Annotated in this window: 52 protein-coding genes, 1 tRNA gene and 3 pseudogenes (2 of these 56 cut by a window edge); 13 read left to right on the top strand and 43 right to left on the bottom strand. The window is 71.1% G+C overall.

The window, feature by feature from the left end; all coding sequences use genetic code 11:
• The 11 genes from KKZ08_RS29685 to gap form a co-directional block, all read right to left on the bottom strand.
• Window positions 1-642 carry the beginning of a 1-deoxy-D-xylulose-5-phosphate synthase gene (locus tag KKZ08_RS29685; RefSeq protein WP_223777351.1) on the bottom strand. The gene continues 1275 nt to the left of window position 1, outside the view, so the window shows 642 of its 1917 coding nt (coding positions 1-642); it begins with the start codon at window positions 640-642; its stop codon lies off the left edge, out of view.
• Window positions 639-1628 (bottom strand): 4-hydroxy-3-methylbut-2-enyl diphosphate reductase, encoded by a 990-nt coding sequence (ispH, locus tag KKZ08_RS29680; protein ID WP_320589700.1) that lies wholly within the window; start codon window positions 1626-1628, stop codon window positions 639-641. The genes KKZ08_RS29685 and ispH overlap by 4 nt, the downstream gene beginning before the upstream one ends.
• Window positions 1629-1645: 17 nt before the next feature.
• Complete coding sequence (gene ptlI / locus KKZ08_RS29675) at window positions 1646-3016, bottom strand: pentalenene oxygenase (protein WP_223777350.1); 1371 nt, start codon at window positions 3014-3016, stop codon at window positions 1646-1648.
• A gap of 51 nt (window positions 3017-3067) precedes the next feature.
• A complete protein-coding gene (ptlA, locus tag KKZ08_RS29670) occupies window positions 3068-4078 on the bottom strand; it encodes a pentalenene synthase (RefSeq protein ID WP_223777349.1) in 1011 nt (336 codons plus the stop codon).
• A gap of 207 nt (window positions 4079-4285) precedes the next feature.
• Window positions 4286-5299 (bottom strand): polyprenyl synthetase family protein, encoded by a 1014-nt coding sequence (locus tag KKZ08_RS29665; protein WP_223777348.1) that lies wholly within the window; start codon window positions 5297-5299, stop codon window positions 4286-4288.
• Window positions 5296-6213, bottom strand: a complete 918-nt coding sequence (gene ptlD, locus KKZ08_RS29660) for a neopentalenolactone/pentalenolactone F synthase (RefSeq protein WP_223777347.1) — start codon at window positions 6211-6213, stop codon at window positions 5296-5298. The genes KKZ08_RS29665 and ptlD overlap by 4 nt, the downstream gene beginning before the upstream one ends.
• A gap of 62 nt (window positions 6214-6275) precedes the next feature.
• A complete protein-coding gene (locus KKZ08_RS29655; RefSeq protein WP_223777346.1) occupies window positions 6276-7127 on the bottom strand; it encodes a hypothetical protein in 852 nt (283 codons plus the stop codon).
• A gap of 339 nt (window positions 7128-7466) precedes the next feature.
• Complete coding sequence (ptlF, locus tag KKZ08_RS29650) at window positions 7467-8276, bottom strand: 1-deoxy-11-beta-hydroxypentalenate dehydrogenase (RefSeq protein ID WP_223777345.1); 810 nt, start codon at window positions 8274-8276, stop codon at window positions 7467-7469.
• A gap of 69 nt (window positions 8277-8345) precedes the next feature.
• The gene (locus tag KKZ08_RS29645) at window positions 8346-9758 is read right to left on the bottom strand and encodes an MFS transporter (RefSeq protein WP_223777344.1); all 1413 of its coding nucleotides are present in this window, start codon (window positions 9756-9758) and stop codon (window positions 8346-8348) included.
• A 96-nt stretch (window positions 9759-9854) separates the two neighbouring features.
• Window positions 9855-10730, bottom strand: a complete 876-nt coding sequence (ptlH, locus tag KKZ08_RS29640) for a 1-deoxypentalenic acid 11-beta-hydroxylase (protein ID WP_223777343.1) — start codon at window positions 10728-10730, stop codon at window positions 9855-9857.
• Window positions 10731-10997: 267 nt separating this feature from the next.
• Window positions 10998-12002 (bottom strand): type I glyceraldehyde-3-phosphate dehydrogenase, encoded by a 1005-nt coding sequence (gap, locus tag KKZ08_RS29635; RefSeq protein WP_223777342.1) that lies wholly within the window; start codon window positions 12000-12002, stop codon window positions 10998-11000.
• A gap of 161 nt (window positions 12003-12163) precedes the next feature.
• Here gap and KKZ08_RS29630 point away from each other — a divergent pair, with 161 nt between their 5' ends.
• Window positions 12164-12691 carry a MarR family transcriptional regulator gene (locus KKZ08_RS29630; RefSeq protein ID WP_223777341.1) on the top strand — a complete coding sequence of 176 codons (528 nt, stop codon included), beginning with the start codon at window positions 12164-12166 and terminating at the stop codon, window positions 12689-12691.
• Between the two features lie 9 nt (window positions 12692-12700).
• Here the strand turns inward: KKZ08_RS29630 and KKZ08_RS29625 are convergent, their stop codons facing one another.
• The 6 genes and pseudogenes from KKZ08_RS29625 to KKZ08_RS29605 all read right to left on the bottom strand — a co-directional run.
• On the bottom strand, window positions 12701-13876 hold the full coding sequence (locus tag KKZ08_RS29625; RefSeq protein WP_223777340.1) for a spore photoproduct lyase family protein: 1176 nt from the start codon (window positions 13874-13876) through the stop codon (window positions 12701-12703).
• Between the two features lie 152 nt (window positions 13877-14028).
• A complete protein-coding gene (locus tag KKZ08_RS29620; RefSeq protein WP_223777339.1) occupies window positions 14029-15453 on the bottom strand; it encodes an FG-GAP and VCBS repeat-containing protein in 1425 nt (474 codons plus the stop codon).
• A gap of 166 nt (window positions 15454-15619) precedes the next feature.
• Window positions 15620-15910 carry a hypothetical protein gene (locus tag KKZ08_RS29615; RefSeq protein ID WP_223777338.1) on the bottom strand — a complete coding sequence of 97 codons (291 nt, stop codon included), beginning with the start codon at window positions 15908-15910 and terminating at the stop codon, window positions 15620-15622.
• A 102-nt stretch (window positions 15911-16012) separates the two neighbouring features.
• Complete coding sequence (locus KKZ08_RS29610) at window positions 16013-17281, bottom strand: alpha-hydroxy-acid oxidizing protein (RefSeq protein ID WP_223777337.1); 1269 nt, start codon at window positions 17279-17281, stop codon at window positions 16013-16015.
• 24 nt (window positions 17282-17305) lie between these two features.
• The gene (locus tag KKZ08_RS38735) at window positions 17306-17437 is read right to left on the bottom strand and encodes a hypothetical protein (protein ID WP_263303423.1); all 132 of its coding nucleotides are present in this window, start codon (window positions 17435-17437) and stop codon (window positions 17306-17308) included.
• A gap of 245 nt (window positions 17438-17682) precedes the next feature.
• Window positions 17683-18155, bottom strand: a pseudogene (locus KKZ08_RS29605) (M20/M25/M40 family metallo-hydrolase); the annotation flags it as partial.
• Here KKZ08_RS29605 and KKZ08_RS38730 point away from each other — a divergent pair.
• A pseudogene (locus KKZ08_RS38730) lies at window positions 18112-18213 on the top strand (hypothetical protein); the annotation flags it as partial. The pseudogenes KKZ08_RS29605 and KKZ08_RS38730 sit on opposite strands and share 44 nt — an antisense overlap.
• Before the next feature lie 397 nt (window positions 18214-18610).
• Here KKZ08_RS38730 and KKZ08_RS29595 read toward each other — a convergent pair.
• From KKZ08_RS29595 to KKZ08_RS29575, 5 genes are all read right to left on the bottom strand, one after another.
• Window positions 18611-18698: transfer RNA gene (locus KKZ08_RS29595), tRNA-Leu, on the bottom strand.
• 90 nt (window positions 18699-18788) lie between these two features.
• Window positions 18789-20069, bottom strand: a complete 1281-nt coding sequence (locus KKZ08_RS29590; protein WP_223777336.1) for an ATP-grasp domain-containing protein — start codon at window positions 20067-20069, stop codon at window positions 18789-18791.
• Between the two features lie 19 nt (window positions 20070-20088).
• Complete coding sequence (locus KKZ08_RS29585) at window positions 20089-21312, bottom strand: MFS transporter (protein WP_223777335.1); 1224 nt, start codon at window positions 21310-21312, stop codon at window positions 20089-20091.
• The gene (locus KKZ08_RS29580; RefSeq protein WP_223777334.1) at window positions 21312-22859 is read right to left on the bottom strand and encodes an amino acid permease; all 1548 of its coding nucleotides are present in this window, start codon (window positions 22857-22859) and stop codon (window positions 21312-21314) included. Before KKZ08_RS29580 ends, KKZ08_RS29585 begins: the two co-directional genes overlap by 1 nt.
• 91 nt (window positions 22860-22950) lie before the next feature.
• The gene (locus KKZ08_RS29575; RefSeq protein WP_223777333.1) at window positions 22951-23751 is read right to left on the bottom strand and encodes an AfsR/SARP family transcriptional regulator; all 801 of its coding nucleotides are present in this window, start codon (window positions 23749-23751) and stop codon (window positions 22951-22953) included.
• Between the two features lie 454 nt (window positions 23752-24205).
• Here KKZ08_RS29575 and KKZ08_RS29570 point away from each other — a divergent pair, with 454 nt between their 5' ends.
• Together KKZ08_RS29570 and KKZ08_RS29565 are read left to right on the top strand one after the other, a co-directional pair.
• The gene (locus KKZ08_RS29570; RefSeq protein ID WP_223777332.1) at window positions 24206-25060 is read left to right on the top strand and encodes a 2OG-Fe(II) oxygenase; all 855 of its coding nucleotides are present in this window, start codon (window positions 24206-24208) and stop codon (window positions 25058-25060) included.
• Between the two features lie 90 nt (window positions 25061-25150).
• Window positions 25151-26035, top strand: a complete 885-nt coding sequence (locus KKZ08_RS29565) for a hypothetical protein (protein ID WP_223777331.1) — start codon at window positions 25151-25153, stop codon at window positions 26033-26035.
• On the opposite strand, the gene KKZ08_RS29560 is transcribed toward KKZ08_RS29565, so the two are convergent.
• Together KKZ08_RS29560 and KKZ08_RS29555 are read right to left on the bottom strand one after the other, a co-directional pair.
• Window positions 25974-27104, bottom strand: a complete 1131-nt coding sequence (locus KKZ08_RS29560; protein ID WP_223777330.1) for a transposase — start codon at window positions 27102-27104, stop codon at window positions 25974-25976. The two genes, KKZ08_RS29565 and KKZ08_RS29560, sit on opposite strands and share 62 nt — an antisense overlap.
• Window positions 27101-27796, bottom strand: coding sequence for a ScbR family autoregulator-binding transcription factor (locus KKZ08_RS29555; protein ID WP_223777329.1), 696 nt, complete (start codon window positions 27794-27796; stop codon window positions 27101-27103). The genes KKZ08_RS29560 and KKZ08_RS29555 overlap by 4 nt, the downstream gene beginning before the upstream one ends.
• A 573-nt stretch (window positions 27797-28369) precedes the next feature.
• Here KKZ08_RS29555 and KKZ08_RS29550 point away from each other — a divergent pair.
• The 5 genes from KKZ08_RS29550 (at window position 28370) to KKZ08_RS29530 (ending at window position 31623) form a co-directional block, all read left to right on the top strand.
• Complete coding sequence (locus KKZ08_RS29550; protein WP_346657900.1) at window positions 28370-29425, top strand: ScbA/BarX family gamma-butyrolactone biosynthesis protein; 1056 nt, start codon at window positions 28370-28372, stop codon at window positions 29423-29425.
• The gene (locus tag KKZ08_RS29545) at window positions 29425-30384 is read left to right on the top strand and encodes an NAD-dependent epimerase/dehydratase family protein (protein WP_223777327.1); all 960 of its coding nucleotides are present in this window, start codon (window positions 29425-29427) and stop codon (window positions 30382-30384) included. The genes KKZ08_RS29550 and KKZ08_RS29545 overlap by 1 nt, the downstream gene beginning before the upstream one ends.
• 106 nt (window positions 30385-30490) lie before the next feature.
• Window positions 30491-30691 carry a hypothetical protein gene (locus KKZ08_RS29540; RefSeq protein ID WP_223777326.1) on the top strand — a complete coding sequence of 67 codons (201 nt, stop codon included), beginning with the start codon at window positions 30491-30493 and terminating at the stop codon, window positions 30689-30691.
• A 54-nt stretch (window positions 30692-30745) separates the two neighbouring features.
• Window positions 30746-31072 (top strand): plasmid stabilization protein, encoded by a 327-nt coding sequence (locus KKZ08_RS29535; protein WP_223777325.1) that lies wholly within the window; start codon window positions 30746-30748, stop codon window positions 31070-31072.
• Window positions 31073-31209: 137 nt separating this feature from the next.
• Window positions 31210-31623, top strand: coding sequence for an SRPBCC family protein (locus KKZ08_RS29530; RefSeq protein WP_223777324.1), 414 nt, complete (start codon window positions 31210-31212; stop codon window positions 31621-31623).
• A 48-nt stretch (window positions 31624-31671) separates the two neighbouring features.
• Here the strand turns inward: KKZ08_RS29530 and KKZ08_RS29525 are convergent, their stop codons facing one another.
• Both KKZ08_RS29525 and KKZ08_RS29520 read right to left on the bottom strand, forming a co-directional pair.
• The gene (locus tag KKZ08_RS29525) at window positions 31672-33189 is read right to left on the bottom strand and encodes a vanadium-dependent haloperoxidase (RefSeq protein ID WP_223777323.1); all 1518 of its coding nucleotides are present in this window, start codon (window positions 33187-33189) and stop codon (window positions 31672-31674) included.
• 89 nt (window positions 33190-33278) lie between these two features.
• A complete protein-coding gene (locus KKZ08_RS29520; protein WP_223777322.1) occupies window positions 33279-33911 on the bottom strand; it encodes an HD domain-containing protein in 633 nt (210 codons plus the stop codon).
• A 312-nt stretch (window positions 33912-34223) separates the two neighbouring features.
• Here KKZ08_RS29520 and KKZ08_RS29515 point away from each other — a divergent pair, with 312 nt between their 5' ends.
• Window positions 34224-35171: a transaldolase family protein gene (locus KKZ08_RS29515; protein ID WP_223777321.1), complete on the top strand. Its 948-nt coding sequence runs from the start codon at window positions 34224-34226 to the stop codon at window positions 35169-35171.
• A 53-nt stretch (window positions 35172-35224) separates the two neighbouring features.
• Here the strand turns inward: KKZ08_RS29515 and pabB are convergent, their stop codons facing one another.
• Both pabB and KKZ08_RS29505 read right to left on the bottom strand, forming a co-directional pair.
• Window positions 35225-37336 (bottom strand): aminodeoxychorismate synthase component I, encoded by a 2112-nt coding sequence (gene pabB, locus KKZ08_RS29510; RefSeq protein WP_223777320.1) that lies wholly within the window; start codon window positions 37334-37336, stop codon window positions 35225-35227.
• Between the two features lie 18 nt (window positions 37337-37354).
• Window positions 37355-38080 carry a 50S ribosomal protein L11 methyltransferase gene (locus KKZ08_RS29505; protein WP_223777319.1) on the bottom strand — a complete coding sequence of 242 codons (726 nt, stop codon included), beginning with the start codon at window positions 38078-38080 and terminating at the stop codon, window positions 37355-37357.
• Window positions 38081-38354: 274 nt separating this feature from the next.
• Between KKZ08_RS29505 and KKZ08_RS29500 the strand changes: the two genes are divergently transcribed.
• A complete protein-coding gene (locus KKZ08_RS29500; protein ID WP_223777318.1) occupies window positions 38355-40232 on the top strand; it encodes a helix-turn-helix domain-containing protein in 1878 nt (625 codons plus the stop codon).
• Window positions 40233-40746: 514 nt separating this feature from the next.
• Here the strand turns inward: KKZ08_RS29500 and KKZ08_RS29495 are convergent.
• The 6 genes and pseudogenes from KKZ08_RS29495 to KKZ08_RS29470 all read right to left on the bottom strand — a co-directional run.
• Window positions 40747-41646 (bottom strand): annotated as a pseudogene (locus KKZ08_RS29495) (transposase); the annotation flags it as partial.
• Between the two features lie 64 nt (window positions 41647-41710).
• Window positions 41711-43402, bottom strand: a complete 1692-nt coding sequence (locus tag KKZ08_RS29490) for an AMP-binding protein (RefSeq protein ID WP_223777317.1) — start codon at window positions 43400-43402, stop codon at window positions 41711-41713.
• Window positions 43399-45276, bottom strand: a complete 1878-nt coding sequence (locus tag KKZ08_RS29485) for an FAD/NAD(P)-binding protein (RefSeq protein WP_223777316.1) — start codon at window positions 45274-45276, stop codon at window positions 43399-43401. The genes KKZ08_RS29490 and KKZ08_RS29485 overlap by 4 nt, the downstream gene beginning before the upstream one ends.
• 7 nt (window positions 45277-45283) lie before the next feature.
• Window positions 45284-46657, bottom strand: a complete 1374-nt coding sequence (locus KKZ08_RS29480) for a methylaspartate mutase (RefSeq protein ID WP_223777315.1) — start codon at window positions 46655-46657, stop codon at window positions 45284-45286.
• Window positions 46654-47205 (bottom strand): cobalamin-dependent protein, encoded by a 552-nt coding sequence (locus tag KKZ08_RS29475; RefSeq protein WP_223777314.1) that lies wholly within the window; start codon window positions 47203-47205, stop codon window positions 46654-46656. The genes KKZ08_RS29480 and KKZ08_RS29475 overlap by 4 nt, the downstream gene beginning before the upstream one ends.
• Window positions 47206-47284: 79 nt before the next feature.
• Window positions 47285-47692 (bottom strand): cupin domain-containing protein, encoded by a 408-nt coding sequence (locus tag KKZ08_RS29470; protein ID WP_223777313.1) that lies wholly within the window; start codon window positions 47690-47692, stop codon window positions 47285-47287.
• 191 nt (window positions 47693-47883) lie between these two features.
• Between KKZ08_RS29470 and KKZ08_RS29465 the strand changes: the two genes are divergently transcribed.
• Window positions 47884-48855, top strand: a complete 972-nt coding sequence (locus KKZ08_RS29465; RefSeq protein ID WP_223777312.1) for a LysR family transcriptional regulator — start codon at window positions 47884-47886, stop codon at window positions 48853-48855.
• 102 nt (window positions 48856-48957) lie between these two features.
• Here the strand turns inward: KKZ08_RS29465 and KKZ08_RS29460 are convergent, their stop codons facing one another.
• The 5 genes from KKZ08_RS29460 to KKZ08_RS29440 all read right to left on the bottom strand — a co-directional run bounded on the left by KKZ08_RS29460 (window position 48958) and on the right by KKZ08_RS29440 (window position 53169).
• Window positions 48958-49557 (bottom strand): HPP family protein, encoded by a 600-nt coding sequence (locus KKZ08_RS29460; protein WP_223777311.1) that lies wholly within the window; start codon window positions 49555-49557, stop codon window positions 48958-48960.
• A gap of 82 nt (window positions 49558-49639) precedes the next feature.
• The gene (locus KKZ08_RS29455; RefSeq protein ID WP_223777310.1) at window positions 49640-50206 is read right to left on the bottom strand and encodes a flavin reductase family protein; all 567 of its coding nucleotides are present in this window, start codon (window positions 50204-50206) and stop codon (window positions 49640-49642) included.
• The gene (locus KKZ08_RS29450; protein ID WP_223777309.1) at window positions 50199-51746 is read right to left on the bottom strand and encodes an amino acid adenylation domain-containing protein; all 1548 of its coding nucleotides are present in this window, start codon (window positions 51744-51746) and stop codon (window positions 50199-50201) included. The genes KKZ08_RS29455 and KKZ08_RS29450 overlap by 8 nt, the downstream gene beginning before the upstream one ends.
• Window positions 51743-52777 (bottom strand): hypothetical protein, encoded by a 1035-nt coding sequence (locus KKZ08_RS29445; RefSeq protein ID WP_223777308.1) that lies wholly within the window; start codon window positions 52775-52777, stop codon window positions 51743-51745. The genes KKZ08_RS29450 and KKZ08_RS29445 overlap by 4 nt, the downstream gene beginning before the upstream one ends.
• Window positions 52777-53169 (bottom strand): 4'-phosphopantetheinyl transferase superfamily protein, encoded by a 393-nt coding sequence (locus KKZ08_RS29440; protein WP_223777307.1) that lies wholly within the window; start codon window positions 53167-53169, stop codon window positions 52777-52779. The genes KKZ08_RS29445 and KKZ08_RS29440 overlap by 1 nt, the downstream gene beginning before the upstream one ends.
• Before the next feature lie 67 nt (window positions 53170-53236).
• Between KKZ08_RS29440 and KKZ08_RS29435 the strand changes: the two genes are divergently transcribed.
• Complete coding sequence (locus KKZ08_RS29435; protein ID WP_223777306.1) at window positions 53237-53401, top strand: hypothetical protein; 165 nt, start codon at window positions 53237-53239, stop codon at window positions 53399-53401.
• 34 nt (window positions 53402-53435) lie between these two features.
• Here KKZ08_RS29435 and KKZ08_RS29430 read toward each other — a convergent pair whose 3' ends face one another.
• The 4 genes in view from KKZ08_RS29430 to KKZ08_RS29415 are tightly spaced (each overlapping or abutting the next) and all read right to left on the bottom strand, a layout consistent with a single transcriptional unit that may run on beyond the window.
• Entirely contained in the window at window positions 53436-54173 is a 738-nt protein-coding gene (locus tag KKZ08_RS29430) for an acyl-CoA dehydrogenase family protein (RefSeq protein ID WP_223777305.1), read from the bottom strand.
• Window positions 54166-55353, bottom strand: a complete 1188-nt coding sequence (locus tag KKZ08_RS29425) for an acyl-CoA dehydrogenase family protein (protein WP_223777304.1) — start codon at window positions 55351-55353, stop codon at window positions 54166-54168. Before KKZ08_RS29425 ends, KKZ08_RS29430 begins: the two co-directional genes overlap by 8 nt.
• Window positions 55350-55601, bottom strand: a complete 252-nt coding sequence (locus tag KKZ08_RS29420) for an acyl carrier protein (protein WP_223777303.1) — start codon at window positions 55599-55601, stop codon at window positions 55350-55352. The genes KKZ08_RS29425 and KKZ08_RS29420 overlap by 4 nt, the downstream gene beginning before the upstream one ends.
• Window positions 55601-55680: the final stretch of an alanine racemase gene (locus KKZ08_RS29415; protein WP_223777302.1), read on the bottom strand. 1225 nt of this gene lie beyond the right edge of the window; only the last 80 of its 1305 coding nucleotides appear in the window; its start codon lies off the right edge, out of view — the gene reads right to left on this strand; it ends in the stop codon at window positions 55601-55603. Before KKZ08_RS29415 ends, KKZ08_RS29420 begins: the two co-directional genes overlap by 1 nt.

Genomic DNA, 55680 nt, shown 5'->3' with positions numbered 1-55680 from the left:
GCCGGGGGCGCGGAGTTCGGCCAGGTGGACGGCGAGGGCGCCGACCGTGGGCGCGTAGGAGCGGCCGTTATCGTTGAGCACCACGATCACCGGGCGGTCGGCGGACGCGATGTTGTTCAGCGCCTCCCAGGCCATGCCCCCGGTCAGCGCGCCGTCCCCGACGACCGCCACCACGGCGCGGTCGTCGAGGCCGCGCAGGGCGTGGGCGCGGGCCAGGCCGTCCGCCCAGGACAGGGCGGTGGAGGCGTGCGAGTTCTCGATCACGTCGTGGTCGGACTCGGCGCGGGAGGGGTAGCCGGAGAGGCCGCCTGTACTGCGCAGGGTGGCGAAGTCGCGGCCGCGGCCGGTCAGGAGTTTGTGTACGTAGGTCTGGTGGCCGGTGTCCCACAGGATGCGGTCGCGGGGCGAGTCGAACACCCGGTGCAGGGCGATCGACAGCTCCACGACCCCCAGGTTGGGGCCCAGGTGGCCGCCGGTGCGGGTGACCGTGTCGATCAGGAGCCGGCGGATCCGGGGCACCAGCCGCCGTACGTCCTGCGGGGACAGGGCCCGCAGGTCCGCGGGGTCCGCGAAGTCCAAGAGGTCCGGGGTGGCCTCCGGGACGGCTGCTATGTGGGTGATGTCCTCGACTGATGGGTTCATGAGGCCTCGTCCGCCAACGGGGTGCGGGGTATCCGGCCGGTGACCGGGTCGGTGAGCCGTCCGGGCATGGAGAAGACGACGTCCTCGTGCGCGCCCCGCCGCACCTGGACGTCGTCGTGGCCCAGCTCCGCGAGGCGCTGCACCAGCTCGCGGACCAGGATCTCCGGCGCGCTGGCCCCCGAGCTGACGCCGACGCTGCGCACGCCCCGGAGCCACCGCTCGTCGAGGTGGCCGACGTCGGGGACGAGGTGGGCCGCGCAGCCGTGCTCGCGGGCCACCTCCACCATGCGCAGGGAGTTGCTCGAGTTGCGGGAGCCGACGACCAGCACCAGGTCGCAGCCGGCGGCCAGCTCCTTGACCGCGTTCTGCCGGTTCTGGCTCGCGTAGCAGATGTCGTCGCTGCCCGGCGAGACGATGTCGGTGAACCTGCGGTGCAGCGCCTCGACGATGCGTGCCGTCTCGTCGAAGGACAGGGTCGTCTGGGTGAGGCAGGCGACCGGGGTGTCGTCGGGCAGTGCGCACCGCTCGGCGTCCTCGACGGTCTCGATGACGACCGTGCGGTCGGGTGCCTCGCCCCGGACGCCCTCGATCTCCTCGTGACCGGCGTGCCCGACGAGCAGGACCGTGCGGCCCTCACGCGCGTACCGCAGTGCCTCCTGGTGCACCTTGGCCACCAGCGGGCAGGTCGCGTCGATGACTTCGAGGCGCCGGTCGTCCGAGGCGGCGCGCACGGCGGGCGAGACGCCGTGCGCGGAGAAGACGCAGACGGCGCCCTCGGGGACCTCCGCCTCGCTGTCGACGAAACGGGCGCCGCGCTTCTCCAGCTCGGACACGATGTAGTGGTTGTGCACGATCTCCTTGCGGACGTACACCGGGGCCCCGTGGAGCTCCAGGGCGCGCTCCACGATGCCGATGGCGCGGCGCACCCCGGCGCAGAACCCTCTGGGCTCGGCGAGGACCGTCTGCCGTTTCTCCGTCATGGGCATGCTGCTGTCTCCTGTCCCTACTGGCCGGGGGTGCGGGCGGTCAGGCGCAGGCGCAGCCGGCGCGGCTGGTAGACGGTGGCCAGCGGGATGGGCCGTACGTCGACGCCGGGTTCGCAGGTGACCCGCCACTTGCCGAGGATGGTGGCGAGCGCGAGGGTCGCCTCGGTGCGGGCGTAGAGGTCGCCGATGCACTTGCGGGCGCCGGTGCCGAACGCCATGAAGGCCTGCCGCGCCAGGGGCGAGACCTGGTCGGGCAGCCAGCGGTCGGGGTCGAACCGCCGCTCCTTGGGGTAGGCGTCGGTGTTGAGCGCCACCGCCGCGGGGCTGAACACGACGGTGCTCCCCGCGGGCAGCCGCAGCCCCGCCACGTCCAGGTCGGTGGCGGTGAGCCGGGTGAAGAGCCAGGCGGGCGGGTAGAGCCGCAGGGTCTCGGTGATGATCCGGTCGGTCAGTTCGAGCCGCGCGATGTCGTCGAACTCCGGTGCCCTGCCGCCGAGGACCTCGTCGATCTCCGCGTACAGCCGTTCCTCGATCCGCGGGTACTTCGAGAGCAGGTAGAAGATCCAGGTGAGGGTGGCGGCGACGGTCTCGGTGCCGGCCGCCATCACGGTGATGACCTGGTCGTGGATCTCCTTGTCGTCCAGCCTGCCGCCGTCGTCGTCGCGGGAGTCGAGGAGGGCGGACAGGAGGTCGTCGTGGTCGACGCCGTCGCGGCGGTAGTCGTCGATGAGGGTCTGGGTGGTGCGGTGCAGGTAGTCGAGGTTCGCGCGGTAGCGGCGGTTGCCGGGGCTCGGCATCTTGCGTACCGCGGCGGGCAGGAACATCTGCCGGAACAGCCCCTTCAGCACGGCGTCGAAGGCGCGCTCCACGCTGTCGGCGAGTTCCTTGCTGACGGGCGTGGAGTACAGCGTGCGGCCGACGGTGCGCAGCGCCATGCCGTACATCTCCGGGAACGCGTCGACGACCACGCCGTCGTGCCAGCGTTCCGCGGTGGTCTCGATCTCCGCGTGCATCGCGGAGGCGTACCGCTTGAGCTGGGGGCGGGTGAAGGCCGACTGCATGAGCCTTCGCTGCCGCCGGTGGTCGGCGTAGGGGCAGGTGACCAGGCCGTTGCCCGCGATGTCCCGGGCGCGGTCATAGAAGATGCCTCCCTTGTCGTAGTCGCTGTCGCTGGTCAGGACCTGGCGGAGCAGGGTGGGGTGGGTCGGTACGTGGGCCTCGGTGGGGCCGAGGCGTATCTTCACGAGGTCGCCGTGCGTGGACAGGGACGACATGAACTGGAGCGGGCGGCGCATCATCTGCCAGGCGTGTCCGACGAAGGGCGCGGCGCCGGGCGCGGTGCCCGCGACGAAGGTCTGCTGCTCGGTCTGGGCGGTCTGCTGGACCATGGGGTTCTCCTCGGCTTTCCTGGGGTGGTTCGGGGTGGGTGGTCGGGCCCGTCAGCGGAGGCTGCCGAGTTCCTCCAGGTAGCCCTGGCGGCTGGCGGCCAGCGCGAACTCGGCGTCGTAGCGCCCCGAGGAGCGGTGCCAGTCGTAGGAGCCGCGGATGACGGGGCGTACCGCGTCGAGCCGGTAGCGTTCGACGGCCTCCCGCTCGTCCGCGGTGAGGGAGAAGGCGTCGCAGACCTTGGGCAGGATGCTCTCCAGGAGCAGGAACTCCTCCAGCCGTACGCGGACCTCGTCCTGCATGTACGCGATGCTGCGGCTTCTGGGCCAGCCGTGCTCGCGCATGAGGATGAAGACCATGTTGTTCGTCTCGCCGCGCGCCTCCTCCTTCTCCAGCGAGGCGATGTCGTTGAGCATGAGGTTGACGTCGACGGCGACGCGCAGCATCGCCGACATCACGGCGCTGTCGAACACCCGGTGCGGGACCTCGAAGTGCCCGGTGGCCTCGGCGAGGTCGACCGTGGGCTGCACCCCTATGGTGTGGCGGCGCATGCCGAGGTATTCGCGGGCCGAGGTGCAGGGGGTGTCGTCGAAGCGGCCGGCCGCCTCGTCGACGTACCCCTGGAAGTAGTTGCGCCAGTGCTGGGCGCTGCGGGCGCACCACTCCTTCGACATGCCCTCGCAGGTACGGCGCCAGATGTCGGCGAAGCCGTGGGCGATCAGCGGTGCCGAGGCGGGCAGCGGGCCGTCCAGGGCGGCGGCGACGGCGTCGGTCAGCTCCTTGGTCCGTCGCGGGTCCTCGCCGCGCGGACCGTCGAAGAGGTCGTCGAAGAGGAAGAACCAGGACATCAGGTCGACGCCGAGGTCGAGGTCGGCGCCGCTGGTGGAGGGGTAGAAGCGGGCGGCGAGGTCGGCGTAGCCGCCCTTGCGGTGGCGCTCCGCCGCGGCCTCGGTGTTGATCAGCCCGAACGACCGGGGCCAGGCGATGTGTTCGGCCTCGGCGCGCGCGTGGTCGGGGCTGCGGCGGCTGGGCAGGGGTATGGAGAAATCGACGTCCTGCGGCATGGGGGAATCTCCCTGGGCTTCACAGGGGCACGGACAGGCGCCCGAGGTGGGGTGGTGGGGCCGCGGACCGGGGCGACGCTGCCCGCGGTGCGGTGGGGAGGGCGGGGTGACGGGCCGGGGTGACGGCCCGTGGGGTGCGCGGTGGGGCGGCGTAGCCCGCGGCGGGTGGGGTCGCCGCGCGGGCCGGGGCGCCGGTGTCCTGGGCGGCTACATGTCGCGGCCCACGATGAAGCCGCCGAGCGCGATGAGTTCCTCGCGCGCGGCCGGGTCGAGCGCGGCGTCGCGCAGCGCCGCCTCGCCCAGTTCCAGGCGCCGGGTGGCCTCGGCGACGGCCCAGGTGCGGCCGCCCGCCTCCTCGACGAGGTCGGCGGCGCGGCGCAGTTCGGTCTCGTCCGGCTCGTCGGGCGCGCTGAGCCAGGCGGCGAGTTCGACGCTGGAGGTGCCCTGCTGGTTGAGGGCGTAGGCGACGGGCAGCGACTTCTTGCGGGTCCGCAGGTCGTTGTGGACCGGCTTGCCGGTGCGGGCCGGGTCGCCCCAGACGCCGAGTACGTCGTCGATGAGCTGGAAGGCGATGCCGACCTGGTCGCCGTAGAGCGCGAGGGCGTCCACCACGGTGACCGGGGCGCCGGCGAGCACCGCGCCGATCGCGGCGCTCGCCGAGAGCAGCGCGCCGGTCTTCCCGGCGGCCATCTCGACGCACTCCTCGACGGTGACGTGCGCCCGGTTCTCGAACGACATGTCCTGCACTTGCCCGCGGATCAGCTCACGGGTGGCGCGGGAGAGCAGCCGGGCCGCGGCGGCGGCGGTCGGCTGCCCGCACTCCAGGAGGACCTCCTGGGCGAGCGCGAGCAGGGCGTCGCCGGTGAGGATCGCGCCCGATGCGCCGTAGAGGGACCACACGGTGCGGCGGTGGCGGCGCTGCTCGTCGCCGTCCATCAGGTCGTCGTGCAGCAGCGAGAAGTTGTGGACCAGTTCGACGGCCACGGCGCCCGGCAGTCCTCGCTCGGGCCGGGCCCCCGCCGCCTGGGCGGAGAGCAGGGCCAGCGCGGGCCGTACGGCCTTGCCGCCGCCGTCACAGGCCGGGGCGCCCGCGGCGTCGATCCAGCCGAAGTGGTAGGCCGCCTGGCGGCGGCTCTCCTCGTCGAGCCGGTCGAGCGCCGCCCTCAGGGCGGGCGTGAGCGTGTCGCGGACCCGGTGCAGACTGCTCGGTGTCGCGGTCACGCGGTGCCCCCTTCGCGCCACGGCTCCGCCGGGTCGTCGAAGATGGTCACGACCTTGCGCAGGATGCGGCGCTCGGCCGGGTCGAACGGCAGCCGGGAGTGGATGGTGCCCAGCTGGTCCCACATGACGAGGTCGCCGGGCTGCCAGGTGTGGGTGTACGTGAGCGCGGGCTCACCGGCCCTGGCGAACAGCTCCTTGAGTACGGCGCCGCTGGCCCCGGGGTCGAGTTCGAGGATCCGCTTGGTGTTGAGCGGGTTGGCGTACACGGCGCGGCGGCCGGTGCGCGGGTTGCGCGCGATCAGCGGGTGGACGGTGGAGGTGCCGTCCTCGGGCTGCACCTCGGGCGCCTTGCCGGCGGCCTTTCCGGCGGCCGTGAGGCTGACCTCGCCCTGGTACTCCTCCTCGATGACGTCCTCGTAGCCGGAGCGCAGGGCGTGGCGGGCGCGGTAGGAGCGGTAGCTCTCCCGCACGTCGGCGGGGAGCGAGTCGTAGACGCCGTACGTACTGGTGAAGGCCGTCTCGCCGCCGCCGCTCACCGGCAGCTCCACCGCCGCGAGGAAGCCGATCTGGGCGACGCGCGGGCGGAAGGAGTAGTCGGTGTGCCAGTCCATCCCCTCGGGCTCGCCGACGCCGATGCGGCGGCCGTTCTCCACGATGTTGGAGATGATGAGGATCTCGTTGTGCTCGGGGCTCGCGCCGTTGGTCAGTCCCGTGCGCGGGATGTGCCCGAAATGGCGGCCGAACTCCATGAGCTGGGTGTCGGTGGGGTCGTCGTGTCCCCGGAAGACGATGACGAGGTGCTCGTCGAGCGCCTGCCAGATCTCCTCGATCTCCCGCGGGGTGATGTCACCCGAGATGGTGGCGCCGCGCACGACGGCGCCGAACGACGAGCCGGGTATGGGCGTTACGTCCACTTGCGTTGGCTCCTCTTCGGTGGGGCGTGTTGACGTTCATGTCGCGTGGGGGGTGGCGGTGATCAGCGCAGTTCGAGCCCGGCGAGGTCGTCGGCCTGCCGCCAGCGCCGCAGGATCTCGACGAACTCCACCGACCCGCCGCCGTAACTGGAGTTGAGGATCTTGACGTCCTCGGGCCGGCCTTCGTTGTTGAAGAGGCCGGGGGTGCACGCCTCGGCGAAGTCGAGGTTGCGGTTGGCCAGTTTGAGGATCGTGTCGACCCACTCCTGCTCGGCGGTGGCGGACGCCTCGACGACGCCGTGGCCGCGCCCCGTCACGGACCTGACGATGTACGCCAGGTGCTTGCTCTGTTCGTTGAGCATGTAGGGGACGTTGACGTGCAGGCCGGACTGGGCCTTGGACATGATGAAACAGTTGGGGAAGCCGTTGACCTGGAGGCCGTGGAGGGTGCGGGCGCCCTCCGCCCACTTCTCCGAGAGGCGGATGCCGTCACGCCCGACCGGGTCGTAGCCGGCGCGGCTGGTGTAGGGGACGGCGAACTCGGACTCGTACCCCGACGCGAAGATCACGCAGTCGAGCGCGGTCTCCCGTCCGGCGGCGACCACACCGCGCGGGGTGAGCCGCTCCACGCCGCGCCCCTGGGTGTCCACGAGCGTGACGTCGGGCCGGTTGAAGGTGTCGAGGAAGCCGTCGTGGAAGCACGGGCGCTTGCAGAACAGCCGGTAGTACGGCTTCAGCGCGGCGGCCACGGCCTTGTCGCGCACCGACTGGTCGACGCGGCGCCGCAGCTCCTCCATGCGCCGCAGGTCGGCGAGTTCGATGGCGGCGCCCCTGGCCGCCGGGTCCTCGTCCGTGCCGGACTTGGGCAGGATCGCGGCGAGCTTGGCCGTGATCTCCGTCCAGCCGTCGTTCACGAGGTCGGCCGGTGGGCCGGTGCCCTCGTTGGTCGCCGTGGCAGTTGATGCGTGCGCCAGCCCGGCCAGCGCGCGCCGGTGCCGGCCGGTTCAGCGGTCGCTCGAGCGTCGCCGGGGTCGGCGCGGCGCGTTCTCCGACGGCGCCCGGTCAGGCGCCGGATGTCGCCGCCGGTGTCGGCGAACCGTCCGCAGCGGGAGGCGACCGGCGAACGTGCCCTCGAAGCTGTGGTATGCTTCCGGGGGGTGTCACGTGTCACAGGGGTGTGCGGCACTGCGGCATCTCCTTCAGGTGGTTCGACCGTACGAGAAGTGCTCAGGGTGTCGCGTGTTGACGTGCCGTCAGCTGGGCGGTGTCGACGGCCGGTTGACGGTGACCGGCGGTGGTGGTTCCGCCTCCAGGTGGTGCCGTACGTCCTCGTACTGGGCGTCGATGCGGTCCGCCGCGTCGGCGTTGGTGAAGAGGTAGAAGCGGTCGGAGCCGAGTGCGTCCCACACCGTCCGCGCCACCTCGTCGGCGCCGACCGTGGTGGCCCCGGTCGCGTCGCGCGGCGCCACCAGGCCGCGCGTCATGGGGGTGTCGACCCGCCCGGGGCACAGTACGGAGACCCGCACCGGCGTCCCGCGCAGATCGGCCCGCAGGCTGCGTGCCACGGCGAGGTCCGCGTGCTTGGACGCCGCGTAGGCGGCGGAGCCCGCGCCGACGACGAACGCCGACATGGACGCGGTCTGCACGAGGTGGGCCGGGCGCCCGCCGGCGAGGAGGCGCGGCACGAAGGCGCGCGCGACGTAGAGGTGCGACCAGTAGTTCACGTCGAGGACGCCGCGCACCTCGTCGAGGGGCACCTCCCACAGGGGCCGGCCCACCGGCCCCACGACTCCGGCGTTGTTGCACACGACGTCGACCGCGCCGAGCCGCTCGTACGCCGTCGCGGCCAGTTCCTCGACCGCCTTCTCGGCTACGAGGTCGGCGACGAAGGTGCTGACATCGGCACCGTCCCGCGTCAACTCCCGCGCGGCGCAGGCCAGTCCGTCGCCGTCGACGTCCGTCATCACCACGCGCGCGCCCTCTCGCGCCAGCCGGGCGCTGAGCGAGCGGCCTATGCCGCTCGCGGCCCCGGTGACCACGGCCGCTCCCACCTCGAAACGCATCCCGCCGTCTCCCCCGTCGTCGATGTCATGCAGGTGAATTCATGCAAGTGAAGTGCCGTGTGCGCGCCGCTATTCGGGCTCAGGCTCAGGACAGCCAGAACAGGAGCCGATGGCGTAAGCCCGGTCGTCCATCGCCGAGCCGAGCGAGAGGAACACGGTCCCGCCGATCGTCGCGCCGAGTGCCGTGGCCGTCTGCTGGCTGGTGACCAGCACGCCGCTGCTCGCCCCCGCCGCCGATGCGGGAACGTCCGCGAGCGTCATCCGCAGCAGGGTGGGGCCGATCAGCGCCTGCCCGACGCCGGTGAACGCGAGGATCAGCAGGACCGCCACGAGCGGCAGGTCCGGCCAGGCAAGCGCGATCAGCAGAGCCATCAGGAGCAGCCCCGCGCCCTGGACGACGGCGCCCACCGAGACGATGCGCCGCCCGATCCTGGCCGCGATCTTCGGGGTGAACAGCGACATCACGAAGAAGGCCGAGGCGAAGGGCGCGAGGACGGCGCCGGAGGCCAGCGCGCCGAGCCCGAAGTTCGTCTGCGCCACCAGCGCGTAGACGAACATGAACGTACCGAAGCCGATGGAGAAGGGGACCACCGCGAGCAGCCCCGCCCGCATGCTCTGGATGGACAGCACCGACGGAGGCAGCAGCGGCACCTTCCCGCGTGCCTCCAGGCCCCGCTCCACCCTCACCAGCGCGACGCCCGCCGCGCAGGCGATCACCGGCAGGACCCACAGCCACAGCGGCCAGCCCAGTACGTGCCCTTCGATGATGACCAGCAGGACACAGACGAGGGCGATGCCGAACAGCAGGGTGCCCAGGTAGTCCATGCCGGGCTTGCGCTCCGCCCGGGTGGCGGGCATCTTCCGCACGAGCAGCAGGGTGACCAGGCCGATCGGCGCGTTGATCACGAAGACGATGCGCCAGCCGAAGTCGCCCGCGTCCAGCGAGAGCAGGACACCGCCGAGGATCTGCCCCACCACCGCGGCGAGCCCGGCCGTGGCCCCGTACAGGCTCATCGCCCGGGCCCGCGCCTCGCCGCTGGTCGCCGTCTGGATGGTGCTCAGCACCTGCGGCACGAGCATCGCGGCCGCCGCGCCCTGGAGGATGCGCGCGACGACGAGGAAGGCGATGCCGGGCGCGAGTCCGCACAGGGTCGACGTGACCGTGAACGCGACGAGGCCGTAGGTGAACAGCCGCCTCCTGCCGAACGCGTCGCCCAGCCGTCCGCCCATGACCAGGAAGAGGGCGTACGCGATGCCGTACCCGGACACCACCAGTTCGAGCCCGGCCTCGGAGGCGTCCAGGTCCTTCTTGATGTCGTTCAGGGCGACGTTGACGATGAAGATGTCGACGATGGACAGCGCGAACCCGGCGAGGATCACCGCGAGGCCGGCTCCCGACAGCCCCGTGGCGGGCTCGCCGCCTCGTCCCGCCCCGGGTGCGCCGTCCGCGACGGCGCCCGCCGGACGCCCTTGTGCAGTCACTGTGTTACCTCTCCGACGGCGCGCGAAGGCGTTCGCCGTTCCGCTTCGGTGGGGGGTTATTCCGCTGACTCGCGGGTCATTCGGCTTGTCCGCGGGTCATTCGGCTTCGATGGGGGTGCCGGTGATCTTCGCCATGATTCCCTTGCTGGCGTCCTTCGCCGACTCCGTCCACGGGGTCACGGCGTTGAAGCCGCGGTGCGACGTCGCGGGCTGCACCCGCGTGTCCATCGACATCCGCATCAGGGGCGGTTCCGTCGCCAGGTTGGGGACCGACTTGTGGCACATGAAGGCGTGGAAGATGAGCACGTCGCCCTGGTCCATCTCGGAGTACCGCAGGGTCTCGCCCGGCTCGATGTCCTGCGGCGGGATGCCGCGCACGGGGTGGTTGAACCGGCGGTAGTTCTCGTTGAGTACGTGGTCGCGCGGGCCCCTCTTGTGGCTGCCGTCCGCGAGGGCGACGCCGCCGGTGCCCGCGGTGGTGCCGATGAGCGGCACCCAGGCGGTGCGGAAGTCCTTGTTGGGGCCTATGTAGAAGCCGTCCTGGTGATACGGCGTCAGGTAGGAGAAGTTCGGTTCCCGCGCCGCCGCCTGTGAGGGGTAGTAGCGGATGGTCGTGGAGCGGAAGACGAAGACCGGCTCGCCGAAGACCTGCTCGAAGACCTTCAGGGTCGAGGGGTGGTTCCAGAAGTCGTCGTACTTCACGTAACCGTGCATCGCCACCTCGTCGACCGCCTCGAAGGAGTCGATGACGAGGTCGTCGAGCGTGGCCTCGGGGCGCGCCGCGCCGAGCGCGACGAGGCCGGCCAGCATCTCCTCGGCGGCCTTGCGCACGAGGTCGCGGTCCAGGACGCCGCGCAGGAAGACGTAGCCGTGCTCGTCGTAGAACTCGTCGAGGGCCTTGCGGTCGTCGAGGAGGGGCGTGCAGTCCACGTACTCGGCGAAGTCCGTGGGGGCGGTCGGCGTGTTGGTCATGGGTGTACCTCTCCGCGTGACTCGGCACTGATGGTGTACGCCCGCGAGCCGGCCGGGCGGCGGCGGGCAGGCGGCTGCGGCGAACGGCACGGGGCCGCGGCCGGCAGGCCACAGCGATGGGGCCTTGGTCTTCCGGGGGGCTTCCGGTCGGGTGATGTCGCCGGCGAAGGCGCATGGGAAAGCCCCCCTTGCGGCGCCCCAGCGGCATTGCTGGGAGCGCACAGGAGGGGGCTTGCGGCCGAGGGGGTCAGGAGCCGGGGCGGTGGGTCAGAGGGAGGCGCCGACCTTCAGCGCCAGGTCGATGAGGCGGTTCGAGTAGCCCCACTCGTTGTCGTACCAGCCGACGACCTTGACCTGCGGCCCGACCACGCGGGTGAGACCGGCGTCGTAGATACAGGAGGCCGGGTCGGTGACGATGTCCGAGCTGACGATCGGCGCCTCGGTGTAGGAGAGCAGCCCCTTGTACGCGCCGGCGGCGGCCTTCGCGTACGCCTCGTTGATCTCCTCGACGGTGGTGCGGCGGCTCGTGGTGACCGTCAGGTCGGTGACCGATCCGGTCGGCACGGGGACCCGCAGCGCGAACGCGTCGAGACGGCCCTGGAGTTCGGGCAGGACCAGGCCGATGGCCTTGGCCGCGCCGCTGGACGTCGGCACCACGTTGACGGCCGCCGAGCGGGCGCGGCGCAGATCCTTGTGGGGAGCGTCCTGGAGGTTCTGGTCCTGGGTGTAGGCGTGGACCGTGGTCATCATCCCGTACTCGATGCCGACGCTGTCGTGCAGCACCTTGGCGAGGACGCCGAGGCAGTTGGTGGTGCAGGAGGCGTTGGAGATGATCGCGTGCCGCTCGGGGTCGTACGTGTCGTCGTTGACACCGAGGACGATCGTGACGTCCTCGTCGCTGGCGGGAGCGGCGATGATCACCTTCTTGGCGCCGCCGTCGAGGTGCGCGCGCGCCTTCTCCGCCTTGGTGAAGATGCCCGTGGACTCGATGACCACGTCGACACCGAGGTCGCCCCAGGGCAGCGCGGCCGGGTCGCGCTCGGCGAGGACGGTGACCTTGCGGTCGCCGGCCCGGATCGCTCCGGGCTCGGCGGTGATCTCTTCCGGGAAACGGCCGAGGACCGAGTCGTAGGTCAGGAGGTGGGCCATGGTCGGCACGTCGCCCAGGTCATTGACCGCGACGATCTCCAGGTCCGCGTTCCTGGCGGCAACCGCCCGGAAGACGTTCCTCCCGATGCGGCCGAAGCCGTTGATACCTACACGAACAGTCATGCGTTCCTCTCACGACGGTTAAGAGAAGGCAGCTGCGCGCGGCGCATCGCGTCGCGGCGACCACCCGGAACACCATAAGCAACTTGTATAAGCTATCAATACATCGCCGCTCCGCAAGCTATAAGCTCCCCCGGGTGCACGCCTCCTTCAACGAACTGAATGTGACTCACTTCACTGACGGAGTAGAGGACTTCAACCGTTTCTACATCCGTTTGCCACGGCGGCGGAAGCTGCCGTTCAGCACCCTGTCGGTCCTGGACGCCCTGGCCTTCGACGGCAGCCCGAAGCGCCTGGCCGAGCTCTCCGCGGGCGAACAGCTGAGCCAGCCCGGCCTCACCCAGCTCGTGCAGCGCCTGGAACGGGATGGCCTGGTGGTACGCGGCGGCGACCCGCGCGACGGCCGGGCCGTCCTCGTCCACATCACCGAGGAGGGCCGCGGCATCGGCGTCTCCCGCAGGCGCGAGCGGATCGGCCAACTCATGCCGCTCGTCGCGCTGTTGCCCCCGGAGGACCGCAGGGCGCTCGCCAAGGCGATCCCCGCGCTGGAGCGGCTGGCACAGCTGGGCAGGGAGAGCGCGGGCGCGGCTCACGCGGCGGCGGAACAGCACCTACCGGCGATGCACAGGGGGTTGACCGGAAAAGGCGCGACCGACATGCCTCGGCAGCGCGGGCGTTTCCCGGGGAGTTGAGACCCGGGCTCAGAAGGCGTACCTGACGCGCAGCCACGGCGTGTGCTCCGCGAGCAGTCGCCGCAGGCGCGCCAGGGAGTCCTGCTTGACGTCAAGGGCGTAGCGCACGTTGAGGGCACCGTTCTGCGAGCGCTTGGTCTCCTGGATGTCCGGCTGCCACAGCGCCTCCTCGGCACGGGGATGCCATCCGAGGTTGACCTCGTGGAGCGCCTCGTTGTGCGTCAGCATGATGATCTCGGCGGCTGCCTGCTCCTTCACCCGGGCGGGCAGGACGTCGTCGAGGCGGGTGAGCAGGTCGGCCCAGTCGCGCTCCCAGCCGGGGCGCAGGACGACGGGCGAGAGGTTGAAGTGGACCTCGTAGCCGGCGTCGAGGAAGTCGGCGGCCGCGGCGATCCGCTCGGCGACCGGGCTGGTGCGGATGTCAAGGAGCCGGGCGTCCTCGGGCGGCATGACGGAGAAGCGCACTCGGGTGCGCCCCTGGGGGTCGAGCGCGAGCAGGTCCGGGTTGACGAACTTGGTCGCGAAGGACGCCTTGGCGGTCGGCAGGCCGCGGAACGCGCTGATGAGGTCCGCGGTGTTGTCGCAGACCAGGGCGTCGACGGAGCAGTCGCCGTTCTCGCCGATGTCGTAGACCCACGACGAAGGGTCGCACTGGTTGGGCTCCTTCTTGGGCCCCTGAGCCCGCACGTGGCGCCGCACATGGGCGACGATCGCCTCGATGTTGGTGAACAGCGTGATCGGATTGGCATAGCCCTTGCGCCGGGGGACATAGCAGTAGGCGCAGGCCATCGCGCATCCGTTGGAGGGCCCCGGAGCGATCCAGTCGGCCGACCTGCCGTTGGGGCGCGTCACGAGGTGGTGCTTGACCCCGAGGACGAGCGTCTCGGTCTTGATGCGGACCCACCGCTCGACGTTGCCGTCGTTCCCGTGCAGGGAGGGGATACGCCAGTGGCCCGCGACCTCGGTCACCCGCACCCCCGGCAGCCGGGCCATGATCTGCTGCCCGCGCGGGGAGTCGAGGGCCGCGGGCTCCGCGTAGACCTCTCGCACGTCAAGCATCCGCCGCGCCTCGGGGCTGTCCCGGAACGACCCGTTCGCGGGCCGCGCCGCGGCGGTGTCCGCCCACCCGAAGAGGGCGGGCTGCTCCGGTTCGCCCGGGGTGCTCGCCGCCGCTGACTGATCCACGTGCCGTCCCTGCCGTCTCACCCGTTCGATGCGCCGCGCTCCTCCACTCTCCCGCTCATCCGGGCCCGGCGCATCACGACGGGCCCGGGGCGGCACGCCCCCAGGGGCTGAGCGGTGCGGCACACGCGTGCGGCAGCAGCCGGCGGCCGGTGTCAGGAACCGTGCGCGCTGGTCGGCATGGAGCGGCCGAAGTACGTGTACGGGTCCTTGGAGAGCCCCGCGGCCGCCGCCGAGAAGCTGACGCCGTGCGAGGCGCTGACGCCACCGGCGGAGCCGCGCAGGCTCCACAGCGCGCCGTTGCTGGTGTTCTCCATGGGAGCGCCGACGACCAGGTCGGCGCGGCCGTCGCGGTTGGTGTCCGTCAGGCGCACGGCGGAACCGAAGCGGTCGTACGCCTCGTTCGCACCCGGCACGCCTTCGGTCCCCTGGTGCACGACCTCGGCGCCGGTGCCGGTGAGGCCCTCGGCCGAGCCGCGCAGGACGACGACCTCGCCGGCGTTGGCAACCGAGCCGATGGTCTCGAACTCGGCGCCCACGGCCGCGTCGGCGTAACCGTCGCCGTTCAGGTCGCCCACCGCGACCGCCTCGCCGAAGGCGTCCTCGGGCTCGTCGGCGCCCGGAACACCGGGGCTGTCCTGGGTGAGGGTGCGCCGCGCGGACGCCTTCAGGCCCTCGGCGGTGCCGGCGTAAGTGATGACGCTGTTGTCGTCGGGGGAACCGAGGAGCAGGTCGTCCCGGCCGTCGCCGTCGAAGTCCCCCGTGGCGGCGGCGTGCGCCTCGTCGGGCAGGGCGGTGTAGGTGCCGGAAGCCCCCGGGTAGACGAGCGAGGCGCCGTCGAAGCTGCCGTCCTCGTCGTAGCGTCCCCCTACGACGAGGTCGTCGCGGCCGTCGCCGTCGAAGTCGCCGGCCGCCAGGGAGCGGTAGTGGTCGGAGCCGTCCGGGGCGATCGCGGTCTTCAGCTCGCGGTGGCCCGCGGTGCCCGACCTGGTGACGCCGTCGAAGATCCACACGTCGTCGCGGCTGGTGCCGACGGCCAGCTCGGGCCTTCCGTCACCGTCGAAGTCGCCGACGGCGAGGCGGTTGCCGAAGAGGTCGTGCGCGGCGGGTGCCGGGTCGGGGAGCGTCGTACCGCCGGCGAGCCCGGACTTCGACCCCCACAGGACGGCGACGGTGCCGCCGTCCGCGTCGCCGTCGACGTCCTCGTTCGGAGTGCCTGCGACCACGTCGGTGTAGCCGTCTCCGTTGAGGTCACCGGTGGCGAGCGCCGCCCCGAACTCGTCGCCCTTCTCGGCGGCGCCGGGGACGCCGGACGAGTTCTGCGTGACGATCTGGGTCCGGCCTGCCGAGACGCCACTGGACGAGCCGGTGTTCACGACGACCGCACCGGCGCCCGAGGCTCCCGACACGGCGGCTTCGGAGGCGGTGACGAGGTCGCCGTACCCGTCTCCGTTCACGTCGCTCTGTCCGCTGGGGGAAGCGGTGGGCGCGGCCTGCGCGGGCGCCGCGGCGAGCAGCCCGGCGGCGAGAGCGACGGCGAGGGCGGGGGCGGTGCGGTAGCGGTGGTGGCGGTTGTGCATGGGCCCTTTTCTGTCGGTGGGGCGAAGCCGTGACGTTCTTATGACACGTCACGGCCGACAGAGGGAAGACACGTACGGGGCCCGAAGGGTTGTACGAGGCGGAAGGAGTCGTCACGGCCCGGTGCCGCGACGACTCCTGGCGAGCACCACCGCTGACCCGAGGGCGTCAGTTGAGGACCGTGCCCAGAATCGGCAGCGCGGGGCCGGCGGACTCGTCCTTGACGTGGGACTTCTGACGAATCTCATTGCACTGGAAGGCGCGCGCCTGGTCCAGGACCTCGATGGTGATGATGGCGTCGATGTCCTGCACGGTCGGACACACGTCACGGATGATCTCGACGTTCTGCGACTTGTGGCCGCGGACCTCTTCGTCGGCCACGGCCGGCGTGACCGCCATACCGGTCGCGACCAAGGTCAGCACCGATCCGGCCAGCACCTTCTTGTCCGTAGAGTTCATTTCTCCAGCGCTCCTGTCCGGTACGACACGGCACCCCGACCGGATGCCGCCGCCGGACCCAACCGGCCCGCCGCGGCAAAGGTTGCGCAAGGCGCCGGGCTTTCACTCGGTCGCCGCCACTCCCCCGCCCTGCCCGGGCCGAGGCCATGCGGCGCCGGTGGGCGGCAGCGGTCCCCGACCGCCGCACACGTGCCGCAGGGCCTCCGGGGTGAGGTCGGCGAGGGTGGGATAGCCGTCCACCGCCATGGTCAGGTCCGCCTCGGCGAGCAGTGCGCGCAGGACGTGGACGACGCCGTCCGTCCCGCCCAGGGCCAGGCCGTACGTGTAGGGGCGGCCGACGCCCACGGCCGTGGCGCCGAGTGCGAGGGCCTTGACGACGTCGGCGCCGGAGCGCACTCCGGAGTCGAAGAGCACGGGGAGTCCGTCGGCGGCCTCGACGACGGCGGGCAGCGCGTCGAGGGCGGGGAGGCCGCCGTTCGCCTGGCGGCCGCCGTGGGTGGAGCAGTAGATGCCGTCCACGCCCAGGTCCTTGGCGCGGCGGACGTCGTCGGGATGGCAGATGCCCTTCAGGATGAGCGGCAGCGTGGTGAGCGAGCGCAGCCAGGGCAGGTCGTCCCAGGTGAGCGGGTTGCCGAAGATCCGGGCCCAGGTGAGGGCCGTGTCCCTGGGGTCGGGGTCCGCCGTGCGGCCGCGCGGCAGCAGGGCGCGGAAGGCGGGGTCGCTGGTGTAGTTGGCCAGGCAGTGGCCGCGCAGCTGGGGGAAGTTGGAGGTGGCCAGGTCGCGGGGGCGCCAGCCGGCGATCCAGGTGTCGAGCGTGACGACGATGCCCGCGAAGCCGGCCTTCTCGGCGCGCTGGACGAGGCTCTCCGCCAGCGCCCGGTCCGTGGGGGTGTAGAGCTGGAAGAAGCCGGGGGTGTCGCCGAACTCGGCCGCCACCTCCTCCAGGGGGTCGGCGGAGAGGGTCGAGGCGATCATGGGCACGCCGGTGCGGGCGGCGGCGCGGGCGGTCGCCAGGTCGCCGTGGCCGTCGCGGGTGCAGATGCCCAGGACGCCGACCGGGGCCATGAACAGCGGCGAGGGCAGCTTCAACCCGAAGAGGTCGACGGACAGGTCGCGCCGGTCCGCGCCGACGAGCATGCGCGGGACGAGGCCCCAGTGCGCGAAGGCCGCGCGGTTGGCGTTCTGCGTGTGCTCGTCGCCCGCTCCCCCGGCGACGTACGACCACACGGTGTCTGGCATGGCATGGCGGGCGCGCTCCTCCAGTTCCGCGAAGGCCATGGGGTATTCCGGGACGACGCCGGAGAGTCCGCCGAGGTATATCTCGTTCTGGTAGGCGGCGTACGGCTCTTGTGATGCTGAGGGGTGGGACACGGTCGGGGCCGTCCTTTCTGGCGGTCAGGGCCGGGTCTGTCGTCCGCCGAGGCAGGTCGCGGTCAGGGCGACCTCGTCCTGGAAGCGGTCGGGGTGCACGGTGCGGGGGGCTGTGGTCAGGACGTTGAGGTCGGCGCGCATGCCGGGGCGGAGCATGCCGATGTCGTTCTCCAGGTGGAGCTGTCAGGCGGGGTCGGCGGTGACGGCGCGCAGGGCCTCCTCGACGGTGAGGCGTTCGTCGGGTCCGTGTACCCGGCCGCTCGGGTGGCAGCGGCGCGTGATCGCGGTGGCGACGCCGGAGAGCGGGTCGGTGGGCGAGCAGATACCGTCGCTGCGGACCGCGCGGCCATCCAGCGGGCGGCGACGTCCGGGCCGAACAGGTCGTCCGCCAGTACGTCTCCGGCGGTGTCGGGGATGACGTTCTCCCGGGTGCCGGTGTGCAGGGAGGCGACGGTGACGACGGCCGACCGGTCCGCCGCGACCTCCCGGGAGACCACCGTCCGAAGCCGCATCACGGTCGCGGCGGCCATCACGACCGGGTCCACGGCGGCCTCCGGGCCGATCCGTGCCCGCCCCGGCCGCGCAGGCGTACGGCGAGACTGTCCGAGGCGGCCATGAACCTCCCGGGGCGGGTGGCGACCAGGCCGGCCGGCGCGGGGGCCACGTGCTGGGCCAGGCAGACGTCGGGGCTGGGGAAACGCTCGGCGAAATGGTCCGCGACCATCGCCGGGGCCCCGCCGACCTCCTCCGCGGGCTGGAACACCGCGACGACCGTGCCGCGCCAGGCGTGCCGGTTCTCGGCCGGCGGCGCGGTCGCGCCGAGGAGACAGGTGACGTGCACGTCGTGGCCGCAGGCGTGCGTCACGGGCACCTCCCGGCGCGGCTTCCACGGCTCCTCGATCGAGGTGATCTGCGAGCGGGCGGGCCTGACCCGCGGTGCCTTCTACTCCAACTACCGCACCAAGGAAGGCCTGTTCCTCGCCCTGTTCGAACTGCACGCCGAGCGCGTGATCGACCGTCCGACGCGGGCGCTCGACGAACTCGACACGGTGGACGACCCGTTGCGGGCGGCCCTCACGCGCATGAACACGGTCGACGAGACCGAGCACCGCTGGTACCTGCTGTCCACCGAGTTCACCCTGCACGCCATCCGGCACCCCGACACGGCCCGCATCCTGGCCGACCACGACCGCAGCCTGCGCGAGGAGACCACCCGCCTCTTCGACCGCCTCGGCCGCACGCCCTCGGTCGACCTGGACCTGCTGGCCCGCCTCAGGGGGGGCGTGCGGCAGGCTGACGGCGATGTCGCCGTTCCCCGCGTGGAGTGTGTGCCCGGAGCGGGACTCGAACCCGCACGGCCGCAGAGCGGCCAGAGACTTTTAAGGTCCCGGTGTCTGACCAGTTCCACCATCCGGGCGCGAATGGGAGACGTGAGTACCCGGCCCGGCTTCGGTAGGGACCAGCCGGGTCCGTACCGAAGCCGCGGTCAACGGCGACTGCTCACGCTCTACTCGGCTATGCGGTAGACGGCGTCCTTGAGAGTGCGCACCCTCTCGTAGTCCGCGGTGAGTTGGCGCTCGTCCGGAGCCGTCATGTGAACGCGCAATATGCTGGTGAGCAGACTGTCGGTGGGAACGATCCGGTCGCCGGGCTTCAGTTTGACGGTGACGTGGTGGACGCTCCCCAATGAGCGGATCGAGGCGACGGTCCGTTCGTCGACGGCGCTCACTGTGCCGGTGGCCGTCGTGGGCGCTTCGTAGACGGCGGCAGGCTGAAGCCGGGTGTATGTCCCACGGCCGTACTGTTCCTTGAAGACGTCCGGTCGCAGGTAGGCAAGTGCGGTCAGGCCCGCCTGGTCGTGGCCGAGACACACGTCGTGGAAGCCGGAGTCGATGTGACCGCTGAGCCGGGTGCCGATCTCCACCAGGGTGGGGCCGTCCGGTGTCACGATGACCTCCGCGTGAGCCGGGCCCCAGCGGACGTCGAGGGCGGCGAGGACCTCGTCGATGTATTCGGTGAGGTCGGTGACGAGAGAGTCCTGGCCGTCGAGCAGGATGTCCCGGTCGTAGATGTTCTTGCCGTTGGGCAGCAACGACTTCTCGTACTGCCATACGCCGCAGGTGTACCGCTGCCCGTCGCAGCTGACCGTGTCCACGATGTATTCGGTGCCCGCCAGATAGGACTGGACGAGGATCTCCCGGTTCCGCCTCCCGAAGATGTCGGGGGTGGCGAGTACGGCCTGGGCGGCCCGCGACACCTCTTCGCTGTCCTTGCAGATGGACACCCCGTCGGACGCCGCTGAACTCAGGGGCTTGACGACCACCGGATAGGTGCCGCGCGCCACGGCCCAGTCCACGACGGCCTGCGGGTCCTCGCTCTTGAACTGATCGGCGCAGCGGACGCCGGCCCGGCGCAGGGCTTCGATCATCTCGTACTTGTCCCGGCGGGCCGGGGACAACAGCGTGCCGTTGGAAGGTACCCCGAGGGCCTCACCCAGCTGGTCGGCCAGGGTGACCGCTCCGTCCTGGCCGGCCACCACACACACGGGGTGGTACGGCTTGAGCCGGCGCACCAGGGCTTCCAGGTCGCCATCGGCCCACACCACGTTCTCCACGTACTCCGAGAGCTTCGGAGCGCTCAGTGTCGGCATGAGCTCCGCGGTGCTCTGGACGTGAAGGACCTCGGCACCAAGAGCGGCGAAGGCACTGGGGTAGAAGTTTCCGGCCGAATAGCCGTCGACGACGACAGCGACGGCCGCGCTGCCTTCGAGGTTGTCGGAGAGAGGCATGATTGGTGATCGCTTTCTGTCAGGAGACCCGGATGCGGTCATGAACGGTCGGCTCGGGAGCGGCGGGAGGCGGCTGGAACCCGGGCAGTCCGACGAGGGCCTTGAACCCGACGGCCACCGCGAGTCCGAGAGCCAGCACGGAGAGCCAGAGCGTTCCGTAGCCGAAGGCGCCTGCCAGCACGATGCCCGCGGGGCCGCCGACTGCGGCTGCCGCGTTCCACGCGAAGAACATGGAGCCCTGGTAGGTGCTGACCTTGCCCTCGGGTGCGCGGTTGGCGACGAACCCGGCGGACGTGGGCGCCCAGAGCACCTCGCCCAGGGTCCATACCAACGTGGAGACGATGAAGGCGGGTACGGAATGGGCGAAGGCGTTGGCGCCGAAGCCCAGCGCGATCAGTGCCGCGGACAGCGCCAGTGGTACTTCCTCGCGCATGTTCCGGGCGACTCTCGGCGCCAGCGGCAGCAGGATGACGGAGGCCACCGCGTTCACCGCGAGCACGAGTCCGACCTGGCCGGGGGTCATGCCTTCGCTGCGCATGCCCAGCGGCAGCGAGGAGTTGACCTGGAGGTAGATGCAGGCCATGAGGAAGGTCAGGACCAGGAATGCGACCAGCACCCGTGACCGGAAGGGTTCGGCGATGGAGCGGACTGTCTCCCGGATCAAGGAGGTGTCGGAGGCCTGGCGCCGGACGGTGACGGCGTCTGCGGGCAGTCCGATCAGGAGCAGGCCGTAGAGCGCGCTGCACACGGCCCATACGAGAAACAGCAGGGACGGTGAGAACGCCAGGAGGAATCCGGAGATGACCGGGCTCAGCGACATGCCGATGTTGAATCCGACGAGGTAGAAGCTGTAGGCACGCTCGAAGTCGGCTCGGGGAACGATCTTGTGGATCAGTCCGGCGCTTGCCGGGCGGTCGACCGCCGAGAGGAACCCGGTGACCAGGGCCAGCAGGCACAGCGCGACGATGTTGGTGGTGAAGAGGTAGAGCAGTGCGGTGGCGACCGCGATCGGCTGGGCTCCGACGATCGTGCGGCGCGGGCCGATCATGTCGGCGAGTGCTCCGCCCACCAGTCCTGATACGACGACGCCGATTCCGAACAGTCCGACGATCAGGGGTGTGGTCCGGGCGTCGACCAGTTCCCCCTGCTCCAGGTAGAGCACGAGGAAGGCGGGAGCGAGAATTCCGACGCGGTTCAGCGCCTGTCCGCACCACAGGAGCCAGAACGCCTTGGGGAAGCGCATCAGAGGTCTCCCTTCACGACTGTGCCCGCCGCGCTGCCGACGGCGATCCGTGGGGTGGGGTCGTCCCGGTCCGCGACCTGCGGTGCGGGAGTGGTCACCGGCTGGGCGAAGGCGCTGCGGCGGCGGCCGTAGACCGCGTACAGGAGCAGGCCGGCTCCGAGCCAGATCAGGAAGGTCAACCAGGTGAGCAGGGAGAGGTTGATCATGAGGTAGAGGCAGGCGGCGAATGAGATTCCGGGCAGCAGCGGGACGAGCGGCACGCGGAAGGGGCGGGGCAGTGCGGGCCGGGTGCGGCGCAGGATGACGACGCCGGCGGAGACGAGCATGAAGGCGAAGAGGGTGCCGATGTTCACCAGGTCGGCCAGCACACCTATGTCCACGAAGCCCGACAGGAGCGTCATCACCACGCCGAGCGCGATGAGACTGCGATGAGGGGTGGCGTACCGCGGGTGCACCGCGGCGAAGGCCGGGGGGAGCAGCCGATCGCGGCTCATGGCCAGCAGCACTCTGCTCTGGCCCCTGATGCTCACCATGCAGACCGTGACGAGACCGACCACCACGCCCACGCTGATGACCGCCCCCACCATGGGATGCCCCACGGCCTTGAACGCCTCGGCGACGGGCGCGTCCACCGACAGCCGGCCGTACGACTGCATTCCGGTGAGGACCAGGCTCACCACGACGTACAGGACGGTCACGATCGCGAGCGAACCCAGCAAGCCGATGGGCAGGTCACGCTGGGGCCGTCGCGTTTCCTCGGCCGAGGTCGCCACGACGTCGAATCCGATGTACGCGACGAAGACCATGGCCGCTGCGGTGATGACGCCCGTGATTCCGAAGGCGGACGTCGTGCCCGGGAGGAGGGACTGCAGCAGCGGTGTATGCATCCCGGTGGCTGTCTCCGCCGGGGCGGAGGGCGGGATGAAGGGGCTGTAGTTGGACGCGTCGATGAAGAAGGCGCCCACGACGATGACGAAGAGGACCACCGCCACCTTGACGGCGACCAGGACCCGGGTGGCCCCCTTGGAGACCGTTCCGCCCCGGATCAGCAGTGCGACCAGGAGCAGGATGAGCAGCATGGCGGGCAGGTTCATGACTGAGCCTTCGCCCCCGCGGACCGCTGCGGGCAGGTGGATGCCGGCTGTGTCCATCAGCGATTGCAGGTAGCCGGACCAGCCGACGGCCACGACACACGCGGAGAGCGTGAGTTCGAGCATGAGCGCCCAGCCGATCACCCAGGCGGCCAGTTCGCCGAGGGTGGCGTACGTGAAGGTATAGGCCGAGCCGGCGACCGGAAGGGCGGACGCCAGCTCCGCGTAACACAGGGCGGCGCACCCGCAGACGGCCGCGGCCAGGACGAATGAGACGGCGACCGAGGGGCCCGCCATCTGTTTCGCCACCTGCCCGGTGAAGACGAAGATGCCCGTCCCGAGCACCATTCCCACGCCGGTGACGATCAGGTCGAACCACCCCTGGTCGCGGCGGAGCCGTCCGTTTCCCGCGCTCTCCGCGGATGCGAGAACTTGCTCAACTGACTTGACGCGCATGGAGCTTTATCCTTGTACCCTAAAGATGTACATAGTGACTACTTTCTTGTCATTCGTCGTGTGGGACGACTCATCCGTCGTGTCGGACGACTCAGGCGACCGACGCGAAGACCCCGTCGGCGTGCTCGTCCAGCCATGGCTCGCGGGCGAGGATGGCCTGGTGCAGCTTGTCGGCCATGCGGCCGGGCTCCACGCCGAAGCGGCTGATGAGTGTCGAGCGCAGGAGCCGGAAGGTGGCGAGGGCTTCCGCGGTCCGGCCCGCGCGGTAGAGCGCCGTCATCAACAGCGCTTGGACCTTCTCCCGCTCCGGGTGACGCAGAGCCAGCTGGCGCAGGTCGCTGAGGACCATGAGTTCTCTGCCCAGCCGCAGGTCGATCTCGAGCCTGCGCTCCAGGGTGGACGTCCACGCCTCGTCGAGTACGGTGCCGAGCTCCCGCAGGGCGGGCACGTCGCGCATGTCCGCCAACGCGGGACCGCGCCATAGGGCGAGCGCCTGGCGCAGGCGCCGGGCCTCGCGCTCCAGGGCGTCGCGGCCACCATCCTCGAAGCTTTCCTGATGGTGGGCCAGAGCCCGGAACTCGACCAGGTCGAGGGAACTTTCGCCCAGCCGGAGAATATAGCCGGGAAGGCTGGTCGAGATCCCGTCGGGGTCGAATCCGAAGCTCGTCAGGTGCCGCCGGATCTTGGAAATGTACACCTGTAGGGCAGCTCGGGCAGTCGAGGGCTGACCCTCTTCCCCCCAAAGGTTCTCCGCAAGGCTGGACGCCGACAGGCACTGGTCGTGACGGGTCACCAGCAGAGCCAAAAGAGAGCGCTGCTTGAAGGCTTTTGGGGTGCAGATTTCCTTTCCATCGGACACGACCTCGAAGTGGCCGAGAACCTTGAATTCCATAGGTGGATCCCCCGGGGTGAGAGGCGACTGCGCAAGGGTGGCGCGGTCGACCTCTGGCTACATCTGGACGGCAGCACCCGGTCGGGTGCACCTCCGGCGCGACACAACGTACCTCAGCTGTGAGCTGCAGGTTCCCTCTCGACGACACCCTCGCCTCGGCGTCTTCCCGTGTGCCACCAGGAGAGTTGGGGGGCGAGCGCGCGCACACGGCGACCGATACTTTGGCAACTCTCCTGTCCGCAGCACCACGACGACCCCAGCTTCAGCATGAAGGGTTATCAACAGCGCTCCTCGGCACACCAAAGCGGCGCTGAAGCCGCGGCGAACCAGATCTTTCCTCCGCCCGTTCCGATGATGCACATCCAGGAATGGTCTGCTTATGTTCGGGTGGCCATCAGGGCCCAGTCGCCTACACACCCCGAACGTCTTCGGCTTTCCTTTGAAAGGACTTCCCGTGATTGCGGAGCAGGGCACCAAGAAGATCTCCCCGTTCGACGAGATGGAGAACCCGCGCGTCATCGAGGCGGAGCGAATTACGAGGGACGACCTCCTCTCGCTGGCCCACGGAGAGGCCATCGCGATCGTCGTCCGTGACTACTGCCCCCAGGACCTGTGCGCACGTGCCACACAGCAGCTGCTGCACGACAGCCTCTACGGCGAGTACGCGAACGTGCCCGGTGTGCACAAGTGGGGCCTGAACACGTACGAGGGGCTGTCCAGCAAGGAGCGCGAGCAGCACTACTTCTCGGAGGCCGTGGCTGCCGTCCAGTCGCTGCGGGACGCCTGGGCGCCGTACCTGTCGCCCATCGACCGCCTCCGGCTGGAGCTGCAGGAGGGCTGGCCGGGCGGTGCCAACATGGAGCACCTGGAGGGCAATCCGCTGTTCGTCGGCCAGGCCCGGGTGTTCACCGAGGGCAAGGGCGCGATCCCCCACCAGGACTTCCTGTCCTGGGAGTTGGAGGACCTTCGCCGGGAGGACCGCTCCGACGGCAAGGCCGAACTGCTGACCCAGATGACGGCCAACCTGTACCTGCAGACCGCCGATGAGGGCGGGGAGCTCGAACTGTGGTCGCGCGGTTACGAACACGCGGAGTACGACGTCCTGCGCGCTTCCGCGGACAGCTATGGGCTCAACCGCGACCTGATTCCCGAGCCCGCCGTGGCGCTGAAGCCGACCGCCGGCATGCTGATCCTGTCCCACGCCTCGCGCATCCACGCGGTTCGGCCTTCCAAGGGGCGCGACCGAGCGGCCGTGAGCTTCTTCATCGGAGTACGCGGAACCGAGCAGCCGCTCACCTACTGGAGCTGACCAGCACCGCGGTGGCGCGGGTGCGGCCGTCCGCCGCACCCGCGCCGCGCCGCACGGCACGTGGGTCACCGAGAGAAGAGACGAAGCACTGTGAGTACCGCAGATCTGCTGCCCCGAAGCCGGGCGCTTCATCCGTATGTGCGCGGGCGCCTGGCCGGCCAGTTCGCCGAACTCGCCGCGGGGCAGGCGGACATGGCCGCCACGCTCCACTCGCTCGCTGTGTGCGAGGTACCGATCCCCGTGCGTTCGATGCTGTCCGCTCACGCCGCGCAGTACGAGCGGGAGGCGGCACTGTCCCGCTCCATGGGCCGGAGTCTCGAAACCCCGGAGCGTCCGCGGGAGAGGGCACCGCTGGTACAGCCGTCGTCGCCGCGCCGCGCAGCGGACAGCGAGGACAGGCGGTGGTACGTGCGCGTCAGCACCTGCTATCTCCTGCGTGACGGCGTACTCATCACCACCGCCCTGTCGGCGCTGCACCAAGATCTGCGAGCCGTCGCGGCGTCGGACGATCTCGTGGCGGAGGTCGCGGCCATGAGTGAAGCGGCGGCCGTACGCCGGAACCAGGCATACGCGGTGGTGCGAGATGCTGTCCGCGATCACGGCTCAGGAATCTCCGCGGCAGCCCTCAGCCGGATCGACGACCTGGTACGCGAGTTGGTCGGGCCGGAGCGGACCGGGGCGATGCCCACGAATCCCGTGGCGCTGAGAGACAGGGCCGAGGCGCTGGTCAGGTGTTGGGACGCGGCGTGTGAGCGGGCAGCCGAACTCTTCGCCTCGCTGGGACTGCCCGCACAGGGCGACGAGGTGAGGAGGCGCTGGTACATCGCCGCGCTCGACGCTCTCGCGGAGCATGACCGGCGGTGGGGGCGGAAACACTGCGTGACGCAAGCCGCCGCTGCGGGACTGCTGCCGCTCACGCTGCCCGGCGCGCAGCCGGCACACGCGGCCGCGAGTCTGCTCCGCCCAGGCGACTGAAGGCGAAGGCCGCCGACAGCAACGTCATGTGATGGTGCCAGCCGGGATAGGAACGGCCCTCGAAGGCAGCCATACCGAACTCGTCGGTGAGGGCCTTCATGGCTGAGGAGGCATCGGCATGCCTGCTCAGCCGGTACAACTTCTCCGGAGTCTCTTCGACGAGGTTGGTGATCCACAGCCGGTCCTGCTGCCCCGGCGCCGAGACGGAGAACAGGCGGCACTCGGGCAATCCGGCCGCCACTCCCGGCAGACCGACCGATCGACTGCGCATACGGATGCCGCTTCGGCCCACGGAATCCTCCACCGTCCCCTCAAGCCCCAGGAGGCGACGCGCACCGAGCACTGGTCCGGAACGAGTCCGCGCCGGGAGGCTGTCCGGTACGGCGACGACGAAGTCGTAATGGCGCGCTCGCAGTGTCCGCAGGAGCCATCCGACCCCCTGCTCGTGGGAGAGATCGGTCACCAGGGGACGCGGGGCGGACCCGCTGTCGGCGACCAGGGAGTCCACAAGTTCGAGAACGTGGCCGACCAGCGTGGTGTCACGAACGGCCGCAGGGATTCTGGTGCGCGCGCGCAGTTCTTCGTCCTGCGCCCACCTGCCCGGCAGGAGCAGCCTCCACGCGACAGGCATGTGCGCCTGCCTGCCGGCCAGGAACATCCCGATGCCCGCTTGGCAGTTGACGGTGCGCCCCCGTTCGGGGAGGAAGCGCTGGTGCACGCCCGCACAGTGCTCTCCACGCCTCGCCACTGTCGCCATCCCGACCACCCAGGCGCGGACGCGGTCTCGCTCCTCCACCCACTGCAACAGCGAGCGACGGACCGGAAGCCAGTCCCACGGGCTGGCGTTGACGAACTGGTGGAAATTATGAGCCGCCTCCGGCATACCCACGGAATCCGCCAGGTTGCGGCCCGATTTGCGCCCTGGAGCGGTCAACAGCGCCCGGGTGTAGACGTGCGCCCACTGCCGCTGATCGGCACGCGGCAGTGCCGCGAAGATCTCCTGGGTAAAGCGTTGCAAGGGCTCGCTGTCTCGCGATGCTGACAGCTGAGCCACGTTCGGCGGTGTCATGATCGAACTGTCTTTCCGTGAACTGGATCCGGGTGCTGGACGGGGTCCTCACCGGCGACCGAGGTGGCCTCCCGCGCGTCATCGACCTCGGGCGGAGCAGTGGTCCGCAGCCGCAGGAGGATGCCTGGAGCGGCCAGGCCCGGGAGGACGAGCCGCCACAGCGCGGAGGTCCGGGCGAGCAGGTCCCGGCGGTCGCTGTAGACCTGCGACATCACCTGGAGACCGGTGAACGACCCGACGATGGTCTCGGCGACTTCCTGGAAGTCGGTGCCCGGCAAGAGCTCACCCTGCTGCCCGGCCTGCCGCAACAGGTCTGACACCGCCGCGACGGACTGCTCGTAGGGGGTGCGGGCCGAAGGAGTGAACGACGACTGCTCGACAGCGAGCCGCACACTGGCCCGCAGAAGGGTGTCGTACTGCAGTTGGTGTGCGAAACCCAGCGTGAGATCGATCGCGGCCTGCAACCGCACTTCCCGGTAGGGAACCGCCAGGGCTTCACCATGGGCCTCTATCAGCGCTGAGGCGATCGCTTCCTTCGAGGGGAAGTGGTGGTAGAGAGCACCGCGGGTGAGGTCGGCCCTGGCAAGGATTTCAGTCGTGCTCGCCGCGTCGTACCCGCGCTGGTCGAACACGTGGGCCGCGGCCTCAAGGATCGATTGCCGGGACCTGATGCCACGCTCTTGTTGCGCCATCGCGTCTCCTCACTTCCTCTTGGCAGAACCAAGCGAACTTGTCTGCACCTTTTCGGCTTCGCGTGGCCGTTGCGCGCGAGCGGGTGTCGCGGCTTCCACGCACAGGGTTCGAGGGCGTGTACGGCATGCTCGCATCCTGTCGTCACCAAGGCCTCGTCGCCGACACCCCCTCAGTGTGCCAAATCCGCAGGTCAGCGCTACCTGTCTCGATGACGGAGAGGTCACGCGCCCCGCGGCACGACTCACGAAGGCGTAGGGAAATCCACGGCGCGCCGCGCGGGACAGCTCTGCGGAGGGCCACCGGCGAACTGTTATGCCGCTCACCATTCGAGACATTACCAGGCATGCTTGTCTGGTAATCACCCCTCTCCGGTAGAGGAACACACCCCGGCAAGGACATACAAGCAAGCATCGAAGACCCTCTCACATGCGAGTAAACAGAACTTATCGGACCGTTGGGGCTGGCCAATCCCATCGAGTCACACCGGCAGGGGTACCGAAGGCGGGCAAACCGCACACACAAACCAGGTAGGGCTGCCTGGTTCTGATGGGTTCGCTGGTCGGAGGGCCGGTATGGCTGCCTCTATCTTTTGGCTGCACACGTTCCGCCCCGACGGGGCAAACGGGCCCAACCCGTCACACTCCGTGCCCAGAAAGACAGGAGCGCCTGAAATGCTGAGTGCCATTCCCGCGCCCCGGATCGACACCGCCCCTTCGCCGAGCCCCTGGTCCACCACGACGGTTCCCCGCGGGTACGTCCACCGCGCCGCCGTGGCGGAAGTACTACTCACCGGGTGGGAAAGCGCCGGAGGTTCCGGAACAGGCCCACAGGACTCTTTCCTCGTCAGGGCGCAGTGGCCCCGGGGGCACGCCCTCTTCGCTCCCTCCGGTGGCCACCAGGACCCGATGCTGTTGATCGAGTCGATCCGGCAGGCGGGAAGCCTGCTGTCCCACGCCGAATACGGAGTTCCCTTCGGACATCAGTTCCTGATGTGGGACATGTCCTTCACCGCCGAACCCGCCGCGTTCACGGTCGGCCCCACCCCGACCGAGGTCGAACTGCACACGATGTGTCACGACATCGTTCGGCGCGGCCGGACCATCGCCGGCATGCGCTACACCGTCTCCGTCCTGCGTGACGGACACGCCGTTGCCGTCGGTGGCGCACGTTTCAGCTGCACCAGCCCCACCGCCCACCGCCGCCTGCGCGGCGAACGGCCCACCGCGACGGAGGGCGCCCTTCCCCCTGCGGTCGCGCCCGCGGCCGTCGGCCGCACCTCTCAGAAGGACGTCCTGCTGGCCGCGCCGGCACAGGGCGAACCGCATTGGGAGCTGCGCATCGACACCGACCACCCCATCTACTTCGACCACCCGGTCGACCACATACCTGGCATGGTGCTCATCGAAGCCGGTCGGCAGGCGGCACGCGCCGCGACCCACCGGCCCGACGCGATCCTCGTCGGGATGGAGAGCACGTTCACCCGCTACGCAGAACTCGACGCACCGTGCCGGATGGAAGCGGAGGTCGAGGGTCTGGACTCCGACGGCCATCTCCGTGTGCACGTGACCGCGGTGCAGCAGGGCACGCAGGTCTTCAACGCCGACCTGACACTCCGCGATCCGAGCTGATGACGGCGATCCCTGGGACACCCCCTGTCCGCACCGTCCTGGTCACCGGCGCCGCGGGCTTCATAGGCAGCCACGTGGCACGCGAGGCGGCCTTCTACCGGAACCTGCGCCTCGTGCTGATGTCACACCGTCGGCCCGTGTCCGTCACAGCCCGCCGCGAGCGCGTCGTTTCAGCAGATGTCTCCGACCCCCGTTCACTCCACGGCGCCCTTGACGGCGTCGACGTCCTGCTGCACTGCGCATCGCACATCGGCCCGACCACCGAACTGAACAGGTCCGTCAACGCGGAGGGAACCCAGAACCTGGTCAATGAGGCTCTCCGAGCCGGAGTGAAGCGCATCGTGTACGTAAGCACCGCATCCGTCTACGGCAGAGGCACATTCCGGAACGCCACGCCCTTCCAGCTCACCAGAAACCCCGGATCCCAGACCTCCCTCACCCGGGCCGAGGCGGAAGACGCGGTCTTCGACGCCGGTGGCATCGTCCTTCGCCCTCATCTCGTCTACGGCGAGGGGGACACCTGGTTGCTGCCGGGCCTGGCCCGACTCCTCCGAGCCCTGCCCGGCACCGTGGAGGGCTGGACCGCCAAACTGTCCGTCATCTCGGCCCCGGATCTTGCCCGCCTGGTGGTGGCCAGTGGTCTCGCACAGGCGGAGCGACTGTCGACAACCGCGTACCACGCCAGTCATCCTGCCCCCCTCCAGGCGTCCACCCTGCTCCGCGCGGCGGCCACGCACTACGGGATTCCCTGGCCGGATCAGGACCTTTCCCGTTCCCGCGCCCAACAGATCCTGGCCAAGGAACCTTCGCGGCACGGCCTGGCAATGCTGACGACCGACCACTGGTTCGATGGGACGCACCTCTGGCAGGACCTCCAACTGGCCCCTGGCCCAGGCTTCGAGGCGGGACTCCAACTCAGCCGCACGCGATCCCGGGATGCTGCCCTTCGGACGGGCTGAGCAGTTCAAGAGATTCGGGGCCGGCCCGTAACGTCCACACCGCACATAATGCGCGCGCACGGAACCGCAGGTCAGGAGCCATCAGGTCACCTGGGAGATGCGGGCGATGTCGGGCGCCGCGATCCTGCACGGCGACAGCGACAGCGCCCCCGTGATCAAGCAGGGCTTCAAGGGCAAAGGTGCAGGAGATGCCGCCGGGGAAGAAGTGGCCGGTCACCTGCTCATCCGTTCGGTCGCTGTCTGCTCGCACACCTCCGGCGGCCCGCATCAGATGGATTCCATCCGTTCTGCCCGGGTCTCCGGGTGAGAAGCCGACCGTCGGGTACGCGAGAAGTCACCGTGGACCTGGAAGGAGATCACCATGCCGCAGGGTTCCAGCCCCAAGCGAGAGCGTCAGTACGAACACATCAAGGAGGGCGCCGAGAAGCGCGGCACCTCCAAGGGGCGCGCAAAGGAGATCGCCGCGCGCACCGTGAACAAGGAGCGGGCCCGCTCCGGTGAGTCGAAGACCGCGAGCAAGGCGTCCACCCAGGACAGGAAGTCCGCCTCGCAGCGCGGCGGCGAGCGCTCGCACAGCGGCTCCCAGGGGCCGACGAAGGACCAGCTGTACGAGGAGGCGAAGAAGCGCGGCATCGACGGCCGTTCGTCGATGAACAAGGACGAGCTCGCCAAGGCCCTCGGCCACTGACGCCGCCGGTCATCACCACGTCCGACGTCTGAGCGCCTCCGCGTAAGTAGGGCGGAAGCGCGACAGACGTTCCTTTTGTACGTTCCTTTTGTGCCCCCCTGTGTACCTGTGTCCCCGAGTCGAGGAACGGTGTCCCGATGACCGAGTACGAACGTTCGCGCACGATGCCCGCACTGCCCGAGCACGTTTTCGAGCAGGCCGCCGACGTCGACCAGATGGACGCGTGGCTGCCGCAGGAACTGCACGTGGACGCCGGTGAGCCACCCGCCGTCACCGTGCACGAGGACCGCACCGACCAGGACGTGTCCGCCCTGCTGCGGGCCCGGCGCGACCAGATGCGGCTCGAGTGGGGCACCCGCGAACAGGGCGGCTACACCGGCTGGCTCCAGGTCGCCGGCATGGACAGCGGCACCAGTGAGGTCACGGTGCACCTGTCGTTCTTCGAGGAGGGGCACGACCCGGGGGAACAGGCCGTGCGCACCGCCCTTGACCGCAGCCTCCAGCGGCTGGAGGAACAGGTGCGGCTGCGCGTCGACAACGCGGCCGGCTGAGGACCGGTTCCTGGAGCCGACGAGGCTGTCGAAGCCCGCGTCCGGGAATCAGGCGTCCGGGTGGCTGCCGTCGAAGTACTGCTCGGACTCCGCCCAGACGTCACGGGCGAGTTCGCGGGCCTGCGCGTCGGCCTCGGTGTGGTCGAACTCCCAGTGCACGCCGCCCCACAGGCGCGATTCGCCCACCTCCTGGGCCGCGTCGGAGAACGTGTCCCACTTGAGCGCGATGTCCTTCGACGGCATGCCGGTCTCGATGCCCGAGCTGCCCGCCTTGATGACGCCCGTGCCGCCGTACTCGTCGGACCCGGTGAACTGCTCGAGGATCTCCGCCCCGGCGGCCGTGAAGCCGGTGTGCCCCGAGCCGTAGGCCGCGAAGGCCGGCGTCTTCAGGTACGGCTGCCACTTGGCGCCGTCGATCACCTTGGTGCCCTGGCCGGGGCCCGCGTAGCCGCGGATCCTCTTGCCGTCCATCGCGTAGCGGATCATGGTGATCGGACGGCCGTAGTCGAAGTGGACCTTGGTCTTCCAGTCGACGACCGCCTCATCGCCCTCCGCGATGTTCAGGGCGAAGAACATCTTCACGTCCTGGTCGAGGCTGTGGTGGTCGCGCTTGGACACGAAGGCCGCCCACTCCTGCGGGATGGACGAAGACGAGGTGTCCCGGTACTGCCAGAACTCGGCGAGCGCCTTCTGACGCTCCGTCAGACTGGCGTTGATGTGCATCTGTTGGGCTATCGCACGCTTCGATGCGGCGCTGCCGTACTTCGGGGGCGCCGACGGGAGGTAGCTGTCCACGTCGTTGATGACGAACGGCTTCGACGCCGCGAAATGCGGGGTGAGGAAGTTGTGCGTCATGCCGTTCAGGGTCAGCGGCGTCCACCGGCTCGGGTCGACGATCTTGCTCTTGTCGAAGTGATTCACGTCCTGCGCCGGGTTGACCGGCTTGTAGAAGCCCTCCGGCGACGTGTACGGCGGGTTGCCCAGCTGGTTGGAGCCGTCCTGGTGGCGGACCTCCAGCAGCGCGTCGGTCGCCTCGACCGCCACGGCGGCGGGCGTTCCCGCCGCGGCGGTGCCGGCCTCCGCCGCGTCGTAGCCGAGCGCCGCGAGCTTGGCGTCGAAGGTCGCCCGCTGCTGGGGGAACAGGTCGCTCAGCGCGCGGTGCGCCGCGAAGCTGACCGCCTTGCGCTTGTTGGCCTCGGTGCGCTCCACCTCGGGGCGGCGCAGGTCACCGCCGAGCTGGGTGCCGACGGCCTTCGCGTCGTACGCGGCCCAGGCGTCGTACATCGCGTTGTGCACCACCGCGAGCGTCCGGCCGCCGACCGGCGGCGGAGTGGGGTGCATGGAGCCCTGGTTGTTCACCGCCATGGCTTCGCTGATCAGCTTGTTCCACTGCAGGACGACGTTGTCGCCGTCGGCCCGCGCCTGAACGGCGAACGGGGTCGGCCCGGCGTCGCCGGCCGCCGCGGACGCGGGTCCGGTGACCGTGGTGGCGAGACTCATGGCGGTGAGGGAACCGAAGACCGCCCAGCGCTTGAGGGAGTTCGTATGGAGAGGGATGGACTTCATGACGGTGTCACGGAGCCTTTCTCAATGGTGGGGTGAGGAGTGGGGTGGGGTGGGGTGAGGAGTGGGGGGCGGGCGGCGCCGTCGGCGGGTTACTCGGGCCAGCGCGATTCCGTGATGACGTCGACGAAGTTCGGCCGCACGTAGCCCTCGGTGTAGCGCGCGAGGACATCGGCCTTGATGTTGCCGAAGGTGGTGTCGGGGCGGTGCGCGATGCCGTCGTTGAAGGCCTGGAGGATCCGGCGCTTGAAGTCGGGGCGGGGGTGCGCCGCGACGACGGCGGCCCGCTGCTCGTCGGCGATGTCGTCGTAGCCGATGCCCAGGACGTCGAGCTCGACACCGGCTGTGACCAGGGCGATCTCGGGCGCCATGTAGGTGGGGATCTCGGGGGTGGTGTGCAGGGCGATGGCCTCCCACACCACTCGGGCCGCGTCCTCGGTGACGCCGCGCGCCAGGAGGAACTCCTTGGCGTCCTCGGCGCCGTCGATCTCGAAGCGACGAGTGGACGTGCGGTGCTTCTCGGTGAGCCCGAGGTCGTGGAACATCGCGCCCACGTAGAGCAGTTCGGCGTCGTACGACAGACCGCGCCGGTTCCCCTGCAGCGCGCCGAAGAGGTACACGCGGCGAGAGTGGTGGAAGATCAGTTCGTCGGCCGTGTCCCGGACCAGCTCCGTGGCCTCCTTGGCCAGGACGCTGTCGGGCACCTTGATGTCGGCAATGGTCATGTGTGCTCCTGAGGGCGGGTTCAGTGGAGAAGGAAGGCGCGGCGCGCCGTGGTGGGCGACTTCGGAGTGCGGCCCGGAACAGGTGTCCGGCGCATGCTCGTCGGCGACGGGCAAGACAGTAGGTACGCGGTGGGCGGCGGCACAGGACGCGGGCCGGGACTTCGTCAACTGGGCTGTACGCGGGAGGGATTCGGCCCGCCCTGCCCATGGGTTCGACCCGCCCTGCCCATGGGTTCGCTGCCGGCGGGGAGACTTGACAGAGCCTGCGGGGGTCGGTGTTCCGGCGGCGCGGCTCTCTCTAGGATCCACCGCATGATGAGCCAACGGGCCGTCGGCCTCGTGGAACAACTCGCCGCCGAAGGGGTCCAGTCATGGCTGGCCGTGGAAGGCGGACCACACATCGCCGTACCGGACCAGCTCCCGCACACCCTCCGGGCCCCGGCCGGCGTGCTGCTCCCCGCTCACGCACCGCCCGACCCGCAGGCGGTGCGGCGCCTGTGCGAGCGGGCGCGGGCGGCGTCCGTGCCCCCGCTCGTCGGGTCGTCGCCCGGACTGGTGTCGGCTCCGGTCGATCCCGCGTACGCCGATGACGCCCCGTCCCTGGTACGGGCCGCCCGATCGCTCCGGGCGGCCGTGGACCGACCGAACCTGCTGGTCCAGATTCCGGCCACCGAGGCGGGCCTGGAGGCGATGAGCGAGTGCCTCGCCCTGGGCATCAGCGTCAACGCCACGCTGATCTGCACGGTCGAGCAGGCCGACCGGGTCTTCGACGCGCTGCTCGACGGCATGGAGCGGGCCCTGGTCGCGGGCACGGCTCCCGTGGAGACCCGGGTTCTCCTGACCTGTCCGGTCGGCCTCTTGGACGACGTCGGCGTACCGGACGTCGGCGTGGCCACCCCCGGCATCGCGATGGCCCGGCTCCTGTACGCGCTCCGCGAACGACGCCTGAGGAACGCGTGGTGGAGGGTACTGCGGGCCGGCAGCGTCGCTCCCCCGACGCTCCTGTGGTCGTCGCTCCGGACACACCACCTGCCCCGGCTCATCGGCTGGAACACGGGCGTAGCCCTCACCGCTCACGAGCTGGAAGCGGCGGCGTCCGGCGTCGAGTTGGCGGGTGACGTCATGCCGGGCGTGCGGGAGGGGGAAAAGGAACTGCTGCTGTGCGGCGCGGGTGGCGGGGCCGGCCCCCGGACGGCTCCGGATCTGCTCGCGGCGGAGCTGACCCGGTGCCGCGACGCCTGGCACGCCGCCGCCCGCTGACCGGTGCCGAGCAGTGGGCAGGGACGGACTCGCGTGGGACGGAGGCACAGGGCTCAGCCGTCCGTCCGCCGGCCCGGCGTCCGCGCGGTGAGCTCCGCCCCGGTCAGCGTCCGCAGCGGCACCGCCTTCACCATCGTCTCCGCGAACTCCTCGGCCGGGTCGGACAGCGTGACGATCGCTCCGCCGACGCCGTAGGTGACCCGGTCGTCGGTGACCACGGCGGTCCGGATGACGACGCTCAGATCAGCCGCTCCCGACAGCGAGAAGTAGCCGAGGGCGCCGGAGTAGACACCGCGCGCCCCGCCTTCGAGCCGGTCGAGTACGCGCATCGTGCGCACCTTCGGGGCGCCGGTCATGGAGCCGGCCGGGAAGGCCGCCCGCACGCAGTCCACGGCGGTGCGCCCCGGGGCGAGCCGCCCCTGCACGGTGCTCACCAGCTGGTGCACGGTGGCGTACGTTTCCACCTCGAACAGCCCGGTGACCCGTACGCTGCCGGGTCGCGCGCAGCGCCCTATGTCGTTGCGGACCAGGTCGACGATCATGAGGTTCTCGGCGCGGTCCTTCTCGCTGCCCAGCAGATCGGCGACGTGCGCGGCGTCCTGGGCCGGGCTCTCCCCGCGTGGTCTCGTTCCCTTGATGGGCTTGGACTCGATCAGCCCGTCGGCCGAGACGGTCATGAAGCGCTCGGGCGAGGTGCTCAGGACCGAGAACCCGTCGAACTGGAGCAGCGCGCCGAACGGCGCGGGGTGGGCGCGGCGCAGCAGCCGGTACCCCTCCCACGGGTCGAACGTCCCGTGCACCCGGGCCTGGTTGGTGAGGCACACCTCGTACGTCTCTCCCGCGGCCAGTTCCTCCCGGCAGGCGTCGATGAGGTCCAGGTAGGCGGCGCGGTCGTGGCGGAGGCGGAGGCCGTGCGCGTCGGCGGGCGGCACGGGTGCGGCGAGCCGTGGGCCGGGCGCGCCGCGGAGCAGGGCCTCGGTGGCCGTCAGCCAGTCGACGGCGGCATCCGTCCGCTCGGCCGGGCCGTCCTCGACCAGGGCGAGCAGATGGGTGAGGCCCGTCAGGTGGTCAAGGACCAGGGCGCGGTCGGCGAAGACCATGACGGCGTCGGGCTGCGGGGAGCGGTGCACCGCTTCACCGCCGCACTGGGCCTTGAGTTCGTAGCCGAGACATCCGACCCAGCCGAGCGCGAAGCCGCCTGGCAGGTACGGGAGTTGCACGCTCACGCCGTGCAGGTCCCGGTCGAGCCAGTCCAGGAAGGAGCCGCCGACCACTTCCGTTCCCGCGCGTGAGGTCACGGAGACCGTGCCGCTCGCGACGTCGGCGGTGGCCACGCGGGCCAGCGGCCCCGAGGCGTCGCCCAGCACCGAGAACCTGCCGCGGGCCGGGTCGAAACGGCTGCTGTCGAGCCAGAAGGCGTGGGCGTTCGGGCGGAAGAGACGGTCGTACGTCTCCTCGGCACCCCAGCGGGTCGGCAGCTGCCGGGTGAGCACCCGCAGCTTGCGCGGGGCCGACGCATCCGGTGCCGCGGGTGGTGAACCGGCGGCCACGCGCCGCCCGACCCCCACGGGAACGGGACGCCCCGCCCCACACCCACGCGACAACTCGGCGAAGTTGCGCATGAGTTGCAAGCCGTGCTCCGTGCAGATGGACTCCGGGTGGAACTGCACCCCCCACATCGGCCGGGTCCGGTGGCGAAGGCCCATCAGCACGCCGTCCGGGGTCCACGCGGTGGCGGCCAGTTCGGCCGGCAGGTCGGTGACCGCCAAGGAGTGGTAGCGGACGGCCTCCAGCGGCGAGGGCAGTCCCCGGAACAGTTCCCGCCCGTCGTGCAGGACGGGGGAGAGCCGTCCGTGGTGCGGTTCCGGTGCCCGGTCGATCCGCGCGCCGTGGGCCAGTCCGATGCCCTGGTGGCCGAGGCAGATGCCGAGCAGCGGCAGTTCGGTGCGCTCGACGATCTCCCGGCAGATCCCGAAGTCACCGGGGCGGCGCGGGTTTCCGGGGCCCGGCGAGATGATCACGCTGTCGAAGCCGGACAGCATGCCGGTGCGCCAGTGGGGGTCGTCGTTGTGGACCACGACGGGCTCGTTGCCGGTCGCTTCGGTGACGTAGTGGAAGAGGTTGTACGTGAAGGAGTCGTAGTTGTCGACGAGCAGAGTGCGCACGAGTGTCTGTTCCAGGGGTCAGCGGCCGGCGGGGACGACTTCGAGGAGCAGGTGCTCGACCCGGTCGCTGCCGTACACGCCCTCGAGCACGTCTACGGCGGCCACCGTGCGCAGCTCCCGGCCGCACTCGTCGGCGATCCGGTGCAGTGCGCCGAGGTCTCCGCGGGTGCTGAAGTGGAGCAGGGCCCTGCCGTGCGGTGTCAGGCGCTCGGGAGCCTCGGCCAGGAAGCGGCGGTGGGCGCGGTAGCCGACGTCGACGTAGGCGCACTCGTGGACGGAGCGGTACTGGTAACCCTCGGGCGCCAGGACGTAGTTGGAGCTCCAGAAGACGGTGTCGAAGCGCTCGTCGGGGGCGAGTCCGTCGAACATGTCGCTGTGCACCGACCGCACGCGGTCCGCCACGCCGTGCCGGCGGGCGTTGAGGTCGGCGTTGCGCACGGCCCGGTGGTTGATGTCCAGGGCGACGACCCGCTCGGCGCCGGCCAGCGCCGCCTGGACGGCGATGACCCCCGTACCGGTCCCCACGTCGAGGAACGACCGCGTCGAGGACGCCGGGGCGCCTCCGGCGAGGCCGAGGAAGTCCAGGCCGATGCCCGTCGAGGGAGAGTAGACGGGGGCGAACACCTCGTCCAGGAGGTCCCACTCGCGATCGCAGAGGTGGAAGGTACGGGGTCTGTCCGCCCTGGTCAGGGACGTGCGGCTGCGTTCGAGGGAGCGTTCATAGTTCTGGACGTGCAGCGTCATCGAGCGTCTCCAAAGGGGATTCCGGTGACTCTGCGGCATAGGGCGAGCACCGGGTGTGGGCATCACCCTGCCGCCCCGAAAGTGCCGCGGGAAGGTGCCTCCGCGACAGGCCGAGCCGCCACCAGCGGTGACCCGGCCACCGAGCCCCGGTCCTGACCTGCGTTTATCACTTCAACAATCTGTTGACCTCAAGTTGTCCCTTCTTTATGGTTCTGCGGTTGTGGGCGAAGGTCCGGCACGGGTCGGGCCGGAAGGCCACAACGGGGGAGGAACCATGCACCAGGGCAACGCGACCGACGAAATCGTGGACATACTCGACCAGTTGGCCGTGGGAGTGACGCCTGACCGGCTGAAGCAGGTGGAGCGGGCCAAGGACCTCGCGTTGCGCGTGCAGGGGCTGATGTCCCAGCAGCACAGCCGGCAGACCGGACTCGCGGCGCTCATCGACACCGCGCGCGAGCTGACCCGTCCCTACGACCTGAGCAGCCTGCTCACCGTCATCGCGCGCCGGGCCCGCTTCCTGCTCGGCCTCGACATGGCCTGGCTGTCGATCCACTCCCCCGCGGGCGGTGAGTCGGTGGTGCACGCGGCCGACGGTCACATCAGCATGGTCAGCGTGGGAATGCGGGTGCCCACCGCGGGCGGGCTCGGCAATCTGGTGACCGAGCGGGCCGCTCCCGTGTGGACCGCCGACTACCTCGCTGAGGACGAGATCCCGCGCACCGACACCACGCACGGCGCGGTGCGGGCGGAGGGGCTGCGCGCCGTGCTCGGGGTGCCGCTGCGCCGGGACGCCGCCATCCTGGGCGTGCTCTACGTCGGGCACCGGCAGGTGCGGTCGTTCACGCCGGACGAGATCACCCTCATGTCGTCGCTCGGCGACCTGGCGGCGGTCGCGATCGAGAAGGCGCAACGGCTGGGCCGGGCGCAGGACGAGGTGAGCGAGCTCCGGCTCGACGCTTCCCGCGCCGAGGACTCGTACGCCTCGGCGCAGCGGCTCAACCTCGTCTACGCCAGGCTCATCGACCTGGTGCTGCGCGGCGGTGATCTGCACACGCTGGTGGACGAGGCAGGCGAGCTGCTCGGGGGCACGTTCCTGGTCCGCGACCCGAGCGGCACCGATCTGACGGCCACGCCGGTCCCGGGGCTCGACGAGGCCGAGCTCCGCAAGGTCGCCATGGGGGCGCACCCCGGAGGGCGGCCGGTGATGACGCCCGGCGGCACCTGGGTGTGCCCGATCCTGGCGGGCGAGGAACCGCTCGGCACGCTGATCCTGGCCACGGACCGGCCGCTCGACGAGCAGCAGACGCACATCATCTCCCTGACGGCGCGGGTCACCGCCGTCTCCCTGCTCCTTCAGCAGAGCACCAGCCTCGCCGAACTCCAGGTGCGCAGCGAGGTGTTCCAGGACCTGATCCACGGCGAGCAGCTGTCCGCGCGGCAGTTGGCCGACCGCGCCCGCAGACTCGCCGTCGACCTGAGCGTGCCGCATGTGCTCGTCGTGGCCCGCCCCGAGAACGACCCGCAGGGCAGGGGGGCCTTCTGGGCGTCGTCGTACGCGCATCAGCGTTCCGGCCTGAAGAGCGTGGAGTCGGACGGGATCGTGCTCCTGCTGCCGGGCGCGGACGCCGGGGCCACCGGCCGGACCGTGGCCACGGAGTTCGCCGCGGCGCTGGGACATCCGGTGACGGTGGGCAGCGCGGGGCCGGTCACGTCCGCGGAGACGCTCTCGGAGGCCTTTCAGGAGGCGCAGCGCTGCCTGGACGCGCTGACCGCGCTCGGTTCGGCGGGCGGCGCCGCCTCGTCGCGCGAACTGGGTTTCCTGGGGCTGCTGTTGTCCGACGAGCCCAACGCGGGAGGGTTCATCGCGGACGCCATCGGCCCGGTCCTGGAGTACGACGCCCAGCAGGGCACCGAGCTCACCCGGACCCTGGAGACCTACTTCTCCCTCGGCGGCAGCGCCACCCGCACGGCCGACGCCCTGCACGTCCACCCCAACACGGTGGCCCGCAGGCTGGAGCGGATCACCGAACTGCTCGGTGAACGCTGGCAGGACTCGACGCAGCGTCTCGAGGTGCAGATCGCGCTCCGGCTGAACCGGATCCGGCACACGGTACGCGCGCGGGGCGGCGGCCTGACGGCGCGGCGCTGACCCGCCGTCCCAGGACGACGGAGGCGCGGGTCCGGGCCCTGGCGGGGGGCGCCTCCGACAGGGCGGCGACGGCGTGCGCGACGGAGGCGAGCGTCATGTGGCGGTGCCAGCCGCCGAAGGACCGGCCTTCGAAGTCCCGCAGGCCGACCCGTGCGCCGACGTTGTCCACGCCGTGCGCGGTCCAGCCGCTCAGCTTCGTCAGGCGCAGCAGTTCGGGGACCGGGGTCCGGGTCAGGTCGGTGAGCCAGACGCGGGTCGGCGGCAGCAGGGGATCCTCCCACTCGCCGACGAGGAGCAGCGACCGCCGGCCTTCGAGTCCCGCGCGCGCCGTCCCGCGCTCGGGGCGGGGCAGGGCCACCGGGATCGCCATGGCCAGCGAGGTGTGCCGCCGGCCCGAGGCGTGGTCGACCCACTCCACCGCCCGCCGCAGGCCCTTGACCGACTCCAGGATGCGGCGGGCGGTCAGCGGGCCCGATCCGAAGCCGGGCATCGCCGGCGCGGCCACCTCGCAGGCGGTCAGCGAGCCGACCCTGGCGATCAGCGGCACGGAGATCGCGTCGAACCCGGCGGCCAGGCGGCGCACGTCGGCCCCCGGTACGTCGAAAACCACGGGCCGGGCGGGCAACCGCCAGCTCCGCAGGGGTTCGAGGGCGGTCGCGGTGGCGCACTCCTCGGGGGTCGTGCCGATGACTTCCGTGGGGATGCCCGCCCGGCGTCTGCGGGCCTGGTCACCGGTCCACCGGTCCGACAGGAAGAGGCGCCAGTTCACCGGGACGCTCAGCTCGTCCGACGCCGACCACAGGCCGTAGGCGTACTGGCCGCTGGAGGGCTCGCCGGCCCGTCTGTCGCTCCGGGGGTCGACGCCCACCGACCACTGCCCCACCTTGGGGATGACGTGCGGCCGGACCACCCAGGCGCTCGGCGGCGCGCTCCGCTGGAGATAGTGGGCGAGCGCCTCCCTCGCGGGCCGCCAGTCCCAGGTCGAGGCGCTGATGAAGTGGTGCATGCTCTGTTCCGCGGCGCCGCCGCCGAGCAGGGCGGCGATGTTGCGCATGGACTTGCGCCCCTGTGCCGCGAGCAGCCCGCCCACGTACTGCTCACCCTTGCTGAGCTGGTCCCTGCGGTGCAGGGAGTGCGGCAGCACGTACCCCGTCAGTTGCGAGGCCGAAGAGGGCTCCCTCCCCCCATGACCTTCTGTCTGCCTCGTGAGTGCGGTGGAAACCACGAGATCCCCCTTCTGGCTCGGTGTACGGCATCGGGCTGAGCACCACAGTGGCCGCTGGACGACGCGCGGACGATGTGGCACCGGCACCCCGTTGGGGCGGTGACCGGTGGCTGCCGCACCGAAGGGCCCGCCGCCGGGGGGGGGCGAATCGGATGCCGTACGGGGATCGGGGTGTGGGCCGCCCACCATGAGGGGCGGCCCACGTCAGGGCCCGGCCGCGGACATCGCGGCCGGGCCCCCTGGGCGGCGGGCGTCAGACGAACTCGGCGCGGACCTCTGGTCCGCCGAGCGTCCCGGACGCGCGCAGCGCGGCACGCCGCACCTTGCCCGACACCGTCATCGGCAGCCGTGCGGCGATCTCGACGACCCTGACGGCCTGCTCCGGTGGCAGTTCGGTGGCCGCGAAGTCGAGCAGCGCCCCAGCCGCCCCGTCCCGGTCGAGCCAGTCGGGGGCGAGGACCACGAAGGCCTTCGGCACCCACAGGCCCACGGGGTCCGGCACCGGGACCACGGCGGCCTGCGCCACCGCGGGGTGCCGCAGCAGCACGCGCTCCAGCTCCAGCGGGGAGATGCGGTGGTCGAACGACTTGAACATGTCGTCGTCCCGGCCCGCGTAGCGCAGCGCCCCGTCGACGCCCAGGGAGACCAGGTCTCCCGTGTGGTACCGGCCGTCCGCGAACGCCCGCGCGGTCTTCTCCTCGTCGTCGAGGTATCCGGTCATCAGGCCCATGGGCCGGTTGGTCAGCTCCAGGCAGAGCTCGCCGGTGGCGCCGGGCGCGGTGGGCAGGCCGGAGGCGGGGTCGACGACCACCACGTCGTATCCCGGCAGGACACTGCCCATCGTGCCGGGCGTGGTGCGGGCCCCGGATATGTGGCCGAGCTGCGCGGTGGTCTCGGTCTGGCCGTAGCCGTCCCGCACCTGGACGTCCCAGGCCCCCGCGACCCGGTCGACGAGGGACGCCTCCAGCGGCTCCCCGGCGCAGGTGGCCTCCCGCAACACCGGTGGCACCGTGCCGAGGCCTTCGGCGAGCAGGCCGCGCCAGATCGTGGGCGGGGCACAGAAGCTGGTGACGGAGCGGGTGCGCAGCGCGTCGAGGATGTCGGCGGCGGCGGCCCGCGGGTCGGTGAGCGCGACCACGCTGGCCTCCGCGTTCCACGGCACGAAGAAGGAGCTCCAGGCGTGCTTGGCCCAGCCCGGCGCGGAGATGTTCAGGTGGGTGTCGCCGGGGCGCAGCCCGTTCCAGAACATGCCGGACAGATGGCCCACCGGATAGCTGCTGTGGGTGTGCGCCACCATCTTGGGCCGGGATGTGGTGCCCGAGGTGAAATAGAGGAACAGCGGATCACTGGCGCGGGTGAGGACCTCCGGCACGAACCGCTCGCCGGACGCGGTCCACGAGTCCTCGTACGACAGCCAGCCGGGGACCCGCTCGCCCGTGGCGATGCGGGTCAAGGCGCCCGGCGCGCCGACGAAGCGGCCGGTCAGCGAGGCGTCGGTGAGGACGTGCTTCACCTTGGCCCGCGACAGCCGGTCGGCGAGGTCGTCCGGTGTCGCGGTGGCGTAGGTGGGGACCACCACCGCGCCCAGCTTGATCGCCGCCAGCATGGTCTCCCACAGCGCCCGGCCGTTGTAGAGGGCGATCAGTATCCGGTCCCCGCGCCGCACGCCCAAGTGGCCCAGCCAGTGGGCTACTTGGTCGGAGCGGAGGGACAACTCGTCGTAGGAGATGAGCTCGTCGTCCGTCGTGCCGGGTCCGACGAGGTGCAGGGCCGTCTTCGCGTTGCCCTCGGCGATGACGTCGAACCAGTCGAAGGCCCAGTTGAAGTGGGTGAGGCTGGGCCAGGAGAAGGCGTTCCGCGCGCCGGTGAGGTCACCGTGGTGGTCGAGCAGGACATCGCGGGCGGCGCGGAAGGCCCGGCTCCCCTCGGGGCTGTGCACGCTCATGCCGCACGCCCCGCGACGAGCGTGGCCGGTTCGGTCCTGGCCGCGTCGCGTGCCGCGCGCAGCATGTCGAGGGCGATGGCGTCGGCGTCCTGCCGGAACAGGGTGTTCAGTCCCGGCTTGCCGCTGCCGACCTGGGTGAACCAGCGGGTGTGCTCGGTCGGGATGCCGAGGGCGTACAGGCCGTAGCGGACCGTCCCGTCGGCGGAGACGACGTGGAAAGGTGCCATGGTCACGTTCAGGCCGCCGGTGGCGCGGGTGCGGCCGGAGACCGGTTCCTCGTGGATGAACTCGCTCACCAGGCCCTCGGCCCTCAGGGACCGGGCCAGCGGGGAGACGTCCCGGTGCAGGTTCGGGGTGGGGATACGGGCGTCGATGAGCGTCTCGGCGGCGCGGTCGGACCCTGCCACCTGGGGCGAGCCGATCCGGAAGCGGCCCGTGGCCTCGTCCGCCGTGAACCGCGTGGCGGGCCCGGCCACCTCCACCACGCCGCTCTCGACGAGGGCGAGGAGCTGCTCCACCCGCTCGATGGGCGGGCCGGCCGAGAGCAGCGCGTTGACCGGCACGAAGTCGCGCTGGAACTCCTCCGCGTGCGAGTCGGGGTGGAGTCCGCCGAAGTCCACGGCTTCCCTGACGACGTTGCGGATGTCGCGCAGCACGTCGAGCGCCGCCTTGAGCGGGCCCGCTACGTTGCCCAGGGCGGCCTGCGCCAGGTCCTCACGCATGACCTCCACGAGCCGGTCGCGGAATGCCGCGGGAGAGTCGAACCGGGCGTCCTTGAAGGGGCGGGCCAGCGCGTGCAGGTCGAGTGGCGGCAGCGGTTGTGTGGCTCCCGACGCCCGGTGTGCGGAGCGGTACACATGGTCGAGGTCCTTCAGGAGCAGGGGCAGTACGTCCTCGTTGAAGCGCAGCCTGTCGCTGCCGGTGGCCGAGTACCGGCGCTTCCGGGCCGCGGCGACGGCCTCCTTGGTGAGGAAGCGCGGCCGGAAGGTGTGGTCGGGCTCCTTCTGGTTCCTGCCGCGGGCCGGGATCGGCAGGCCGCTGCGCGAGCCGGTGACGATCCTGGGTTCGAGGCCGCTGGGCACGTACCGGAGCCGGCCGTCCCCGGCCTGCTCGAAGGTGCCGCCGCGGCCGACCGTGAGGGAGAGCATCACGTCGTAGAACGACAGGCCCATGCCCCGGATGCCGACGGTGCTGCCGGGGGCGATGTCCCGCACGGAGAGCGGCATGTCCGCCGCGGAGTCGCCGCACAGGTACGTGATGCCGGGGTGGCGTTCCGCGAAGTCGAGGAGCTCGGCCTCGTGCGGGTCCGGGGCGTTCCTGGGGTGTCCGGTGGCGAGGAGGACCTTGTCGGCGTCGATCAGGTAGGGCGGGCAGTCGAGTTCGAGGGCGTAGCCGCCGCGTGAGGCGGCGACGACGGAGGTGACCGTGCCGCGGGTCTCGGTCACTTCGACGTTCGTCGGGAGGTGGTCGAGGATCGTCCGGTAGACGGAGCGCAGGTACTGGCCGTACCGGCGCCGGGAGGCGTAGTCGTCGGCGTCCAGCGCGGGTTCGCCGTGGGTGGCGGCGCGCCGCGCGATCCACTGCCCGAGGGACGGTCCCGCGCCGGGCCGGGCCGGGCCCCCGTCGGGGACGCCGGAGTACATCGTCACCTGGCCGACGACGGTGTTCATGGTGAACCACTCGTCCTGGTCGGTGCGCCAGACGCGCCCGGCGCCCGGCTCGGTCGCGTCGATGACATGGATACGTACGGTGTGGTCGGCGAGTTCGCCCTCCGCCAGCCGGACGGCGAGCCGCTCCAGTACGGAGATGCCGCGCGGGCCGGTGCCGATGACCGCGATGGTGAGGGTGGGGCGTCTGCTGCTTTCTGCGGGCACGTTCGATTCAGTCCTTCAAGAGGGCGGTGGAGAGGAGGGCGGAGGGACCGGCCGTCGGGAGTTCCTCCAACGCGGCGTCGTCGTACCGCCGTTGCACGAAGCCGAGCATGTCCAGGAAGGCGTCGGCGCGCAGTTGACGCGCTCCGGCCGGGGCGGTCGTGGTGAGCGGCATCGACCCGACGGACTGCCATTGGAGGGTGCCGTCGCCGGCTATGTAGCTGCGGGAGCGCTGGGCGTTGTCGGTGTGCAGGCAGTAGGGCACGTCCAAGTAGCCCTTGGCGAAGGCCTTGAGGAGGGCCGTCCCGATGTCCGCGTCCAGGTTGAGGACGGCGTCGATGAGGGCGCGCGCCTCGGTGTACACCGGGTTGTCGCCCGCCGGGTCCGCGGCGGCGACGCCCAGGGCGTCCAGCGGCAGCCGAGCGGCCGACTCCGCCGCGCGTGCCGCTTCCTGGAGGGCCTGGATGTTGTCGGCCACGGTGGGGATGCGGTGGGCCTCGGCGGGGGTCTTGACGATCATCCGCTCGGTGCCGGTCACCGCGGCGAGCACGGCGCTGTCCCGCAGCAGGGACAGCGCTCCGGCCGGTGTCCGGGGGAACACGCCCATGTAGGTGTAGAGCACGACGTGCCACTGCAAGTCGCCGAGGAGTTCGCCCGCGAGACGGCGCATGGCCCCGATCGCGTCGACGTCCTGGGCGAAGCTGGTTCCCTGGGCGTAGCTCAACGACACGCTGCGCAGGCCGTGCTGCTTGAAGAACATCCCTTCCAGCACGGAGATGGCCACCAGCAGTCCGGGTGGGCACAGCTGGCCGAGCATGCAGCCGCCGAAGCTCTCCAGGTGGGCGCCGTCGACCTGCTCCGCGAGCAGCTCGCAGCTGTCCGCCCAGGCGGTCACGGCTTCGGCGAGCGGGGTGCGGCTGTAGGGCAGGCAGTACGAGACCGGGCCGCCCTCGGTCGCGTCGAGCCCCGCGTCCAGCAGGGCCCGCACGATGCCCAGCGGCAGCGGTGAACCGTGCCGGACCTGGATGGCGAAGTCGGCGCCGCCGCCCACCCGGGCGATCATGTCGCGGGTGACGTCGGCGCCGTGCGCCACGATCGGGAAGCCGTTGAGGTCGCTCCCCTCGTCGAGGGCCTTGCGCGCCGAGGCGTGGTCGCCGACCCGGGTGTAGCTGTCGAGCGTCACGGTGCCGACGGTGGTGGCGTCGGCCTCGGTCACCGCCCGCAGGCCGGTGAGCATGCCGGCCACGTCGGGGAAGCCCATGCGGGGCTGGACCACGAGCCGGCCGGCCGCCGCGGCGGCGGCCACCGCCGTCCCGAAGGGCGTGGTGGAGCGCAGCCGCACGGCGGCCGGGGCACCGGCCGCGAGCAACGTACTCGTCCTCATACGGTCTCTCCCGAAGCGACGAGAGCGGGGGTGCGGGTGGGGGCGGGGGTGCGGGTGGGGGCGGGGGTGGGGCGCGGGGCAGGGTCGAGCCCCGGCCTGCCGGCCTCCGCGAGATACCTGCGGAACGGGGCGACGCCCGCGGTGTCCTCGAAGACCGCGTCGAAGCCCGCGGCGAGCAACTCCGGTCCGTACGCGCGGTTCTCCGCGCCGCGGGTGCCGAGCTTGCCGCCGATGACGACGGGCAGCCCGCTCAGTCCGGGCTCGGCGCGCAGCCGGCCGATGAGCCGGCGGCCGTCCAGATGGCCGTGCCCGTTGACGCTGCTGATCACCACCATGTCCGGGGCGGTACGACGGCACTCCTCGATCAGCAGCTCATCGGGGACACAGGAGCCGAGATTGATCACTTCGTGTCCCAGCTCTTCCAGCATGAGCTGGAGGAAGACCAGATTCCACGTGTGGGAGTCGGAGGAGACGCTGGAGACCAGGACGCGCCGGCCGCTGTCCCGGACATCGGGCGGGGCGTCGCCTGTCGGTGCGGGCGAGTGCATGAACCTCTCTCATTCGACGAGCCGTTGTTCGGTGACGGTGGCCTGGCGGCTGGGCGCCGGCCTGATGAAAGCCGGTCGCTCAGACGGAGGCGACCGCGCGGATCGGGCCCTGCGGCACCCGTGCCTGCGCCGGGCGGGTGCGGATGGCGAGGACGGTGCAGCCGGCGGCGCTGGACATCTGGTGCTGGGTGCCGGGGCCCTCGACGACCAGGTCGCCCTTGACGTATGAGGCGCCGTCACTGTGGTCCAGCTGACCGTCGAGGACGAGCATCAGCTCGTACCCGAGGTGCTCGTGGAAGTCGCCGTGGGCCGTCGGCGGGAAGCGCAGGAGCAGGCCGACCGAGTCCTCACCGCTCTCGGTGTCCGGCGCCCACAGCACGTGGTGCTCGACGCCGGCCCGCCCGGGTTCCTGCCAGGACGTCCACTCGATGTCGGTCAGCTCGAACCCGCTGCGGAAGACGTTCTTGATGTACTCGATCTCGGACATGTTCCGGTTTTCCTTTTCGGTTACGACGGGAATCGCTTCTCGAAAAGAAATCTATCCGGGGCGGAAGGTGACACAACGGGCCGGTGTTCGATGGGGGGCAACGGGAGAACCGCACGCCCTGAAGTTGACTAAGTCATCCGGCACCCGGTGACGCGGGCATCCGCGGCCCAGCAGAATGGGTGGATATATCAATGGCCGGAGGGGCGACCATGGAAATTACGCTGTACCAGGTGAGAACTTTCCTGGAGGTGGTGCGCACCGGCAGCATCACGCGGGCCGGACGCAATCTTGGTTACTCACAGTCGACCGCGGCGGCCCATATACGGGCGCTGGAATCACAGGTCGGCACCTCACTTTTTCAGCGCCTCTACCACGGGGTGCGCCCCACGCCGGACGGCGATACCTTCCACGGCTACGCGGTGCGGCTGCTCGGCCTGGTCGACGAGTTGACCACGTCGCTGGCCGACGGCCGCGAGGTCAGCGGGCGGGTGTCCGTGGGCGCCTCCCCACTCTCCGTCGACCAGGAGCTGACCCGGCTCGTCTGGGAATGCAGATACCGCTATCCGAAGCTGGAGCTCGCGCCGGCGGGAATGGATTCACAGCGCATCACGGAAGAGATATCCACCGGACGTCTGGACATGGGGCTCATTCTTGAGCCGCCGAACCGCGGTGCGAATGTACCGGCCGGTCTGCACATCGAGGACCTGCGCTCCGTAGATGTGGTGGCGGTGGCCGGACGAGAACTCCTCGGAATGCTCGAAGAGGCTTCTGAAGGAAACGCGGAGAATGTGCTCACCGAGCGGCAGGCAAAGGCCCGGCACAGCACTGTTCGGCTGCTGCACGTGGATTCCGACGACAGCTCTCTCGAAAAATTCCGGGCAGCCGTCGAAGGCGCCTACTCGCTGCGTACGGAATTCATGTCGATAGCGTCCGTGCAGGGTGCGCTCGAACTCCTCAGGAACGGCCCGTGCATCGCGGTCCTGCCACGGGAGTCGGTGGCCCGGGAGATCGAGAGCGGCGAGGTGGGCGTGGTCGAGGGCGTGCCCGGTGAACGCCACGTCGTACGCATGGTCTGGAACCAGCAGACCTGGCTCCCGCCGGCTCTCGCGGCCACCCTCGAACTGGCCCGTCGGATCGGCCCACCGGCTGTCACCGTTGCCTGATCCTCGCCTGACCGATCGCCTGACCCATCGTCCGGTCATACACCGAATCCCGCACCGCGTCGCTCGCGGTGCGGGATTCGGTGTATGACCGGACGGCCTGGACTACCACCAGTAGGACGGGTAGGAGGGGGCGGCCCGGTTCAGGCCCGCCGCCATGCCGATGACGACCAGCACGACGGCCGCCAGGGCCAGCAGCGACAGGAAGGTCAGCACCGCCGGCTCCGTCAGGACGACGATCACCGCGGTGGCCGCGGCGGGTGAGTGCGGGGTACGCGCCACCACCATCACGCCGAGCGCGAGTCCCCCCGCCACCGCGGCGGCGGCCATCGAGCCACCGCCCACGGCGAGTACGACGAAACCGGTGCCCGCGGAGAGCAGTTGCCCTCCTATGACGCTGCGCGGCTGCGACAGCGGGAGCGCCGGGGCGCCGAAGATCAGCGCGGCGCTGGCGGCCAGCGGCGGCACGAGCAGCACCTGATGCGCCAGGGCACCGAGACCCACCAGGGCCAGCAGGGCGGCCACGGCGCACAGGGTGGCGGGGATCAGCCCCTTCCACGCCGGCCTCGGGGGCGCCTTGCTGGTCAGGATCCTGAGCAGCGGGCGATCCGCTCGGGAGGACGTGTCGACGTCCCGCGTCTCGGTCGGGGACGGGGTCACGGTCGGGGTCGGAGTCGGAGTCGGAGTCGGAGTCTCTGTTGCCATGCGCATGACGCTAAATTCCGCCGGGGCGGCGACAGAAGGCGCGCCCTGTCACTTAGTCAGGTCCGCTTCTCAGGTCCGCTTCTCAGGTCCGCTGGTCAGATCCACTCGCCATGTCCACGGGCCCCAGCGCGCGCAGCTCGTTGCCGTAGTACAGGGCCGGGTCCGCCTCGCCCGCCTGCGCCCACGTGACCGTGCCGACCACGAGCGTGTGGTCGAACAGGGGTACCAGCTCGTGGACCTCGCACACCATCGCCGCGGCGGACCGGCTGAGGACGGGGACCTGGTGCATGAGGTCCCAGCCGACCCCGGCGAACCGTTCGGCCGCCGTGCCGGTGGCGAACTTCCGGGTGAGCGCGCGGTCGGACCAGGTCAGCACGTTCACGGCGAAGGAGCCCGCCGCCCGGATCCGGTCCAGGGTGGCGCTCCGGCTGCCCAGGCAGACGAGGAGGCTCGGCGGCTCCAGGGAGAGCGACATGACCGCGTTGGCCGTGCAGCCGACCGGGCCTTCGGGCCCGCTGGCGGTGATGACGGTGACTCCGGTGGGCAGTCTGGAGACGGCGGCGCGGTAGCCGTCCGCGGTGACCGCGGGCGAGGCGTCGTCCAGGAGCGCGAGCGGCAGGCTGCCGGAGACCAGCGTGGGTTCAGCCATGACGGGCCCCCAGGCTCGCGGCCAGGACCTTCCGGTCGATCTTGCCGTTGGCGTTGAGCGGCAGCTCGGCGAAGACCGCGATGCCGCGCGGCACCATGTACGCGGGCAGCCGCGCCCGCAGCGCGCGGGCCAGGTCGTCCGGGTCCGGACCGCTCCCCGTGCAGACCGCCTCCAGTACGGTCTCGCCGCCGTGTCCCGCGACCGCGACGACGACCGCGTCAACCACCCCGGGCTGTGCGCGCAACACGGCCTCGATCTCGCCGAGTTCCACCCGGTAGCCGCGCACCTTGACCTGCTGGTCGAGCCGGCCGAGGTGGACGAGCCCGGTGCCGGGGCCGGCACGGCGGACCCGGTCCCCGGTGCGGTACCAGTGCCCGTCGGTCAGCGGCCCGTCGCCTTCGTAGCTCTCCGCGGCCCTCGACCCGTCCTCGGCGTACCGCACGAACCGGCCCGCGTTGTCGGCCGGGTCGAGGTAGCCGGGGAACCGCTGGGCGCCGCGCACGACCAGCTCGCCCTGGTCGGCGGGCCGGCCCCGCTCGTCCAGGATCCGGTGTTCGAGCCCCGGATGGAGCTGGCCGACGGGAACGGTGCCGTTGCCGGTTTCCGGCCACGCGCCGGGGTCCGCCGGAAGCCGGAACTGGGCACAGCTGATGGTGAGTTCGGTCGGCCCGTACAGGTTCTCCAGCGTGCTGTTCGGCGCCGCGCCGGCCCAGGCCCGCGCCTGCTGCACGGTCAGTGGCTCACCGCAGAAGAGGCTCCAGCGCAAGGAGGGCATCCGGTCGGGGCCCAGGGAGCGCATGCGGCTCGCGTAGGAGACCATCGACGGTACGGAGAACCAGTGGGTCAGCCCCTGCCGGGCGGCCCAACGCACGGGCGCCATCAGGTCCGCGCGGTCCGGCACCACCAGAGTGCCGCCGCCGCCCCAGGCGGTGAACATGTCGAAGACCGAGAGGTCGAAGGTCAGATCGAAGGTCTGTGAGACCCGGCTGCCCGGCCGCACCTCGTACCGCTCCACGACGTGCGAGAGATACGCGCACACCTCGCGGTGCCGGATCGGCACGCCCTTCGGCCTGCCCGTCGAGCCGGAGGTGAACAGCACGTACGCGATGCCGTCCGGGGTGGCGCGGTATCGGGACAGCTCCGGCAACGCACCGGCGTACGGCGCCGTCAGGTCCGGTACGAGGACGGGAACGGAGAGGCCGGCCGCGCTCCCCCGCTCCTCGGCGAGGACGAGGTCGAGGCGGCCCGCCGTCACCACGGCCTCGGTACGGGCCGCCGGGAAGGCGGGGTTGAGCGGAACGACGGTGGCGCCGAGGCGCTGCACCGCCAGGTACCCGGCGTAGGCCGTGGCGCTGCGCTCGGCGAGCAGCCCCACCCGGTCGGGCACACCGCCGTGGGCCGCGACCAGCTCGGCGGCGAGGCGCTGGGCCAGTGCGTCCAGTTGCCCGTAGGTCAGGCGGTCCGTGCCCACCTCGAGGGCGGGTTCGTGCGGGTGCGCGGCGACCGACGCCGCGAACCACTCGTACAGGGTCTCCTTCACTGCTGTCCTTCCAGGGTGTGCGGGGGCGCTGGGAGCGCGTGGGTGTGCAGGTCGTTCGGGAGCGGCCGGAGCGCGTCGAGCAGCCTGTCGAAGGCCGCGCCCACAAGCCCCGCACGCGGGCGTCCGCGCTCGGCGGACTGGGCCGCGAAGCGCAGGACGCGGGGCAGTTCGGCCCAGAGGGCGGTCAGCGTGTCCACGTCCGCGCGGCTCATGGCGCCGGACTCGGCGAGCACGGTCAGGCGGTGGGCGTGGTGACAGCCCGCCGCCCACAGGTCGTCGGCGTACCGGCCGGCCGCCGTCGGATCGGCGACGAGCACGTCGCGTACGTACGAGAGGACGTCGGGCAGGCCGAACAGCCAGCTCCCCTCGTCGGGCGCGGTGGCCCCGGTGCCGAGAACGGTGGCTTCCGGGGCGTCGGGGGCCGGACAGGCCCCGTCCGCCGCCGGCTCCCGCTCCAGCCACCGGAAGTGGCCGGGACCGGGCACCGGGGCGGCGCTGCCCAGGGCGAGCCTGTCCCGCAGCGCGACCTCCGGCGCCGGGTCGGGCACCGGTGTGAGGGCCAGGGTCAGTTCGTCTCCGTCCAGCCAGCCCAGGTAGGGCTCCTGCGGGCCGTGCGGTGTGAGGGCGGTGAAGTGGTCGGCGACCAGCCAGCACCCGTCGCGGTGGTCGTGCAGGAGCAGCCAGTGCGGCGCGTCGGCGCGGCCGTACCCCGGCGACCAGGGCAGGTGGCGGGTGTTGCCGACGGCGAGAACCCGGCCGCGCAGGGCGAGTTCGCGGGCGAGCCCGGCGTGGGCCCGCTGCCGGTCGGCGGCGCTCCGGTAGGTGAGCGGGCCGAGGCCCGTCGCCGTGTCGACCCGGGTGTGGTGGGAGAAGGCCAGCCGGCCCGGTGGCAGACCGGTGCGGACGGCGAGTCGTACGGATGCGGCGAAGTGCCGTCCGGCGTCGGGCAGGTCCGCGGACAGGTAGGCGACCAGGTTCGTGGTGTAGCAGCTCAGGCGCGGCGGCGAGGCCGTGAGGGTCGTCGTCGTCATCATCGCTCCAGGTCCGTGAAGGCACAGCTCAGGGGGATCGGCGAGCGGCGCAGGCTCACCCAGCGGTAGGGGCCCCAGCGGCCCCTGTCGCGGCCCGGTTCCACGTCGATCGTCCAGGGGCTGCCGGCGAGCCCGGTGCCCTCCGCCTTCACGCAGGCCTCCTGCACGGTCCACACGCGGGCGAACTCGGTGGACCTGTCGGGTTCCGGCAGGGCGGACACCTGGGGGGCGCGGCCCCGCAGGCACCGGCGCACCAATGCGTCCGAGAGCAGCTCGGGCGGCAGTTGGACGTCGACGCCGACGCGCCGCCCCGGCCCCACGGCGGCGGCGATGGTGCCGCCGTCATGGGAGACGCTGATCCCGACGCCGGGTTCGGCAGAAGGCGGCAGCACCTGGCGCGGCGCACCGCGCCCCGCGGTCCTGCGCCAGCGCACCAAGGCGTGCGCGCGCCGTCCGACGTTGCACGCCGCCGATGCCGAGGACGGCGGCCTCGGCAGTCTCCGCTCCCTGGAGCTGTGCGCAGCAGGCGAGCACCTCGTCCGCGGCCAGGCCTACGGCGGACTTCAGGAGGGCCGCGGCCGCCAGATCCTGCTCCTCGACGATGCGTCGCGCATGCGTCTGTGACGAGGCGGGCGAACGACCAGTGCGACGCCCACGCTTACGTCGTCTGGCCCTGCCGGTGCCGATGACGGTGGTCGGGCAGGGGCCAGCCGATGACGTGGTCGGCGGGGAGCCGGACGGAGTCGAACCGGATGTGGCCGGTGGCCGATCCGGGCAGCAGGTCCGTCGCCGCGTTCACGATCTCGACGCCGGGCGCGTCCGCGGGGACGAGCACCCAGGTGAAGCTGGTGAAGTGGCGGCCCGGCCGGTGCCTGGCGAGGACCAGGAGATGGCCGGCCACGCAGGCACCGGTGGCCCACCGCTTGCCGCCGGTGAGCGTCAACTCGTCGCCGATCACGCTCACTTCGGTGCCGAGTCCGGCCAGGTCCGAGCCGGGGGCCGCGGCGTCCGTGGCGGCGAGGGCCACGGTCGTCGCCCCGCGCAGCGCCTCCTCGTACACCCGTGCCGCGGGCGATCCCGCCGGCGCGGACCCCAGCAGGGGCACCGCGCTCGCCGTCTGCACCAGCACGCCGAGCGTGACGCCGTTGTCGCCCCGGGCATCCGTGGCGGCAAGCAGTGCCCCGAGCCGTCCCGGGTCGGCGACGGGTCCGTCACGGCCCGTGCGGCGGTAGACCCCGGCGAGGATTCCGGCGGCGCCGAGCGCACCGCACACCCGCGGGAGCGTGGCGTCCCCGGGCAGCGGTTCCAGGGCCCGCCCGACCGCCGCCCGGAAGCCGTCGCAAAGAGGCGGGTGGGTGCCGTCGGGGAGAAACGGGTCGGTTCCGTCGTCAGACAAAGCGCACCTCCGGATCGAGGAGTGCGAGCCTGCCGTCCGCCAGGTGCAGGCGGTCGTTGCTGTAGTTCAGGGCGGCCGAGCGCAGATCGCGCAGCGCCTGTTCCAGGCGGGTCGGCGAGTTCTTGAGGTAGCCGTGGCGCATGCCGACCGCGGTCACCAGCTCGTCGACCGCGCTGTGGCACATCTCGGCCGCGGTGATCTTGAGGGCGTTGAGCTGGAGCTGCACACGGGGCACGCTCAGGTCCGGACTGTCCTGGACGGTCTGCTGCGTCCTGGTGAGCAGGGCGTGCACGGTGTCCAAGCGCTGGCGGACCTTCGACAGACGCGTGAGCAGCAGCTCGGAGGACAGGTCCGTGCCGCCCCGGCCCTGCGGGGAGCGGAGCAGCTTCAGCACCCGCGAGAGCGCTCCGGCCGCCGTGCCCAGCCAACACGCCGACCAGCCCAGGTGCGCGAGCGGCCCGAAGACGGTGGCGGCGACGGTGTGGAACTGCCCGTGCTCGCCGATGACGTGATGGGCCGGCACCGTGCCGGTCAGCTGGAGCGCTCCGCTGTGGCTGGCCCGCATGCCCAGGGGCTGCCACTCCCCGGAGGGCCGGATGTCGAGCTGTGCCCGGTCCGCGTAGACGAGGGAGACCTGGCCGGGCCCCGCGGCGCCGGGGGCGAGCATGGTGACCAGGAATCCGTCGGCGTGGCCGCCACCGGTGACGATGGGCGCGAAGCGGTCGATGACGAGCTCGTCGCCCGCGGTGGCGAGCGCCGCCCGCGAGGTGAGCAGGTGGCCGCCCTTGCCCGCCTCGGTGGTGACCGAGGCGAGATACACCTGGCCGGCGGCGATCCGCGGCAGGAGTTCGGCGCGCAGCCGTGCGCTGCCGTGGCGGACCACGGCCTCGGTCTGCTGGCAGTGCATCGCGAAGATCATCGCTACGGACGTGTCGGCCCTGCCGAGCGTGATGCCCGCCTCGACCAGGTCGGCGACGGTGCCGCCGAGTCCGCCGTACTCCCGTGGCACCAGCAGGCCGAGCAGCCGGGTGCGGCGCAGTTCGGTGAGCGCCTCGACGGGGAAGGACGCGTCCTGGTCCCTGCGCGCCGCGTGCTCGGCGGCGACGGCCGCCACGGCGGCGACCCGGTCGGCCCACCGCACGTCGGCGTCGACGGCCGCTTCGAGGTCGGTGAGCGTCACGCCGCCACGCCCTGGGCCGTCAGCGCCGCGTCGACCGCCTGCCACAGGCTGCCCGCCGTGGCGAACGTCGCGTCGTTCATGTCGTCGTCCGGGAGCGTCACCTCGAAGGTGTCCTCGATCGCGAAGAGCAGCTCGATGGCCTGCATCGAGTCGAGCCCGAGATCGCGCAGGGAGGAATCCGCGCCGATCTCGTGCTCGCCCAGGAACTTGAGGAAAGGGGTGAGCAGTTCAACGAAACGAGCGTCCATCAGTCCATGACTCCTTGCCGGATAAGGGTGGTACGGGATATCTCCGGGGCCGTCCCCGGGCGGTCGCTGTCGACCACGG

This window comes from Streptomyces sp. 135 (genome assembly GCF_020026305.1).
Classification (GTDB): domain Bacteria; phylum Actinomycetota; class Actinomycetes; order Streptomycetales; family Streptomycetaceae; genus Streptomyces.
Note: the sequence above shows the minus strand (reverse complement) of the source record. Positions and strands in the feature narration are given on the sequence as shown.

What these genes read in the sequence shown, in the direction of transcription:
- ispH (WP_320589700.1), bottom strand. Translation starts at nt 1,628, where the DNA reads ATGCCCATGACGGAGAAACGGCAGACGGTCCTCGCCGAGCCCAGAGGG.
- ptlI (WP_223777350.1), bottom strand. Translation starts at nt 3,016, where the DNA reads ATGGTCCAGCAGACCGCCCAGACCGAGCAGCAGACCTTCGTCGCGGGC.
- ptlA (WP_223777349.1), bottom strand. Translation starts at nt 4,078, where the DNA reads ATGCCGCAGGACGTCGATTTCTCCATACCCCTGCCCAGCCGCCGCAGC.
- ptlF (WP_223777345.1), bottom strand. Translation starts at nt 8,276, where the DNA reads ATGCGTTTCGAGGTGGGAGCGGCCGTGGTCACCGGGGCCGCGAGCGGC.
- ptlH (WP_223777343.1), bottom strand. Translation starts at nt 10,730, where the DNA reads ATGACCAACACGCCGACCGCCCCCACGGACTTCGCCGAGTACGTGGAC.
- gap (WP_223777342.1), bottom strand. Translation starts at nt 12,002, where the DNA reads ATGACTGTTCGTGTAGGTATCAACGGCTTCGGCCGCATCGGGAGGAAC.
- KKZ08_RS29620 (WP_223777339.1), bottom strand. Translation starts at nt 15,453, where the DNA reads ATGCACAACCGCCACCACCGCTACCGCACCGCCCCCGCCCTCGCCGTC.
- KKZ08_RS29615 (WP_223777338.1), bottom strand. Translation starts at nt 15,910, where the DNA reads ATGAACTCTACGGACAAGAAGGTGCTGGCCGGATCGGTGCTGACCTTG.
- KKZ08_RS38735 (WP_263303423.1), bottom strand. Translation starts at nt 17,437, where the DNA reads ATGCTCCGCCCCGGCATGCGCGCCGACCTCAACGTCCTGACCACAGCC.
- KKZ08_RS29590 (WP_223777336.1), bottom strand. Translation starts at nt 20,069, where the DNA reads ATGCCTCTCTCCGACAACCTCGAAGGCAGCGCGGCCGTCGCTGTCGTC.
- KKZ08_RS29585 (WP_223777335.1), bottom strand. Translation starts at nt 21,312, where the DNA reads ATGCGCTTCCCCAAGGCGTTCTGGCTCCTGTGGTGCGGACAGGCGCTG.
- KKZ08_RS29580 (WP_223777334.1), bottom strand. Translation starts at nt 22,859, where the DNA reads ATGCGCGTCAAGTCAGTTGAGCAAGTTCTCGCATCCGCGGAGAGCGCG.
- KKZ08_RS29575 (WP_223777333.1), bottom strand. Translation starts at nt 23,751, where the DNA reads ATGGAATTCAAGGTTCTCGGCCACTTCGAGGTCGTGTCCGATGGAAAG.
- KKZ08_RS29560 (WP_223777330.1), bottom strand. Translation starts at nt 27,104, where the DNA reads ATGACACCGCCGAACGTGGCTCAGCTGTCAGCATCGCGAGACAGCGAG.
- KKZ08_RS29555 (WP_223777329.1), bottom strand. Translation starts at nt 27,796, where the DNA reads ATGGCGCAACAAGAGCGTGGCATCAGGTCCCGGCAATCGATCCTTGAG.
- KKZ08_RS29550 (WP_346657900.1), top strand. Translation starts at nt 28,370, where the DNA reads ATGGCTGCCTCTATCTTTTGGCTGCACACGTTCCGCCCCGACGGGGCA.
- KKZ08_RS29545 (WP_223777327.1), top strand. Translation starts at nt 29,425, where the DNA reads ATGACGGCGATCCCTGGGACACCCCCTGTCCGCACCGTCCTGGTCACC.
- KKZ08_RS29540 (WP_223777326.1), top strand. Translation starts at nt 30,491, where the DNA reads ATGTCGGGCGCCGCGATCCTGCACGGCGACAGCGACAGCGCCCCCGTG.
- KKZ08_RS29535 (WP_223777325.1), top strand. Translation starts at nt 30,746, where the DNA reads ATGCCGCAGGGTTCCAGCCCCAAGCGAGAGCGTCAGTACGAACACATC.
- KKZ08_RS29530 (WP_223777324.1), top strand. Translation starts at nt 31,210, where the DNA reads ATGACCGAGTACGAACGTTCGCGCACGATGCCCGCACTGCCCGAGCAC.
- KKZ08_RS29525 (WP_223777323.1), bottom strand. Translation starts at nt 33,189, where the DNA reads ATGAAGTCCATCCCTCTCCATACGAACTCCCTCAAGCGCTGGGCGGTC.
- KKZ08_RS29520 (WP_223777322.1), bottom strand. Translation starts at nt 33,911, where the DNA reads ATGACCATTGCCGACATCAAGGTGCCCGACAGCGTCCTGGCCAAGGAG.
- KKZ08_RS29515 (WP_223777321.1), top strand. Translation starts at nt 34,224, where the DNA reads ATGATGAGCCAACGGGCCGTCGGCCTCGTGGAACAACTCGCCGCCGAA.
- KKZ08_RS29505 (WP_223777319.1), bottom strand. Translation starts at nt 38,080, where the DNA reads ATGACGCTGCACGTCCAGAACTATGAACGCTCCCTCGAACGCAGCCGC.
- KKZ08_RS29500 (WP_223777318.1), top strand. Translation starts at nt 38,355, where the DNA reads ATGCACCAGGGCAACGCGACCGACGAAATCGTGGACATACTCGACCAG.
- KKZ08_RS29490 (WP_223777317.1), bottom strand. Translation starts at nt 43,402, where the DNA reads ATGAGCGTGCACAGCCCCGAGGGGAGCCGGGCCTTCCGCGCCGCCCGC.
- KKZ08_RS29480 (WP_223777315.1), bottom strand. Translation starts at nt 46,657, where the DNA reads ATGAGGACGAGTACGTTGCTCGCGGCCGGTGCCCCGGCCGCCGTGCGG.
- KKZ08_RS29475 (WP_223777314.1), bottom strand. Translation starts at nt 47,205, where the DNA reads ATGCACTCGCCCGCACCGACAGGCGACGCCCCGCCCGATGTCCGGGAC.
- KKZ08_RS29470 (WP_223777313.1), bottom strand. Translation starts at nt 47,692, where the DNA reads ATGTCCGAGATCGAGTACATCAAGAACGTCTTCCGCAGCGGGTTCGAG.
- KKZ08_RS29465 (WP_223777312.1), top strand. Translation starts at nt 47,884, where the DNA reads ATGGCCGGAGGGGCGACCATGGAAATTACGCTGTACCAGGTGAGAACT.
- KKZ08_RS29460 (WP_223777311.1), bottom strand. Translation starts at nt 49,557, where the DNA reads ATGGCAACAGAGACTCCGACTCCGACTCCGACTCCGACCCCGACCGTG.
- KKZ08_RS29455 (WP_223777310.1), bottom strand. Translation starts at nt 50,206, where the DNA reads ATGGCTGAACCCACGCTGGTCTCCGGCAGCCTGCCGCTCGCGCTCCTG.
- KKZ08_RS29445 (WP_223777308.1), bottom strand. Translation starts at nt 52,777, where the DNA reads ATGACGACGACGACCCTCACGGCCTCGCCGCCGCGCCTGAGCTGCTAC.
- KKZ08_RS29420 (WP_223777303.1), bottom strand. Translation starts at nt 55,601, where the DNA reads ATGGACGCTCGTTTCGTTGAACTGCTCACCCCTTTCCTCAAGTTCCTG.